General features: G+C 40.4%; 57 protein-coding genes and 1 pseudogene (1 of these 58 running past the window's edge). 12 read left to right on the forward strand and 46 right to left on the reverse strand.

Annotated features, from left to right (window positions below; genetic code table 11):
- Positions 1-182 precede the first annotated feature (182 nt).
- Positions 183-1,247, forward strand: coding sequence for a UDP-N-acetylglucosamine--undecaprenyl-phosphate N-acetylglucosaminephosphotransferase (gene wecA, locus AB6D80_RS08375; RefSeq protein WP_135385116.1), 1,065 nt, complete (start codon positions 183-185; stop codon positions 1,245-1,247).
- 315 nt (positions 1,248-1,562) lie between these two features.
- Here wecA and manA read toward each other — a convergent pair whose 3' ends face one another.
- The 28 genes and pseudogenes from manA to AB6D80_RS08515 form a co-directional block, all read right to left on the reverse strand.
- On the reverse strand, positions 1,563-2,744 hold the full coding sequence (manA, locus tag AB6D80_RS08380) for a mannose-6-phosphate isomerase, class I (protein ID WP_135385118.1): 1,182 nt from the start codon (positions 2,742-2,744) through the stop codon (positions 1,563-1,565).
- Positions 2,745-2,750: 6 nt separating this feature from the next.
- Positions 2,751-4,184: a phosphomannomutase gene (locus AB6D80_RS08385; protein ID WP_372188268.1), complete on the reverse strand. Its 1,434-nt coding sequence runs from the start codon at positions 4,182-4,184 to the stop codon at positions 2,751-2,753.
- Between the two features lie 22 nt (positions 4,185-4,206).
- A complete protein-coding gene (locus tag AB6D80_RS08390) occupies positions 4,207-5,649 on the reverse strand; it encodes a mannose-1-phosphate guanylyltransferase/mannose-6-phosphate isomerase (RefSeq protein ID WP_135385121.1) in 1,443 nt (480 codons plus the stop codon).
- Positions 5,650-5,686: 37 nt separating this feature from the next.
- Positions 5,687-6,142: a GDP-mannose mannosyl hydrolase gene (locus AB6D80_RS08395; RefSeq protein ID WP_135385123.1), complete on the reverse strand. Its 456-nt coding sequence runs from the start codon at positions 6,140-6,142 to the stop codon at positions 5,687-5,689.
- Between the two features lie 42 nt (positions 6,143-6,184).
- On the reverse strand, positions 6,185-7,144 hold the full coding sequence (locus AB6D80_RS08400; RefSeq protein ID WP_135385125.1) for a GDP-L-fucose synthase: 960 nt from the start codon (positions 7,142-7,144) through the stop codon (positions 6,185-6,187).
- A gap of 83 nt (positions 7,145-7,227) precedes the next feature.
- Positions 7,228-8,340 (reverse strand): GDP-mannose 4,6-dehydratase, encoded by a 1,113-nt coding sequence (gmd, locus tag AB6D80_RS08405; protein ID WP_135385127.1) that lies wholly within the window; start codon positions 8,338-8,340, stop codon positions 7,228-7,230.
- Positions 8,340-9,455: a glycoside hydrolase family 99-like domain-containing protein gene (locus AB6D80_RS08410; protein ID WP_135385129.1), complete on the reverse strand. Its 1,116-nt coding sequence runs from the start codon at positions 9,453-9,455 to the stop codon at positions 8,340-8,342. The genes gmd and AB6D80_RS08410 overlap by 1 nt, the downstream gene beginning before the upstream one ends.
- Positions 9,452-10,189 (reverse strand): glycosyltransferase, encoded by a 738-nt coding sequence (locus AB6D80_RS08415; protein ID WP_135385131.1) that lies wholly within the window; start codon positions 10,187-10,189, stop codon positions 9,452-9,454. Before AB6D80_RS08415 ends, AB6D80_RS08410 begins: the two co-directional genes overlap by 4 nt.
- A gap of 4 nt (positions 10,190-10,193) precedes the next feature.
- Complete coding sequence (locus AB6D80_RS08420) at positions 10,194-10,904, reverse strand: hypothetical protein (protein ID WP_372188271.1); 711 nt, start codon at positions 10,902-10,904, stop codon at positions 10,194-10,196.
- Positions 10,905-11,499: 595 nt separating this feature from the next.
- Positions 11,500-12,741 (reverse strand): glycosyltransferase, encoded by a 1,242-nt coding sequence (locus AB6D80_RS08425; RefSeq protein WP_135385135.1) that lies wholly within the window; start codon positions 12,739-12,741, stop codon positions 11,500-11,502.
- Complete coding sequence (locus AB6D80_RS08430) at positions 12,738-13,778, reverse strand: FAD-dependent oxidoreductase (protein ID WP_135385137.1); 1,041 nt, start codon at positions 13,776-13,778, stop codon at positions 12,738-12,740. The genes AB6D80_RS08425 and AB6D80_RS08430 overlap by 4 nt, the downstream gene beginning before the upstream one ends.
- Before the next feature lie 14 nt (positions 13,779-13,792).
- A complete protein-coding gene (locus AB6D80_RS08435; RefSeq protein ID WP_372188274.1) occupies positions 13,793-14,689 on the reverse strand; it encodes a hypothetical protein in 897 nt (298 codons plus the stop codon).
- A gap of 59 nt (positions 14,690-14,748) precedes the next feature.
- Positions 14,749-15,423, reverse strand: a complete 675-nt coding sequence (locus AB6D80_RS08440) for an SDR family oxidoreductase (protein WP_135385141.1) — start codon at positions 15,421-15,423, stop codon at positions 14,749-14,751.
- Positions 15,424-15,445: 22 nt separating this feature from the next.
- Positions 15,446-16,750, reverse strand: a complete 1,305-nt coding sequence (locus tag AB6D80_RS08445) for a flippase (RefSeq protein ID WP_135385143.1) — start codon at positions 16,748-16,750, stop codon at positions 15,446-15,448.
- Positions 16,751-17,372: 622 nt separating this feature from the next.
- Complete coding sequence (locus tag AB6D80_RS08450) at positions 17,373-18,158, reverse strand: glycosyltransferase family 2 protein (RefSeq protein ID WP_135385145.1); 786 nt, start codon at positions 18,156-18,158, stop codon at positions 17,373-17,375.
- Positions 18,155-18,703 (reverse strand): dTDP-4-dehydrorhamnose 3,5-epimerase, encoded by a 549-nt coding sequence (gene rfbC / locus AB6D80_RS08455; RefSeq protein WP_135385147.1) that lies wholly within the window; start codon positions 18,701-18,703, stop codon positions 18,155-18,157. The genes AB6D80_RS08450 and rfbC overlap by 4 nt, the downstream gene beginning before the upstream one ends.
- Before the next feature lie 4 nt (positions 18,704-18,707).
- Positions 18,708-19,589 carry a dTDP-4-dehydrorhamnose reductase gene (rfbD, locus tag AB6D80_RS08460; RefSeq protein ID WP_135385150.1) on the reverse strand — a complete coding sequence of 294 codons (882 nt, stop codon included), beginning with the start codon at positions 19,587-19,589 and terminating at the stop codon, positions 18,708-18,710.
- Positions 19,589-20,476, reverse strand: a complete 888-nt coding sequence (rfbA, locus tag AB6D80_RS08465; RefSeq protein ID WP_135385152.1) for a glucose-1-phosphate thymidylyltransferase RfbA — start codon at positions 20,474-20,476, stop codon at positions 19,589-19,591. Before rfbA ends, rfbD begins: the two co-directional genes overlap by 1 nt.
- On the reverse strand, positions 20,476-21,573 hold the full coding sequence (rfbB, locus tag AB6D80_RS08470) for a dTDP-glucose 4,6-dehydratase (RefSeq protein ID WP_372188277.1): 1,098 nt from the start codon (positions 21,571-21,573) through the stop codon (positions 20,476-20,478). Before rfbB ends, rfbA begins: the two co-directional genes overlap by 1 nt.
- A 939-nt stretch (positions 21,574-22,512) precedes the next feature.
- Positions 22,513-22,623: pseudogene (locus AB6D80_RS08475) on the reverse strand (IS200/IS605 family transposase); the annotation flags it as partial.
- Between the two features lie 18 nt (positions 22,624-22,641).
- Positions 22,642-22,932 (reverse strand): IS200/IS605 family transposase, encoded by a 291-nt coding sequence (tnpA, locus tag AB6D80_RS08480; RefSeq protein ID WP_135385156.1) that lies wholly within the window; start codon positions 22,930-22,932, stop codon positions 22,642-22,644.
- 68 nt (positions 22,933-23,000) lie between these two features.
- Complete coding sequence (locus tag AB6D80_RS08485; protein WP_372188279.1) at positions 23,001-25,175, reverse strand: polysaccharide biosynthesis tyrosine autokinase; 2,175 nt, start codon at positions 25,173-25,175, stop codon at positions 23,001-23,003.
- A gap of 136 nt (positions 25,176-25,311) precedes the next feature.
- Positions 25,312-25,752, reverse strand: coding sequence for a low molecular weight protein-tyrosine-phosphatase (locus tag AB6D80_RS08490; protein ID WP_372188281.1), 441 nt, complete (start codon positions 25,750-25,752; stop codon positions 25,312-25,314).
- Positions 25,753-25,871: 119 nt separating this feature from the next.
- The gene (locus AB6D80_RS08495) at positions 25,872-27,008 is read right to left on the reverse strand and encodes a polysaccharide export protein (RefSeq protein WP_371707617.1); all 1,137 of its coding nucleotides are present in this window, start codon (positions 27,006-27,008) and stop codon (positions 25,872-25,874) included.
- Between the two features lie 476 nt (positions 27,009-27,484).
- Complete coding sequence (locus AB6D80_RS08500) at positions 27,485-29,752, reverse strand: YjbH domain-containing protein (protein ID WP_372188283.1); 2,268 nt, start codon at positions 29,750-29,752, stop codon at positions 27,485-27,487.
- Positions 29,752-30,660, reverse strand: coding sequence for a capsule biosynthesis GfcC family protein (locus tag AB6D80_RS08505; RefSeq protein WP_135385167.1), 909 nt, complete (start codon positions 30,658-30,660; stop codon positions 29,752-29,754). Before AB6D80_RS08505 ends, AB6D80_RS08500 begins: the two co-directional genes overlap by 1 nt.
- A gap of 21 nt (positions 30,661-30,681) precedes the next feature.
- A complete protein-coding gene (locus AB6D80_RS08510; RefSeq protein WP_135385169.1) occupies positions 30,682-31,386 on the reverse strand; it encodes a YjbF family lipoprotein in 705 nt (234 codons plus the stop codon).
- Positions 31,387-31,506: 120 nt separating this feature from the next.
- Complete coding sequence (locus tag AB6D80_RS08515) at positions 31,507-31,755, reverse strand: hypothetical protein (protein WP_020477207.1); 249 nt, start codon at positions 31,753-31,755, stop codon at positions 31,507-31,509.
- A gap of 260 nt (positions 31,756-32,015) precedes the next feature.
- Here AB6D80_RS08515 and AB6D80_RS08520 point away from each other — a divergent pair, with 260 nt between their 5' ends.
- From AB6D80_RS08520 to AB6D80_RS08540, 5 genes are all read left to right on the forward strand, one after another.
- Positions 32,016-32,450, forward strand: coding sequence for a rhodanese-like domain-containing protein (locus AB6D80_RS08520; RefSeq protein ID WP_016786319.1), 435 nt, complete (start codon positions 32,016-32,018; stop codon positions 32,448-32,450).
- A gap of 99 nt (positions 32,451-32,549) precedes the next feature.
- On the forward strand, positions 32,550-33,017 hold the full coding sequence (secB, locus tag AB6D80_RS08525) for a protein-export chaperone SecB (RefSeq protein ID WP_009847959.1): 468 nt from the start codon (positions 32,550-32,552) through the stop codon (positions 33,015-33,017).
- A 178-nt stretch (positions 33,018-33,195) separates the two neighbouring features.
- Complete coding sequence (gpsA, locus tag AB6D80_RS08530) at positions 33,196-34,242, forward strand: NAD(P)H-dependent glycerol-3-phosphate dehydrogenase (protein ID WP_372188286.1); 1,047 nt, start codon at positions 33,196-33,198, stop codon at positions 34,240-34,242.
- Between the two features lie 264 nt (positions 34,243-34,506).
- Entirely contained in the window at positions 34,507-35,328 is an 822-nt protein-coding gene (gene cysE, locus AB6D80_RS08535) for a serine O-acetyltransferase (protein WP_009847961.1), read from the forward strand.
- A 73-nt stretch (positions 35,329-35,401) separates the two neighbouring features.
- Positions 35,402-36,553 (forward strand): murein hydrolase activator EnvC, encoded by a 1,152-nt coding sequence (locus tag AB6D80_RS08540; protein ID WP_372188287.1) that lies wholly within the window; start codon positions 35,402-35,404, stop codon positions 36,551-36,553.
- Between the two features lie 302 nt (positions 36,554-36,855).
- Here the strand turns inward: AB6D80_RS08540 and AB6D80_RS08545 are convergent, their stop codons facing one another.
- Entirely contained in the window at positions 36,856-37,494 is a 639-nt protein-coding gene (locus tag AB6D80_RS08545) for a TetR/AcrR family transcriptional regulator (protein WP_372188289.1), read from the reverse strand.
- Positions 37,495-37,715: 221 nt separating this feature from the next.
- On the opposite strand from AB6D80_RS08545, the gene rfaD reads away from it, so the two are divergent.
- Both rfaD and lpxM read left to right on the forward strand, forming a co-directional pair.
- Positions 37,716-38,657 carry an ADP-glyceromanno-heptose 6-epimerase gene (rfaD, locus tag AB6D80_RS08550; protein WP_041472718.1) on the forward strand — a complete coding sequence of 314 codons (942 nt, stop codon included), beginning with the start codon at positions 37,716-37,718 and terminating at the stop codon, positions 38,655-38,657.
- 75 nt (positions 38,658-38,732) lie between these two features.
- Positions 38,733-39,686 carry a lauroyl-Kdo(2)-lipid IV(A) myristoyltransferase gene (lpxM, locus tag AB6D80_RS08555; RefSeq protein WP_371705030.1) on the forward strand — a complete coding sequence of 318 codons (954 nt, stop codon included), beginning with the start codon at positions 38,733-38,735 and terminating at the stop codon, positions 39,684-39,686.
- Between the two features lie 43 nt (positions 39,687-39,729).
- Here the strand turns inward: lpxM and AB6D80_RS08560 are convergent, their stop codons facing one another.
- From AB6D80_RS08560 to AB6D80_RS08585, 6 genes are read right to left on the reverse strand one after another with little or no spacing between them, the layout of a single operon-like run.
- Positions 39,730-40,404, reverse strand: a complete 675-nt coding sequence (locus AB6D80_RS08560; protein WP_372188290.1) for a CatB-related O-acetyltransferase — start codon at positions 40,402-40,404, stop codon at positions 39,730-39,732.
- A gap of 7 nt (positions 40,405-40,411) precedes the next feature.
- Positions 40,412-41,299 carry a lipopolysaccharide biosynthesis protein gene (locus AB6D80_RS08565; RefSeq protein WP_372188292.1) on the reverse strand — a complete coding sequence of 296 codons (888 nt, stop codon included), beginning with the start codon at positions 41,297-41,299 and terminating at the stop codon, positions 40,412-40,414.
- Entirely contained in the window at positions 41,289-42,245 is a 957-nt protein-coding gene (locus AB6D80_RS08570; protein WP_372188294.1) for a glycosyltransferase, read from the reverse strand. The genes AB6D80_RS08565 and AB6D80_RS08570 overlap by 11 nt, the downstream gene beginning before the upstream one ends.
- A gap of 18 nt (positions 42,246-42,263) precedes the next feature.
- Positions 42,264-42,752, reverse strand: a complete 489-nt coding sequence (coaD, locus tag AB6D80_RS08575; protein ID WP_372179505.1) for a pantetheine-phosphate adenylyltransferase — start codon at positions 42,750-42,752, stop codon at positions 42,264-42,266.
- Between the two features lie 9 nt (positions 42,753-42,761).
- Entirely contained in the window at positions 42,762-43,826 is a 1,065-nt protein-coding gene (locus tag AB6D80_RS08580; protein ID WP_372188295.1) for a glycosyltransferase family 9 protein, read from the reverse strand.
- A complete protein-coding gene (locus AB6D80_RS08585) occupies positions 43,819-44,919 on the reverse strand; it encodes a glycosyltransferase family 9 protein (protein ID WP_372188297.1) in 1,101 nt (366 codons plus the stop codon). The genes AB6D80_RS08580 and AB6D80_RS08585 overlap by 8 nt, the downstream gene beginning before the upstream one ends.
- A gap of 71 nt (positions 44,920-44,990) precedes the next feature.
- On the opposite strand from AB6D80_RS08585, the gene AB6D80_RS08590 reads away from it, so the two are divergent.
- Positions 44,991-45,713: a 3-deoxy-D-manno-octulosonic acid kinase gene (locus AB6D80_RS08590; RefSeq protein ID WP_372188299.1), complete on the forward strand. Its 723-nt coding sequence runs from the start codon at positions 44,991-44,993 to the stop codon at positions 45,711-45,713.
- 1 nt (position 45,714) lies between these two features.
- Here AB6D80_RS08590 and AB6D80_RS08595 read toward each other — a convergent pair whose 3' ends face one another.
- From AB6D80_RS08595 to radC, 10 genes are all read right to left on the reverse strand, one after another.
- The gene (locus AB6D80_RS08595; protein ID WP_372188301.1) at positions 45,715-46,608 is read right to left on the reverse strand and encodes a hypothetical protein; all 894 of its coding nucleotides are present in this window, start codon (positions 46,606-46,608) and stop codon (positions 45,715-45,717) included.
- 3 nt (positions 46,609-46,611) lie between these two features.
- Positions 46,612-47,352 (reverse strand): glycosyltransferase family 25 protein, encoded by a 741-nt coding sequence (locus AB6D80_RS08600; protein WP_017097386.1) that lies wholly within the window; start codon positions 47,350-47,352, stop codon positions 46,612-46,614.
- The gene (gene waaA / locus AB6D80_RS08605) at positions 47,349-48,668 is read right to left on the reverse strand and encodes a lipid IV(A) 3-deoxy-D-manno-octulosonic acid transferase (RefSeq protein WP_372188303.1); all 1,320 of its coding nucleotides are present in this window, start codon (positions 48,666-48,668) and stop codon (positions 47,349-47,351) included. The genes AB6D80_RS08600 and waaA overlap by 4 nt, the downstream gene beginning before the upstream one ends.
- 13 nt (positions 48,669-48,681) lie before the next feature.
- Positions 48,682-49,737, reverse strand: coding sequence for a lipopolysaccharide heptosyltransferase II (gene waaF / locus AB6D80_RS08610; protein WP_372188305.1), 1,056 nt, complete (start codon positions 49,735-49,737; stop codon positions 48,682-48,684).
- Positions 49,734-50,684 carry a glycosyl transferase family 90 gene (locus AB6D80_RS08615; protein ID WP_372188307.1) on the reverse strand — a complete coding sequence of 317 codons (951 nt, stop codon included), beginning with the start codon at positions 50,682-50,684 and terminating at the stop codon, positions 49,734-49,736. The genes waaF and AB6D80_RS08615 overlap by 4 nt, the downstream gene beginning before the upstream one ends.
- Before the next feature lie 208 nt (positions 50,685-50,892).
- Positions 50,893-51,702 (reverse strand): bifunctional DNA-formamidopyrimidine glycosylase/DNA-(apurinic or apyrimidinic site) lyase, encoded by an 810-nt coding sequence (mutM, locus tag AB6D80_RS08620; protein ID WP_009847978.1) that lies wholly within the window; start codon positions 51,700-51,702, stop codon positions 50,893-50,895.
- Between the two features lie 2 nt (positions 51,703-51,704).
- Positions 51,705-52,253 (reverse strand): hypothetical protein, encoded by a 549-nt coding sequence (locus AB6D80_RS08625; RefSeq protein ID WP_372188309.1) that lies wholly within the window; start codon positions 52,251-52,253, stop codon positions 51,705-51,707.
- 291 nt (positions 52,254-52,544) lie between these two features.
- Positions 52,545-52,712: a 50S ribosomal protein L33 gene (rpmG, locus tag AB6D80_RS08630; protein WP_002535344.1), complete on the reverse strand. Its 168-nt coding sequence runs from the start codon at positions 52,710-52,712 to the stop codon at positions 52,545-52,547.
- Between the two features lie 13 nt (positions 52,713-52,725).
- Positions 52,726-52,962 carry a 50S ribosomal protein L28 gene (rpmB, locus tag AB6D80_RS08635; protein ID WP_004728407.1) on the reverse strand — a complete coding sequence of 79 codons (237 nt, stop codon included), beginning with the start codon at positions 52,960-52,962 and terminating at the stop codon, positions 52,726-52,728.
- A 292-nt stretch (positions 52,963-53,254) separates the two neighbouring features.
- Complete coding sequence (gene radC, locus AB6D80_RS08640; protein ID WP_012603038.1) at positions 53,255-53,929, reverse strand: DNA repair protein RadC; 675 nt, start codon at positions 53,927-53,929, stop codon at positions 53,255-53,257.
- A 223-nt stretch (positions 53,930-54,152) separates the two neighbouring features.
- Here radC and coaBC point away from each other — a divergent pair, with 223 nt between their 5' ends.
- From coaBC to lpxL, 3 genes are all read left to right on the forward strand, one after another.
- Complete coding sequence (coaBC, locus tag AB6D80_RS08645; protein ID WP_371701530.1) at positions 54,153-55,394, forward strand: bifunctional phosphopantothenoylcysteine decarboxylase/phosphopantothenate--cysteine ligase CoaBC; 1,242 nt, start codon at positions 54,153-54,155, stop codon at positions 55,392-55,394.
- Positions 55,395-55,532: 138 nt separating this feature from the next.
- Positions 55,533-56,123, forward strand: a complete 591-nt coding sequence (slmA, locus tag AB6D80_RS08650; RefSeq protein ID WP_017100198.1) for a nucleoid occlusion factor SlmA — start codon at positions 55,533-55,535, stop codon at positions 56,121-56,123.
- Between the two features lie 22 nt (positions 56,124-56,145).
- The gene (lpxL, locus tag AB6D80_RS08655) at positions 56,146-57,096 is read left to right on the forward strand and encodes an LpxL/LpxP family Kdo(2)-lipid IV(A) lauroyl/palmitoleoyl acyltransferase (RefSeq protein ID WP_371701528.1); all 951 of its coding nucleotides are present in this window, start codon (positions 56,146-56,148) and stop codon (positions 57,094-57,096) included.
- 127 nt (positions 57,097-57,223) lie between these two features.
- Here the strand turns inward: lpxL and pyrE are convergent, their stop codons facing one another.
- Positions 57,224-57,671: the 3' portion of an orotate phosphoribosyltransferase gene (gene pyrE / locus AB6D80_RS08660; protein ID WP_004735727.1), read on the reverse strand. It continues 194 nt past the right edge of the window; 448 of the gene's 642 nt are visible here — the last part of the coding sequence; its start codon lies beyond the right edge, outside the window; its stop codon occupies positions 57,224-57,226.

A 57,671-nucleotide genomic window follows, 5' to 3' on the forward strand; every position in this document is an offset into this window, starting at 1 on the left:
GTTTTACTTCGGCGATAACGTCGATAAGTGGGTCAATTTTAAACTGGCGTTGACAAACTAACACCTACTAGGCACAGGTTAAACTTATTACACATCGCTCATACATTGTTTCAGAGTACTTTTATATATAGGCCAAATATATTAGACTGCTGATCAAACATACAACATATTCAGGCTAAATCGTGCTAATCCCACTCCTTGATCTATTTTTTCTATTTTTCTTTTCTCTTGCGACACTTTTTACACTGCGTAAGTTTGCAAAAAAGGTAGGTTTAGTCGATAAACCCAACGCTCGTAAGCTTCATAATGGATCAATACCGTTAATAGGCGGTATTTCTATCTGTATCTCTTTACTCTATTTTCTACTTAACAATCCCGGAATTTTGCCAAACACTGAGCTTTATGCCGCATGCGTTGTCATACTTGTTGGTGTAGGAGCACTAGATGATAAGTTCGACTTAAGTTTCAAGTTACGCTTCGCTATTCAAGCGGGACTATCAGTCGCTATGATGGTAGTAGGGGGAATAGAACTAAATACGATTGGAGACATCTTAGGCTCAGGAGAAGTAGTAACGTTAGGCTGGTTTGGCTACTTGGTTACAATTCTGGCTGTAGTTGGTGCGATTAACGCTTTCAATATGGTCGATGGGATAGATGGGCTTTTAGGAGGTCTATCTATTGTAACGTTTGGTGGCTTAGGTGTAATGCTAAATTATGATAGTCAACATAATTTAGCGTACATCTGCCTAGTTTTAGTAGTGATAATTACTCCATATATTCTACTAAACTTAGGAGTTTTCGGGAAAAAAAGAAAAGTATTTATGGGCGATGCCGGAAGCATGCTCATTGGATTTACGGTCATTTGGTTATTGTTACTGTCGAGTCAAAACGGAACTAAGCCACCGTTACGTCCGGTAACAGCGCTATGGTTAATAGCTGTACCATTAATGGATATGGCAGCAATAATGATCCGTCGAGTAAGAAGGGGAGACTCTCCTTTTAAACCTGACCGAGAACATTTACATCATATATTCCAAAGATTGGGCTTATCATCAACACAAACACTTATAGTTATTTGTCTAATAGCAGCTCTATATGCTGGAATTGGAATCTACGCAGAGATAGTGAATATTCCAGAATATATAATGCTGTATACTTTTTTATTATGCTTTGTTATCTATTTAACCTTATTAAGCAACATATGGAAAATAACCTCAAATATTAGAAGGCTTTTCAATGTGGATTAGTTTTGGTTGTATCGTTCATCAATCAGTACACAATAAACCTATTAATAGACACTCAGGGGCTCAACGCCCCAAATAGTTTGGTTGAATAATATATAAAACTACACTCTAAGCACCTATGCCAATAAAGAGTCTTAGCTCAATGCCTAGACTCTTTATAAGACGACTACAACAAATACTATCTAGTCGTGATTCGCTGGCCCTTAAAGATAGATGAGGAACTATAACGGAGTAGTCCTCACCAACTAATATCAACCGAAAAAACAAATTGAGGCCCTATTAGAGATAAACACGAGGAGTGCAAGCTTGTACATACACTTAATTAAACGCTCGAGCGATTCGCCCTTTTCCACTGTAAGAATACTTCCTATCTGAATACAGCACAAAAACAGACTCTCCAGGAGAAAGTTCTATTGATTTCCCTTGAGACTCAACAATGACATTTCCATCAATACAGAATAAAATCTCCGCACTCCGTACATATTGCTCTTGCTTAAATTCTTCAGAATGAAGAATATCAAAACCAAAGTCATCTACCGGGACAGGATATTGCAGTCTTCCCTCCTTTAAAACTGGAACCATTTTTAGATCTTCAGGTGCAATAGGTGTAAACATCACATTATCGAGTAATTCAGGAATATCCATATGTTTAGGGGTCAAGCCAGCACGAAGGACATTATCAGAACTTGCCATAATCTCTAACGCAGTTCCTTGAACATAAGCATGAGGAGTTTCAGCAAATAAGAACATCGCTTCTCCTGGAGCGAGTTCAACCGTATTAAGCATAAATGGAGCCAATAAGCCAATATCACTATCATAGTACTTTTTGAAATCTTGACTATACTGCATAGCCTCACGAGTCATAGCAAGTGTCGCAGACTGACTAAGAGCCACATCTAACTGAGAGAGTACACTCTCTTTACGTTCTCCATTAAGCATCATTATCGAGCTAAAAAACGCCTTTAACCCTTCGCTGCTTGGCTCTTTCTCTAACTGAGCAACTTCGTGTTTAATCTCATCGAGAGCAAGTTCGTTAAATAAGTAAACTATATGCTCAATTGGACGAAAACCATTCATCGCTTTATAAAACGTTAACGCATAAACTAATTCAGGCTTATGGTTTGGATCTTTATAATTGCGAGAAGGGTCATTCAGCGCGATTTTCTTCTCATCCTCTCGAAGAAAACCAATTTCTGATTTTTTCTTACTCGGATGAACCTGAATAGACAAAGGAGCATTCGCAGCTAACACTTTGAATAAATACGGCAGATAACCAAATCTGTTCGCAGTATACTCCCCTAGTACCGAGTTCATATTTTTTTCAATAACGTCTGAAAGCAGTTCACCAGTTGCAGCAACTCGAGAGCACCCGCAGGAATGCGCCCCCATCCACACTTCCGCTTGTGGTTCGTTATTTGGATTTTCAATACCAAATAATTCATTAATAGATGTCTTGCTACCCCAAGCGTAATTTTGAACTTGATTCTTTAATCTAAACATAAACGATTAACACTCAAAGCTTACTAATTTAGCAAGAGTACCATCTACTAGTGATTTAGCTGTTTCGAAATCACTAGCTTCTGCATAACACCTAAGCTCTGGCGCATTTCCCGATGGTCTTAGATGTATAATCGTAGAATCAGAAAGTATCAGACGCAACCCATCTGTATGATCAACGTTAGATACTTTGATACGTGACAGACCTAAACGTGTGAGCAACGCATCTGGATTTGCTTTACCTTGCTCTAAGATTGCGATGCTTCTCTCTGTAGCAAAATTCTGAATACGATCGCTGTGATTAAATCGCCGTGGCAAATATGCCACCAATTGCTTAATACTCGTTTGATTTGCTAATGAAAGTAACATTAATGCTGGAAGTACAGCATCACGGGTTGGTAAAGCCTTTATTATTGCCCCATTTACGTCAATATCACTACCAAGAAGGTAACCACCATTAGCTTCAAAACCAGCAATAGTTTTATATCGCTCGGCTAACCTGTCGAATTCAGCAATAACATACGGTGAACCAATTTTTGTTAGCGATACAGTATTAAACTCTAGAGATTGAGCAATAATCGTGTTGCAACTTACAGGTATAGCAAGCGCTTCCACCTTTAAAGCTCTTGAACAAAGAAGACCTAGAATATCACCTCGTAGCCATTCACCGTTTTCATCGGCAACCAGTGGGCGGTCACCATCTCCATCAGTAGAAAAAATAAAATCTAAATCATACTGTTTGGACCACAAGCGTGCTTTCTCCTTATCAGATTCAGCAACAGCTTCAGTATCAATTGGCACAAACTCATTAGTACGTTCCAATGAGATAACTTCAGCTCCTAGCGATTCAAAAAGACCTTGATAAATATCCCTTCCAGCACTTGAGTGTTCATAAATACCAATACGCTTTCCTGCCAGTAAATCTGCATCAAACAAATCGGTATAACGTGTACGGTAAAGCTCAGCCGCACGGAAATTAATCGTTAACTCAGGCAGGTCATTGATAGCACTAAAGTCTACCTTCTCGGTTAAGATTGCTTGTTCATCTGCTTTAGTTATCTCTCCATCTGGACGATAGAACTTAATTCCATTGCGGTCAAATGGGATATGAGACCCAGTCACCATGATGCAAGGCATATTGTCTTGCATTGCGGTAAAAGCTAGCGCAGGAGTAGGTACAACACCATAATAAATGGCGTCAATACCTGCATCGGTAAGCGCTTGAATGACTGCTTTTGCCATTTCTGGGCTGCTAGGGCGGTTGTCAATAGCCACAGCCATTTGATTGAAAGTAAAATTGTGACGCATTGATGCCACAAATGCATGAGTAAATGCAGCACAGACGTTCGATGTAAACTGAGTAACGAGTCCTCGCGCACCACTAGTACCAAACTGAACGCCTGAAGCACCAAGCACTTCACTACTGATTAATTTTGTTACCATAATTTCCTATCTCAATAAGTAGTTAGTAGTCGCCGCCAAACTTAGATGCTTGCTCATCAAAGCGAACAATATCGTCTTCTTCTAAGTACGATCCAGAACGAACTTCAATAAGCTCCAAAGGCACCTGTCCTGGGTTTTCTACTGAGTGCGGAGTCCCTACTGGAATATAAGTTGACTGATTTTCAGTAAGAAGGAAAGTTTCATCATCTTTTGTCACTTTAGCCGTACCTGACACAACAACCCAATGCTCAGCTCGATGGTGGTGCATCTGAAGAGCTGTCTTCTCTTTTGGCTTAACTAACACTTGTTTCACATGGTAACGCTCACCTTCAGATACCGTCTCATGAGAACCCCATGGGCGATATACCTCTTGATGCTGCTGACACTCTGCTCGGTTTTGTTGTTTTAGTTGATTAACAATCGACTTTACATCTTGAACCTTGTATTTATCCGCAACTAGCACTGCATCTTTCGTCTCTACAACGATAAGATTTTCAATGCCAACGGTAGCAACGAGTTTATCTTGTGAATAAATATAACTATTCTGAGTCTGCTCAGTTAACACATCACCGCGAGTTGCATTGCCCTGTTCATCTTTATCATTCACATCCCAAAGTGCAGACCAAGAACCAACATCACTCCAATTTGCGTCCATTGGAACAACAACAGCTTTTTCCGTTTTTTCCATTACGGCAAAATCTATTGATTCGTCTGGGATTTGTGAGAATAGTTCGGATGACATGCGAATAAAGTCTAGGTCGTTAAAATGACTATCGTAAGCACTTTCACATGCTTTCAAGATATCTGGTCGGAACTTTGCTAACTCTTCAAGATAAGTAGATGCTTTGAATAAAAACATACCACTGTTCCACAAGTAGCTACCATCCTCTAGATATTGCTTTGCAGTTTCGAGATCAGGCTTTTCAACAAAGCTATCAACACTAAAGCCTCGACTCTCATCCGCAGCAGTAACCGTAGCACCAGTTTTAATGTAGCCATAACCTGTTTCTGGTGCATTCGCTTTGATACCAAAAGTGACCATATCACCACGTTGTGCGTACGGAATAGCAGCTTGCACCGATTGATGGAAAGATTGAGTATCTTTAATCACATGATCAGCAGCAAGAACTAACATCAAAGCATCTTCACCTGAAGTTTGATTTTCAGATAGGGCAAATTTTGCTGCTAAAGCGATAGCGGGAGCAGTATTACGCCCTACTGGCTCTAAGAGTATTCCGCTATGGTTGCCATTAATACGGCGAAGTTGTTCAGCAACTAGGAATCGATGTTCTTCATTGCAGATCACAAACGGCGCATTGTGTTCTAGACCAACCATGCGGCTCAACGTTTGTTGAAGCATGGTTTGTTCACCAGTTACTGCAAGGAATTGTTTAGGATATTTTGAACGAGATAGAGGCCATAAACGACTGCCTGAACCGCCGGCCATAATTACAGGAATAAGCATAGTCAACTCGTTGTTTTTAATTAGGTGATAGTTTTAGTTATTTTTGAAAATACCATTTAGTATGAACATGTACTTTATCACTGGTCAATAATTCATCTTGATTACACCAACGGTAACGAGAATGCTGTACATCCATGGGTAAGTTCAATTCAGAGCGAATGACAATGAGCTTGTAGGCAATCGCGACATAATGAGTCGTAAACTCATTGCCAAATACATTGTCATCATAGAAGTGTGTATAAGGTCCCAACAGTGTTGCCTGAGAGAGCTTAAACTCATGTCCAAGCTCCTCTAAAGTTAAACGAGCAAAGGCGTCTTCAAGCTTTTCATCCTTAAGAATACGCCCACCGGGAACGAACCATAAACCTTGAGCTGGTCGATTTAAACGCTCCCCAAGTAAAACTTGACCACTTTCGTCCTCAATAACTAAGTCAATTGAAACCAATGGCGTACTTTCAATCACTTGAGAAAAACGTTGTTTGCTTAAAAACATATGCTTTGTTTAAATCCTTATATTAGCTCTACCCTAGGTACTTTAACCGCGATAATTTTCTTGATTCTCTTGGAACCATTGGTAAGTCATAGTTAAACCATCTTCTAGGCTCGTCTTCGCTTCCCAGCCTAAACTCTTTAAACGTGAAACATCCATTAACTTACGAGGAGTGCCGTCCGGCTTCGTAGTATCAAATTCAATTTCGCCGTCAAAACCAACCACTTTTGCAACAGTTTCAACAAGTTCACGGATAGTACAATCCACACCTGTACCTACGTTTATGTGGCTAAGCATTTCTTGCGTATTTTCTAGATACACCTCTTGAGCAAGATTCATTACGTAAATTGAGGCTGCTGCCATATCACCTACATGCAAAAACTCTCGCATAGGTTTACCGCTCCCCCACGCAACAACTTTACTGTCGCCATTCAATTTTGCTTCGTGGAAGCGACGCAATAATGCGGGAATAACGTGAGAGTTTTGAGGATGAAAATTATCATTTTCACCATACAAATTAGTTGGCATTACTGATCGATAGTTGCGACCATATTGGCGATTATAGGATTCGCACATTTTGATACCTGCAATCTTAGCAATTGCGTAAGGCTCATTGGTTTCTTCCAAAGTTCCAGTTAATAAAGAGCCTTCACGCATCGGTTGTTGTGCAAACTTTGGATAAATACAAGACGACCCCAAGAATAGTAAATCTTGAACATCATGCAGATGTGCAGAGTGAATAATATTGTTTTGAATCGTCAAATTTTGGTAAATAAACTCAGCGGGGTACGTGTTGTTAGCAACAATCCCACCGACTTTCGCCGCCGCAAGGTAAACTTGATCAATATGGTGAGTCGCAAAAAACGCCTCGACGGCTCGTGCATCTAACAAGTTAAGCTCATCACGATCTTTAGTAATAACTTCTACTGAAGAATCTTTAGATAGTTGACGAACAATAGCTGAGCCAACCATACCTTTATGACCAGCAATAAATACTCTTTTCATACTAGTTCCGATAATATAAATAGAAAAAGCAGAGCCCAAAATGAGGAACTCTGCAATATAAACGAATCAGTATTACTGATTAATTAGCTTTCTAATGAGATCGCAACGTCAAATCCGTGTTCTTTTAGAACTGCGTGTTGTTTTGCCTTATCGATATCAGACGCAACCATTTCTGTACACATTTCTTCTACAGTGATCTCTGGAGTCCAGCCAAGTTTAGCTTTTGCTTTACTTGGGTCACCAAGTAGAGTCTCTACTTCAGCAGGACGGAAGAAGCGAGGGTTTACTTTTACAATGACATCACCAACTTTCACTTTTGGTGCCTTTTCTTCATCAATAGCAACCACAGTAGCGATTTCATCAATTCCTTCGCCGGAAAACTCAAGTTCGATCCCCGCTTCCTTCGCTGACAAGCGAACAAACTCTCGCACAGAGATCTGCTTACCAGTAGCGATAACAAAATCTTCAGCCTGCTCTTGTTGAAGCATCATCCATTGCATTCGAACGTAATCTTTAGCATGCCCCCAGTCACGCAACGCATCCATATTGCCAAGTTCTAGGCAAGATTCCAGACCTTGAGAGATGTTAGCGATAGCTCGAGTAATCTTACGAGTTACGAAGGTTTCACCACGGCGTGGTGACTCATGGTTAAATAAAATACCATTACATGCGTACATACCGTAAGATTCACGATAGTTAACCACAATCCAGTATGCGTACATTTTAGCCACAGCATATGGAGAACGCGGGTAAAAAGGCGTTGTTTCACGCTGTGGAATTTCTCGGACTTCACCGTAAAGTTCGGATGTTGACGCTTGATAAAAGCGAGTTTTCTTTTCCAAACCGTTGATACGGATCGCCTCTAGAAGACGGAGAGTACCCATGCCATCGACATCAGCGACATACTCTGGAGATTCGAAAGAAACCGCTACATGCGACATTGCACCCAAGTTATAGATTTCATCAGGTTGAATTTCTTTAACCAATCGAATCAAGTTTGAAGAATCTGTTAGGTCGCCATAGTGTAATTTAATATTGGCACCTTCATTTACCAGCGAATCAATACGCTCTGTATTGTACGATGATGCTCGACGAATTAAACCGTGAACCTCGTAGCCTTTTTCAACCAAAAGTTCAGCTAAGTAAGAGCCATCTTGACCTGTAATTCCTGTTATAAAAGCCACATTTTTTTCCATTATTCCCCCCCTCTTAGTTTGGATAATTCTTGAATACATAAGTCAGCATTTTCTTCGTCTGCCTCGATATAAGTGCCTTCGGACCACTCATTCCAAGCATTAATATATATCAGTGAATCTTCGTCTTGTAGCATAGATAATAGATTTTCAAGATTAGAAATAAATGCCTTTATAGAAGCTCCCTTATAAATTGTTGCTCGATCCTTATATCTGGGAGTATTGTCCCAATCTAAGAAAGCAGAATAGTATCTTTTTGTGTTTGGTACGAAAGTTTGATTAGAAATTTTAAAAATATTATCCCATGCATCTTTATAATTGATGTAGGTTACTCCTGAATATCTATGTCTAATTTTTGTTAGCTGATTTAGTATTGGTTCTGGTAAGTACCTCAGTTTATCGAACACACCCCCAAACAATTTATTATTGTCAATCTTTAGAGAATTTGCAGAAAAACGAGGTTGAAAGTCTAAACAACCTGAATAACCCTCTAGGCGCTCAACTGAAAATGATGGACTAGCCAAGACGGCCACAAAATGAACCCCATTAAATCCCTCTTTAATTGCTAAATCATTCCAATATTTAAATAATAAATCATGGTTTTTTATCAAATGTGGATTGTATATATTAAACACAGGACAATTATTAACTTTATAATATCTTTCATCCTTAAAAAACGGTAATAAATATTCAAAATGTTTCTTCCATAACTCTTTTGAATCAGTGTGGTTCTGTTGGAATATTATATCATTATCTTTACCAATCCACCGTTTTGACCATGTTTCGTTTGCCCAAGTAAAGTTAAACGATACATCAAGATCTCTATTATTCAAAAAGTTCTCGGCTGGTTTTTCAAGAACAACCTTCCCGTCAAACCAATAATGGTAAAATGAAACTCCGTCAAGATTTGCCCTCTTCATATCCGAAACTTGCCTTGCAATTGTCTCTGGTTTAGATTGATCATAATAGCCATCTAGAGGAACTCTGGGCTGATGGTGTCCTTTAAATAAGGGGCTTGCGCTCCTTACATTATCCCAATCAGTAAACCCAGCCCCCCACGCCTTGTCATTCTCTGGTATTGGGTAAAATTGAGGAAAATAGAAAGAAAACAGTTTCATCGGAATACCTTATTAAACTTATCAAAAAACCTTAAAATCAAACTATAAATAACACCACCAAAACCGTAATTACGATGTATTATTTTATTTCTATCTGACTTAAACTCGACATCAATATTATTGCTACTGCGCCCATCCAAATCATTATATAAGGCAATATTAAAATCATAAAATTTACAGCAAGCGAAAGTAGAAAAGTACATATTCTTTTCCCAATCAGACAACAATGTGTATTTTAAATCATAAGGACTATTTAGCAACAATTCTCGTTTAAAGAACATCGCTTGGTGACAGACATTCTTGTAGACTATACCTTTGTTTAGCATTCTAATATAAGAAGATCCTGAAGATAATAAGGTCACATAACCATAAAATATATCAATATTTTCACATTCGGGAAATGCCCTCTCAAATATATCAACAAAACCTTGACTTAACACATCATCTACACCCATAAAATATATATATTTACCTCTTGATGAATTTACGCCATTGTTCATAGCGTCATATATTCCTTCATCTTCCTCTGACATCAATTTTATATATTCACGCTCATCTAGATTTTCATTAATAATAGCTAGCGTTTGATCATTAGACACCCCATCAACAAATAATAACTCGATATCAAAATGTAAACGAGATAATTGGTCGAATATAGGTATATTTTTATCAAAATAAGATAACAAATATTTTTCTGCATTATAAAGTGGAACTATAACTGACAAATCACACATAAAATCAATATCTCTTATTTAGACAGCATGTTGCGATAACTTTACACAATAAAATAAAAATCGACATAACAATGACATTAATTATAGAAGCTAGAAAAAGGAAGTAATCAACTTCTAATGTCGTTGCACAGTAAACTAAAGATGCGTAGACCAAAATTTTAGTATTTGAACGAGTAAAATAATCATAAGTACAGTTTCTCAGCACGCCCACAATCGTGCCAGCGATAAATGCATAGAAAAACGAAGCGTAATAACCTAGATAAACCAAACCAAAAACGTTCATCCTTGGATTGGGTCCCTTAAATATGTCATACCCTTCATGATATGACATCAACTGATATCCCAAGGTAGGAAAAACATCTGATTCATCGACCAAGCCAAACCAACTTGCAGGGCTAAAAAATAAATTTACGTACCATTCCCCATCAGGTATAAATAACTTGTAAACCTCATTAGGATATGCCATGTAAAAAACGTCACCAGACATTACCAAGCGTGACAATAGTAACATAAATCCGTTATTAGATTCACCTGCAATCGAAATTACAGCTAAGGCTGATATTATAGATAAAAACATTAATAAAACGCCATATTTATTAAGAAGTAAATATGGTCTATTGTTGCCTGAAAACTTATAAATATAACCAAAAAGTCCAAAATAAAGCAAATATGTTATTATCGCCGATTTAGCACCATCTAATATAGAAAATGTCATGTAAACACCTAGGATAATTAGATAGATATACGCATGTCTCTTACTATTAAATAGGAGGATATAAAGCGATATAATATTACCAACAAAAAATATCGCTTTAACTCTAAGTAGTAACTTGGAGAACACATCTTCTCCAACAAAGTTCAACCTTGATTCAGAAAAAATGGGAAAGCCATGTTTACTATATATATATAATTGAAGAGACAGTGTCAAAGCAGTTATAGAAACGAAAAAGACCTTGACAGTGAAAATGTCAATAACATTTGGGGAGCAAACATTATGGGATTTCTTAGGGTTTATCCTAGAAAAAAACATATAACCCGCAAGGAATAAGAATTGAGTACCTAAAAATTGAAATGAAAGCTCGTAATCAACTAATCCTTTATAAATAAGATAGACACCAGTAGAAGTCGCAAAAGTGGAAAAAACAAGATAATAAGTAAAAGGTTCTAAAATTCCAATGCGTGAACGCCAAAATACCTTAAAATATATTAATGACGTTAGACACAATATAAATATGTATTCTAAAACATCAAAATTATATAGAAAAAACTCTAAATTTGACACATGATACCTACCAAATCGTCCATTGCATTTACCTAATACTTTCAAATAAATCTAAATACTGTTTTGCTACTATATCGTAACTCCAAAGGTCTAAAGCTTTTTTTCTAGAGTTATGTGATAAATTATGCGAAGAATTATTATCTATACACCATATTATACCCGCAGCTAAATCTTTGGTACAAAAAGGTTTAGCCAAGTAACCTGTTTCTTGGTGTGTCACAACATCAGGTAGCCCGCTGATGTCAAAAGCTACAACCGGAGTTCCGCAACTCAGAGATTCAGTTCCAGTCTGAGGCATATGATCCTGACGAGAAGGAACCACCATAACATCGATGGCATTATAGAATTGAACCAAAGTTGAATCATCGTTAATATGGCCTAGAAAGGTTGTAGCTACACCACCAACGGAACCTTTTCCTTTATCTCGACTACCAAATACAGCACATTCGATTTCTAATGAGTTATTGTTCAGGGAAATTTCCGATAAAGCATCCACCAAAAGATCATAGCCTTTTCTCTGGTCTTCATCAGAAGAAATAGCGCCAAAGCCAATAATTACTTTACTTACAGGAAGATCTAGCTTTAAACGAGCTGAATTTCTATTTGAAGGTGTGAACAGGTTAGTATCCAAAGCGTTTGGTATTGTAATTACTTTATTCTTTGAAAATAACTGACTGTCACGTGCCATATTACTTAACCAACGGCTTCCAGTGACAATGGTTAAACGCTCTCCCCAAAATTTGCACTTCAAGCGCCAAACAAAACGATTAATATCTATCCCTTTAACTTGCTCTTCACTGTTGCTTAGTTCAGTCTCATCATAGCCAATTTTAAACCTTGACTTGTTATTATCAATTACATAGTGTTCAGTTCCTGAAAACGCCCACATATCATGCAAAGTTAAAACCGTAGGCTTAGTAAACCTGCCAATCTGACGAATAGAAAGCGTCCCCTGATTAACCCAATGGATATTTACAATATCACAATCATGTGTCTCGACAATATCGAAAACCCGAGAGCCTGTAAGGTTTGTTGAATGTGTGACACGATTGGAAGTAACTTGAAGTCGGAGAATGATAGATGATAATCTATCTATTATCTTCGAAAAGCTATTTTTTGAAATTAATCGTGTTTTAGAGTCTTCAGAATTCTTGACGTTCACAAATAAAGTAGAATCTACTTGCAGTCTATTTAACGCTTCATGTATACGAAAAGCGGCACGAGCAGCACCACCATCAGTATCAGAATGTGAAATTAGAGAAATTTTCATCGAAAAGTACTAGTATTAATTATTGAGTGTATTGCTCTTTCTGCAATTTGTAGAGTGTCGATTTTACCTGAAAACACTGATATCAGTTGTTTATCTTGTTCGACTATACAACCTCGGAAGTCGGTTGAGCTAACAACTTTAGTTTTCATACTAAATTCCACATCAAAATATTCAAAATTTTCTAGAAAATCCTCTACTATATTAGAGAATTCCGTTTCGAAAACAGCTCTCTTCTGCTTAACAAATACATTATCTTGTTTCGCTGCTGAGAGTGACATTAAGGCTTCATTTACATCTTGATATTGTCCAATTGGTGTATGTTGTACAGATGTAAGAGTATAGATATCATCAAAATAAGGGTAAAGTGAGTAGTGTTGGCCATCCATAATAGTTAACGCAAGCATGTCATTAATCTTTGACTTATAATAGAAATAAATACAAGGTTCAAAAAAGTAATTAATAGTAGATATTTTTTTTGCTCTTCCCCATGTACAATCAATAATGTAGTCGTATTTTTCTTTGAGAGCTTCAAACACTAATTCATTATTAAGGTCTACAAAAGTATTAAACTTAATATGCTTAGAAAGCATATCATTAAAATATTTACTAGCTAAATCATTTCTAATGACCTTTTCTTCGCATTTAAATAATTCACCAACATTTTTTATTTTTATTTCTTTCACACTATTTTTATCTAGTGTTTGAAAGTTAAGACCAGAACCCTCCATTATTATCTTGTATGTTTCGCTATCGATATAACTATTTTTATCTGAAACTGCATAGAAATTATTTTCCACTTCAGATACTAAGTGCGGGTAATGCTCGATAAACCAATCAAAGCCTTCTTTGGATTGCGCTCTAGTAACTGAATCTCGGGGGTAATGAAAACCTAAATGTAGCCTATTTTGGTTTCGTTTGGATGCCCCTGATATCGTTGAATCAGATTTTTCGAAAACTGTCACATCACAACCACTTTGAATTAAAGACATTGCGATATGACAACCGTACCAACCTGCACCAATAATAGCAACATTCATAAATATGACCTCATTTATTTTTTCAAAAATTTACATTTAAACTCAAGAGCAGTATCGAACAACCCTATATACTTTAGAGCAGAAACTATATATCCATCATCTTTTGAATAAGAATAAAAATCATGAAATGACCGTACTATACGCGGTTCAATATCAAGAGTTTTGGGGAAGTTGTTCCAATCACATTCCCTTTTAATTAAATCTACCTCATATTTTGTCGAAGAATTACAATTTGTACCAGATCCATCAAAGCCTATATTTTTCACATAACTCTTTACAGGGAACAAAAAATACTTATCTTTATTAAACATATCAAAACACCTAATGATATCCCAGTGTGGGAATTCTTTGTTTTCTATCGCATGTTTCAATAATGGGAACATATCTTCACCACCTTTTGCAAAACTTCTTCGGCTAGAAAAACTATGTTTAAATTGCTTATACTTGGTCGCTTTCCAATCAATATCATTCCATTCACTCTTCCAAGTTCCCCATCCCCAAGAAGCTCCACGAGGTGATTTAAAGACTTCATATTCATAATCTTCAACGATATTTATTGGTGGACAATACCCACTAATTCCTGAAATTGTCTTGTCCGATTCATATTTATCAAGACAAAAGTTCATGTATTTTAAGAAGTCAATACTTGGAACATCATCATCTTCTAAAACGATAACTTTTTCATATTTCTTAAATATGTAATCCATCATCCATAACATCGAGCGATCGCAACCAAGGTTTTCACTTTGTTTAACAATTTCGACAGATGCAAACTTGTTTTCTATAGTTTGATAACAAGCCTGAAATTCGCTAGCAGCGTTTTCCTCGGCATTATTTCTAGGAAAATCTTGATGTATATACAATTTCGAATCCATTGCTAAATCACACTTTGAGAGTGCATCAAGTACCAATTTGGTATGCCTTGGACGTGCAAACGTAAACAACACTATTGGTGCTAAACTACAATTAGCTATCTCATTCTGCAAAACTTACCACCGTTTATTTCTATTTCCGTATTAGTTAAATAAGTGCTATCGTTCGATATTAAATAAAATATAACATCTGTCACCTCTTCCATATGAAGAAATCTCTTCTTTGGATGATTTTCTCTATGTTTATTTACAACCTCAGTGTCTTTACGACTTTGTGTCATCTGAGAATCTTCAATTGTTGATGGTGATAAAAGAAGTAGTTGCTGATTCTCACCAACCCCTCTCTGTCTGACGTAAGCTCTGAGCATAGATTTAGATAAAAAGTAACTAGTATCATAACTTCCTTTCCTTCCGGATTCAGAACCAATAATAATCACTCTTGCTCTACCGTTGCTGTTTAATATGTATTCAATGGCTTTAACTATAAATATAGCATTTACTTTTAACGATGATATTATTTCATTTTCTGACTGTTCACTAATTTTCTTTGGAATTAGTAATCCTAGAGAGAAAATGTAAATGTCATATTTTTTTTCAAACAAACGCTCTATGTATTCACCATTTATATTATTAGCATCGAATTGAATTCCATCCGTTAATTCTTCACTATTACGAGAATATTTTTTCAATTCGAATTCATTTGAATCCAGTCTTGCCGATAAAGCTTTACCTATGCTAGATGTAGCGCCTACAAGGGCGATTTTACTTACCATAAATACCTCAGTTCTCTTACATTTATTTCAGTAAGACTATGCTCTTTAGTTGCATAAAAAATATATTACGACAAAATAAAAAATTTGATAATACCGTGGCTGACAATTGTGCTAATAATGCACTAATCGCAGCACCTTGAATTCCTAATTTAGGGATAAGAATTAGGTTTGCTATAATACAGACAACTAATCCTAAAAATGTCTTATACAAATTTAATTTTGCCTTTCTTTCCGTCAAGATCCACAAACTTTGAGCAACCCCCAAATTGATAAATAAGTTTGTAAATATAATAACTTGAAGAACACTCCCTCCGGTCGAGTATTCAATGCCAAAAAGTAGATTCACTATTTCTTCTGAAAGAAAAAAAATTGGCAAGCAAACCAACCAACCTAGAAAAGAGAAAAATCTAAATATGTTGCCTAATAAATTTAAGTAATCCTCTCTATTTTCATTATAAACTTTAGTTATATATGGTGTTAAGCTAACACTGAGAGTCATCGGTATAAATGCCCATAGTGTAGATAATGGTAATACAGCTGCATATATACCCAGTTGTTCTTCGCCTAATATGTTTTTTATTAGAATTTGATCTATTCTCATGTATAAAACAATTGAGATACTGCTAATAATAAAAGGCCAAGATTCCCTAATCAAATCAAGCGCTCTACTTTTAACCAAAATCCACCTTTCAACACATGGAAACCGTTTATAAGCGATTAATAAAGCTATTGCTGATAATAATGCTTCTAAAGCAACGATTATAGCGAATATAAATAACGGTGCATTTTGAAGAATTAATATTATTTTTATAATATTCGATATGGCGTATGAACATAATTTTGCAGCAACAGTTCTCTTGCTTTGGCTTTGACTTTGAAACCACAGGTCAATAGTGTCTGAACATTGAAAGGTCAATGAAGCGCCAACTAGGGTAACAAGGAAAAATGAACTAGAGAAGAATCCATCTAAAAAGCCAATGGTAAAGCAAGCAACCAGCCAGCAGAATACGCCAGATACTAACCTCAAGATAAATGTAGTACCAAGCAACTCATTCGATATTTGTATTTTTTTTGTTATTTCTCTGACAACAATACCATCCATACCTAAATTCGCCAAAGGTTGGAAAAAAGCAACAAAGGCTACAGCATAAGCTAATTCACCATTAGCACTAGGACCTAAATATCTAGCTACCCACGCGCCAACAAGTAGTCCCATACCCATTCTTATCAGTTTATCAAGCAGCAACCAAGAGCTGTTCTTTAAGACTTTTTCTATATCTTGATTACACTTAATTTTTATGATAATCGTGTTCAGTTTCTTAATCATAAAAAGTACTACTCTATTTATAATAATTAAAGTTGAAAGTAGTTGATATCGAGCTACGCCACATGAAAATTAGTTACAAAAAATCTCATATTTAACATTATTTCAAAATTCATTCCAGTTTGATCGTATATTTCTGATTATATTTCTTACAACACCACAAATACTCACTTAAGAAAACAACACAATCAGCCAGTCAAGGATTAAAAATAGATATCTATGGGACAGGTTTTTTATAAAAACTGGCAGTTAATATGAATTATTATTAACTAGGTGTAATATGATACCTACCGTAGATAAACACTGACTTATCATACTATAACTATTAGTAATGTCTTTACTGGGAAAATTTGGCGACACAATTAGCCACTGATATTACGCGCCCTAAAAACAGCATCTACCTGATAGTAATCAACTATTATTTTTTACACTGACGAATGGTTTGCCTTTTATGAGAAATTTAAAACCACTCTATTTTGGTTATTTGTTACACGCTACTAAATTAAAAATTATACAACACTATTCATGGCAATTTATTAAAATATGAAGCTAGCAACCTTATATTATCTCTTCCACCAGTTGCAAAACTAACCTTCAAATATGTATATTTATCGTATGCTTATTTTCATTTCAATATATTCTCAGAGCCGATAAGCATGCCCCTCTTCTTTAATAAAAACCTAACAGCACTCATTACATGCCAGTAGAAATGCTTGGATAGGTAGTCTCTATTGGCATGCTTCGCTAAGTGCACAGCTTTAATAAAGGGGAAATATAATACTCTTTCATTTATCAAATAACTACGATAGCAAATGTCTATGTCTTCACAATACATAAAATACCTTTCATCAAAACCACCAAGTGTTTTGTAATGTTCCGATTTGAAAGCAAGAAAAGAACCAGCTGCCCAGTCGACTTTAGTCGGCAACGTAATATTTTTCTTATCTACGATCGTTTTATTTTTCCCTCCAAAAAAAGATAGAAAAAAGTCAGTTAATCTTGGGAAATTACGAATTGAGTTATCTGAAATATTAGCATTAACATCTTTATGTAAGTTAATAGCTGATAATCTAGCTTTATTTTCGTTCATATTATCTATAAGTGAGTACAGCATTTTTTTTGAGATTGACACATCAGGGTTTAGAACAATAAAGTAATCATAAGCCTCCATCCCCAATTCACGACAGTAGTTGAAAATTATATTGTTATTTCCCCCAAAACCACAACCATAATCATTATCATCATTAAGCCAATGAAAGTTTTTATAGCGCTGCAGACTATTAAAATCATCACCAAGCTTGTTACTTTTAACTACTATTTGAAACTCGCCTGAGCATAATGAATTAACACATCCAAGCTCATTTATTAAGTCTGAATGTCCATGTGAAACAACTGAAATGTATATTGTCATAACATTCTCATAAGCAAGTTGAAGTCAACAGCATTTTCATCTTTTAACGACAATACAGGTGCACCAGACAAAGGCCAATCTATTGCAATAGTTTCGTCATTCCACTTCAAAGATATTTCCGCTTTAGAATTATAAAAGTCCGTACACTTATATACAAACTCCGCCTCGTCAGTTGTTACATAAAACCCATGAGCAAAGCCTTCCGGGACCCAAAGTTGACGCTTATTGTCTGCGGATAAATACTCCCCAACCCACTGACCAAACGTCGGAGAACCTTTGCGAATATCAACCGCAACATCAAACACTTCACCAGACACTACTCGTACTAGTTTTCCTTGAGTGTTTTCTGTTTGGTAATGCAGTCCACGTAAAATCCCCTTCTTGGACTTAGAATGGTTATCTTGAACAAACTGCGCAGGTTTACCTGTCACAAGCTCTTCAAATTTTTTTTGATTCCAAGTTTCCATAAAGAAACCACGCTCGTCACCAAATACACTTGGTTCTATAATTTTTACATCAGGAATACGGGTATCTATTACTTTCATTTTATTATCCAGTATACGCTTGAATATTATTTAAAGCTGCCTTCCAATCACTCGCTTCAATGGCGAAGTTTGCCATAATTTTCTCGTTACTCAAGCGAGAGTTACTTGGGCGCTTTGCCGGTGTTGGGTATTGGTCAGCAGTAATACTTGTTAAGTTCGGCTTTTTCACTAGCACCTTTTGCTCAACAGCAATATCAAAAATAGCATTAGCAAAATCAAACCAACTGACGTGTGGCAACCCCGAGTAATGGTAAATACCGAACTCAACAGCATCACCTTGATCAATACGCTTCGCTATGTGGATCAATGTATTAGCAATATCACCCGCATAAGTCGGACCACCAAACTGATCACCGACAATACTCAAAGTGTCTCGATTCTTTCCTAAACGAATCATAGTCTTAACAAAGTTATTACCTTGCTCACCAAAAACCCAAGCTGTTCGAAGGATAACGTGTTTTTCACATGCTTCAGCAACAGCAATCTCGCCAGCTAGTTTACTTTGCCCGTAAACACCTTGTGGGTTTGTTCTATCCATTTCGACATAATCACCCGTTTTATTGCCTTCAAATACATAGTCGGTCGAGATATGCATAATAGCCGCACCAACACTTTGTGCTGCTTGTGCTAAATATTTAGGGCCATCACGGTTAATTGCATAAGAAAGCTCAAGCTCCTCTTCAGCCTTGTCTACTGCAGTATGAGCTGCTGCATTAATAATAACAGTAGGTGCAAAATCAGAAACAACCGCATTAACGGCTTCTTGACTCGTAATATCTAGATGCTCTCTATCAAGTGCTAATAGCGTTATGCTTTTATAATTGTCTAATTTTTCTGTTAAACAAGAGCCTACCTGGCCGTAACAACCAGTTATTAATACTCGCATTAGTGTGCTACCTCTTTCTTAGTTTCACTAACTAAACGAGTCAAATACTGCCCATACTCATTTTTCATCATAGGTTTTGCTAAAGTCAGAACTTGCTCATCGCTCAACCATCCATTGCGCCAAGCAATCTCCTCCAAACAAGCCACTTTTAATCCCTGTACATGCTCAATGGTTTGCACAAAAGAAGAGGCTTCATGAAGGCTTTCATGTGTTCCTGTATCTAACCATGCGAAGCCTCGACCGAGTAACTCTACATTTAATGAGCCATCATTAAGATACATCTCATTGAGTGTGGTGATCTCTAACTCACCTCGATGAGACGGTTTCACTTGTTTAGCCATTTCCACAACTCGATTATCGTAAAAATACAAACCTGTGACTGCATAATTCGATTTTGGCAATTCCGGCTTTTCTTCAATCGAGACCGCCTTCATTTCTGAATCAAATTCAACCACACCAAAACGCTCTGGGTCTTTGACTTGATAACCGAAAACAGTAGCGCCAGATTCTCTTGAAGCTGCGTTCTGTAATGTTTGTGAAAACGACTGCCCGTAAAAAATATTATCACCAAGCACTAAACATACGCTGTCATCACAGATGAACTCTTCACCGATAATAAACGCTTGTGCTAAGCCATCTGGGCTTGGTTGAATCGCATATTCAAGATTAATACCAAAATCAGAACCATCACCAAGCAAGCGTTTAAAACCTGCATTATCTTCAGGCGTAGTAATAATCAAAATATCTTTAATACCAGCAAGCATTAAAGTCGAGATCGGATAAAATACCATTGGCTTATCATAAATAGGCAATAGTTGTTTTGATACGCCACGAGTCAACGGGTATAGACGAGTGCCAGAGCCACCAGCTAGAACAATCCCTTTCATTATTTCTTCACCTTTGATTCTGTTGTTTCTACACCCAAACGCTCACGCTGATAGCTGCCATCTTGTACATTTTGACACCACGCTGAATTGTCTAGATACCATTGCACCGTTTTAATAAGACCCGTTTCAAACGTCTCCTCAGGTGTCCAACCTAGCTCACGCTGCATTTTAGATGAGTCAATGGCATAGCGACGGTCATGACCTGGGCGATCTTGAACATACATGATCTGCTCTGCATACGCTGACTCTTTCGGTACCAACATATCTAGGATGTCACAAATCGTATTCACAACTTCGAGGTTTTTCTTCTCGTTGTGACCACCAATATTATATGTCTCACCTACTCTGCCTTCGGTTACTACTTTATAGAGTGCTCGTGCGTGATCTTCAACAAACAACCAATCACGAATTTGGTCACCTTTACCGTAAATAGGTAACTCTTTGCCTTCTAGCGCATTAAGGATAACCAGTGGGATCAGCTTTTCAGGGAAATGATATGGACCGTAGTTGTTCGAGCAGTTGGTTACGATAGTAGGTAGGCCGTAAGTGCGTAACCATGCACGCACTAAGTGGTCACTCGAAGCTTTTGATGCCGAGTATGGACTTGATGGTTCGTAAGATGTTGTCTCCAAGAACATTGGCAGTGCTGTCCCTTCTGGAACTTCATCAGGATGTGGAAGATCGCCATAAACTTCATCAGTAGAGATATGATGGAAACGAAACTCTGCTTTGGCATCCTCTTCAAGTTTATTCCAGTATTCGCGTGTCGCTTCTAGCAAGGTATAAGTGCCGACAATATTGGTTTCGATAAATGCTGCAGGGCCGGTAATAGAACGATCGACATGCGACTCAGCTGCTAGGTGCATCACTGCATCCGGCTTATGCTCCGCAAAAACACGGTCGAGCTCAGAGCGATTGCAAATATCTACCTGTTCAAATACATAGCGTTCATTCAAATCAACTTCGATAAGAGACTCTAAATTTCCTGCATAAGTGAGCTTATCAACGTTGATGACGCTGTCAGATGTATTATTTATGATGTGACGGATAACTGCTGAGCCGATAAAGCCTGCACCGCCTGTGACGAGGACCTTCATAGTTTTCTCTTATGGTGTACTGTTTGGTAACAACTCACTAACGTGAAAATGTATAGAGTTTTTGAGGTTTTAACTCTCAAAAATGTCTCCGCCATTTTTAAGCTGCTGAAACATTTTTTATTCATTTTAAGACGGCCTCTTTTAGGCAATCCTTTATAAAGTTTAGGGTTTGCTTACTTTTAGAATACGGCTCCTATAGCTCACCAAGACATATCTTAACATCTAGACTTGCCATCCACTTGCATTTAGGCACGCTACCGCCCTCAGGTTTGGCTCCTAAAGGCAATATGTTACAGTCTGTTTACATTATATAGAGTTATAAGTGCACTACATTCTAACAAAATAAGTGCTTGTTGCCCAATTTGAAATTTATCTGATTCCCCGCGCTCGCAGTAGTAGCCCCAAGAAAGCATAAGCACTAATGCCCTCTAGGTACCGAGCATCTATGATGGATGTTTGACAACTAGGGGAATCCATGTGGCCCTTATATTTTAATGCTGCGTTCTAGCCCTATATATGAGTAACCACTAGCTCAAACTCAACCCAGTGCTCGTTGCTCCTTTACATCTGGATATTGAGTTGTCGAGATAATCAACCTTGATTTTTCGATTGCACAATTTTATCAGTTTTATAGCTTCGTTTATGTTTGAAATCTTACACGTAAATGCTTGTGTAATGTAATTTAGACAAATTAAAGGAACATGTGTTGTTTAGAATAGTAGAGCAGATGAGACCTTGGAAAATACATAGTAGTATGGGATACACCCTAAATTAATCAGAAAAATATAAATCGCAGCATCATAAAAATTGAATAACCTACTATGATTGCGCAAAATTTATAGTATCACACCCCGTTATTTATTTTTTGCTTTACCCACACCACCACCGTTTTAACAATACATAGATTCAGTTAGAAAGACTTGCACGGGCTATCTATTGTTACAACTCCATGCGGAGTTGACCCGAATCCTTTTCGTCCTGCTGCCTAACGTAACTCGCTATGATTTGTTCATTCACGCCTACGCTACTGACAAAGTAACCTGGCGACCAAACAATGTTCTCTTTCCATTAAATCTGACTTAGCCGACTGAATGTTTTTCGCCTGTGGTACGACGATTGGCTTTTTAGTTTTCCCATTACGTCAGAGATACTGTACTTAGGTGGGATAAGCATAATCATATGCAGAAGGTCTTCATCAAAGCCTATTGTCTCTATCTCAACGCCACGCAATAACTTTGGCATAACCTTCCGTAGGTAGCTGCACATACCAGGATTCAGGGTTTGCCGACAGTATTTAGTTACCCAAACTACGTGATATTTCGTGTAATAAACACTGTGGGACGAGGTGTAATATTGCATTTAGCCATCGTACCGTCTCCAAAGGCATTCATCCACGGGTAAACCCTACTAGAATCATGTTCCTACTTCTACTTTACTTCATTACTAGTATAAGCATAACTGTAATAGCCGTAACCATAAGAACTTGATGCTTTCTTTTCCATAGCGTTAAAGATAACACCTTTTACTTCAATACCTGACTGTGCAAAACGATTACGTGCAACATCAATCTCTTTAACAGTATTTTGGCCAAAGCGTGCTACCATTAAGGTGGTACCTGCAAAAGCACCGACAATACTTGGGTCAGTTACCGCAAGTATCGGTGGTGTATCGACAATAACCAAATCATACTCTTTTGAAGCCCACTCCATTAATTCTGCAAAGCGTGGGTGCATTAACAACTCAGATGGGTTGGGCGGCACCTGACCGCGAGTAATCACATCTAAATTAGCTACGGCCGCTGTTTTAGTAAACTGGGAGAATTCCTGTTTACTACTTAACAGATCCGAAAGACCGTTGTCCCATTTAAAACCAAAACTTTGCTGTAGGTAACCTTTACGCATGTCCGCATCAATCAACAGCACCTTTTGGCCTGTTTTTGCTGCAACCGCGGCAAAATTGGTTGAGATAAATGACTTACCGATACCCGGTGCAGGACCTGAAATCATTAGAATGTTATTCTTTGCTTCTAGCATCGCAAAATGCAAACTAGTACGCAGGCCACGTAGTGCCTCGATGGACAGATCGGCAGGGTTAGATTCGGCGAGTAGTGCTTGAGTTCCCTTAGTTTTCTGTTTCTTCAACTTAAAACGATTGGTTAACTCTACTTGTAAATCTGATTTGGGTACGGCTGCATATACAGGAAGGCCAATTTGTTCAATTTGGTCTGGACTTTCAACACCGCGATGGAACGCTGCTTTCACTAAAACCAACGCAACACTTAGCATCCCACCCAGTAGCGTTGCTAACACAACAATCAGCGGCTTCTTAGGTTTTACAGAGTGAGCATACGCTTGAGCGTCATCTAAGATACGAACGTTACCGACCGTACCAGCTTTAATGATACTTAGCTCTTGCACCTTATTTAAAAGCTGAATGTAGATTTGTTGGTTTACTTCAACATCACGTGTCATACGCAAGACTTCGCGTTGTGTTCTCGGTAACTTTTGTACTTGCTTGTTTAGACGCTCTTTCTCGCCAAATAACGTCTTACGCTTATCAAGCAGGGCTTTGTATGCAGGGTGGTCCTTGGTAAATCTTTGGCTTATTTCACTCTCTTTAAACGTCAATTCATTCAACTGTGCTTCAAGCTCAACCATTACCTTCAAGGTTGATTGTGCTTCTAAACCCAAATCGATCGACTCGTTCTTCTGGCGGTAATTATTTAGTACGTCTTCATAACCGGTTAGCTCTGATTTAATGCCCGGAAGATGACTTTCTAAGAAAGATAGGCTCTTCTCTGCTTCCGCTGAATTACGTTTCACGTTTTGTAAAAAGTAAACCTGACTAATATGGTTGAGAATATCAGAAATCTGCTGTTTATTTTCGCCTTCAAAACTTAGCTTCAAAATACCACTTTGCTTACCTTGCTCAGATAGAGACAAAGAAGATTTCAACCATCCTATCGCTTCCAATCGGCTACGTTTGCTAATTGAGAATTCAAAATTGTTATGTGATTCAAAACCTGCCACAAACAAACTATACCCATCATAGCTTGTTAGTTCACCTACTTTACCTTGCAAAATAATACGCTCATCTTCACGTGCCAATTGATAAGTTCCTTGCTCGGCATCGAGAATTTTAATCGTATGTGCGTAGCTATTCGCATAGTTTGGCAAGGTGAAACGGCTAACCACAATATGGTTAATATTGCCGCTTAATCGAGCAAAGCCCTTACCGACAATTGGCACATAGTTCGGAGAGGTCACTGTAGTAAGATTGAATTTATCGACCGTTTCGCCCAAGATCATGCGAGACTTAATGATCTCCACTTCTGTAGTCGCAGATGATTCCTGAGAGAAAAGCTCTCCCATATCACCAACCATCGATGAAATGCCGCCAGAGCTCTTCTCTTCAATTTGAATCAAAGCATCCGCTTTATATATCGGCGTTGAAAGCAGAGCAATCGCAATACCAAACACAGCAAAAGCGAATGTGGTCAGCATAATTAGCCATTTGGCATCTAGCAAGATACCAAGCAGTTTTCCTAAATCTATCTCATCAGAGTTATCTGTTGGTGATTGCTGAGATGGTTGTTTTGTCATCAGATTACTACTTCCTAAATTATTGCTACTTAAGAGACGATATATACGCTATGTGTACTTCTCTTTTATATAATTCTGTTGGAGCTTGGCCACGTTTACGTTTAGAGCACGACATTTAAACACGGTAAAATTGTACCTACAGCTTTTTCGCCCAAGCTTGTGCCGCTTCGTCAATCAGATGATACGCGTGTTCAAACACCTCACGACTTTGACGGTAGGGATCGGGAATATCTTTTTGACCAATCCACTGGCCAAACAACATGGTTTTACCGCGCGCCTCTGGTGAGATTTGAGTGACCGCTTCTAAGTGCCCCTTCTCCATTACCAATATTAAGTCATATTGAGCACAAAGCTGTGGCGTAACTTGTTGAGACTGATGGTTTTCAACATCCACCTCATTTTCTGAGGCAATTGCAATCGCAGTCTTGTCTGCTGGTTTACCGATTAAACGACTTTTTTCAGCTGCAATTCCGGCAGAGGCTACTTCTTTATTAGGCAACAACTTTTGAAGAACACGCTCTCCAGTCGGGGAGCGACAAATGTTACCCACGCAGACCACTAAAATTTTATTAAACATAACTGATTTCTAACTGTAATGGGCTTAATAAGCTACACATATTTATAAACTAAACGAGCTTGTAAACATAAAAACCAGACCACATATGAAATGTGACCTGATGACTACTTTATCTAAACCTAAGGCCAATTACGGATACGTAATGCACCTTCAGTCAAATTATTAATTCCGTTAATGGTTGGTAGTAACTGCCCAACAACACGGTTCCAGCGGCTGATTGGCGCTGCCGTTACATAAACAATATCGTAAGGTTTTAAATCAAACTCTGTACCAATTACCAGTGCTGAGGCATCTTCTATATTAAGTTGGTAAATGTCGGCCATGCGTTCTGATTTATCATCAGAAGTTCGAATCACAAACACCCCCGTTGCGTCAGCTGTAAGTTCATTTATTCCACCAACATTACTGAGGGCTTCAGTCAAGCTCATACCCACTCGATCAATCTTTAATAGTTTCGGCTCTTTTACTTCACCCATCACGAATACTTTCTGCTTGTCATTACGAGGCACGTGAACAATATCACCCGCTTGCAGTAAACGGTTTTGTGTGAGGTCACCTCGCTGCATCAAGCCGTACAAAGACAGGCTTTCTTCAATGCCGTTACGCGTCAATGAAACATTTCGCCAATCAGCATCTTCGGATAAACCGCCAGAACGGTTCACGGCATCCAATAACGTCAATGGGATATTGGTAATCGCTTGCTGCCCTGGTTTAGACACCTCACCTGTAATGTAGGTTTTCTTAGAGCGGAAGGCCGCCACGTTAACATCAACCTGTGGGCTTTCTATGTATTTCGCCAAACGTGCTGCTATGTCAGAACGAATTTCGCGAACGGTTTTTCCTGACACTTCTACTGTTCCAATATATGGATAGAAAATTGCTCCGTCAGCATGAACCCAGTTACCCGCTTCGGTACTACTACGGTAAGAACCCGCTGGAATCGTTAATTCAGGATGATCCCAAATGGTGATATTCAAAATATCACCGACACCCACTTGATATTCATATTTTGCGACATCGATATCAAGCTTAGGGTTGGCTTGTGAAACCGACAGAGTGTTTGTTTGGTAACTCGATACAGATTGAGCCGTCAGTGGATAAAGGTTAACCACATCAGAAATATCAGACTTATGCTGTTGCTCTGAAGGCTGAATCACATTCTTGTTGCCTGTCGAAAGGTGAGAGCCAGGAGTTGCACACCCTGCTAATAATGCAGGAAGGAGCCCTACTAGGAGTCGATTTTTATTAATCTTCATGTTGACCAATTCATAGAAACGAAATGTGGGCGATATCCCAAAAGATACCCGATAAAAAGAGAATTTAGCTATTGTAGCTCTCACACCATGTTATAAGCATTAAAGTAAAAGGGTTAATACCTGATTGACTCACCGCACTTGTACGCAGGCTCAGGTACGCTACCGCCCCTTGATATTCCGCGAAATCACACTGCGTGAGTTAATTTTCCCCTAACAAATAAAATAAAATAAAATAAAAATTAGAACAGGGGTTTTGTAAAGCTTTCCGCAAAAGCACTAACTTTCATATGCTTACCTTACTGCTCGTGCATTATCCATTATTCGTAATTATTATCAACCTCATTAACTGGGTTTAAAGTAAAACTATAGAGCCGAGATCACATAAGATTAAGTATCAAACAAACACCTGACTCCTCGAATATCGAGGGTTAAGGTGTATGCAGTCTCGTCACCCTATAATTCCCCTGTCACTCTATTTATTTCACACTACTTGGCCTTTGGAACCAAGGAGAGCGAGCATCGGTTTGATCGAACAAGTTATACTGCTTGTTCAATACTTGCCCGCCATCACGAGTGATAGGTAACCAGGTAAAGCCTGCGCGACTTGAACTTGGCTTCACAGTGACTAAATCAAACGGAATCGACACATAAAAGCCTTTGGTATAGCTGCCTTCACCGTATTCTTCGGTAGTCATGTCTGTTAGGCTGACAAACGCGCCGGCAATCACACCGCTCTTGAACTGCTTAGAGAAGTCGACCCGAGTACCAATATCACCGGCAAGAAATTTACCGACACCAACTTTGAGTAAAGTATCGTTCAAGAAATCCCATTGTGGGGTGTAGTAACCGGTGATGAAGCCAGTCGTGCCTTTATCGATTACTTTGTACGTTCGGTTGCTATCACCAGGGTTGACTTGGATCTCTTGATCAAACGTGCCAAACCAGCTTTCTGGATCGCGCTGGCTTATTGCTGTCATCTCTGCGCCAATCGCCCAGTTTTGGTTGAATGGACGATAAAGGATTTCGCCACCTACACCCGCGAACATGCTCTCTAGGTAACCGCCGTAGGCTTGGGTGTAGACACCGCTGCCATAGTCTTCAAACCACGTCAGTTGTAAACGGTCTAAACGAACCGGGTCATCAACATAAGATCGGAACAAAGTTCTTACTCTTGGCGTTTGGTCAGTGCCGTCTGATGGGATTTCGTAATTAAACTTGTCGTAGTTATCAATTAAGTTAACGTAAAGAGAGCCCGACAATTCAACATTGTTTAACGCCCAGAAAGAAGCATTGGTGTATAAGCCCAAACTGTACAAGTAGAAGTTTTCAGCCGAACCGAACGATTGAGCTAGGTTTGGTGAAATCGACACATCGAATCGCTCACGCCCATCATGATAGATAACGGATTTCTTGCGTTCTAGTTCGTGAGTGTTTGTTGCGTCACTGGTTTGAGCATTAAGGTAACGATTGTTCGCCGCCGCTTTGAATGCTTGTGCATCTACCGTTGTCTCGGTGAGTTCCGCCGATTTATCGTTTTCGATAATTTTATAGGTATCGATGTAACTCGGTACCGCATTTGCGATAACGGTCGCACCGCGTTCAAGGGCGATATCTCTGTCTCGGTATTTAACCTGAGTACCCTTTACCACAATACTATTATCGTCGACCAAGATTTGCGCTTGTTCATAGCCTGCGACGGTTTCAAGCTCTTTAGCAAGGGCCGCCATATCAATATCGTCAACCGTCTCGACACCACTTGGGCGCAATTCTGCTGTTTCGGTATCTCGCCACACCGAATACATTTCATTGAAGTTGGTAGAGAGGTCGAAACCAAGGGTTAAAGTATCACCTCGCTCATAGCTCACTTTCGCTGAGCCCCAATCAGTGAAACGGTAGACTGCGCCCACGTTCCATGGTGTGTGTTGTGTCATGTCGACACCACCACGTACTACTGGGAAGTCTTGAGAATAATCATTGCCATCGTATTCAAGCTTCAAGGTCAGAGGCTTATAAGGGGTTTGATATTCAAAACCACCATAAATCGCCGCATCGCCTTTAAACCAACGTTCAAAATCGACACTGCCACCATTACCTTTAGTGTCTGATGGACGTTCACAATATTTGTCACTGGCTTTGCACAATGGGTTAGTGAAGTTACCACTGGTGCCCATGTATCCCCAAGCCATGCCCAAGGTAAAATCAACAGGGCCAAAGCGTTTGGTGGCCGCAACAAATTCGCCATCAAATAAACCGGTACCACCAAAATCACGCATCCCGACCGATACTTCCGGCAAGTAGTACCCTTCTTCGATTAAACGCAGTTTAAAGTCGATGCCTTTATCGGTGTATTTAGTACAACCACTGAATGAGTTTTGAGAGCAATCTTGGTCCGCGCCTCCGCTATAGAGCAGATCTTGTACTTGTGTGTAACGAATGGTGGTTTCAAGCCAAGGCATCACCTGTAGGCTGACGTTATAAAAATGGTATTCATTGTTAAACGAGGCGCTAAAGTTAAACTCGCCTTCTGGTGCCATTCGGCCTGTCGGCATTTGCATTAAGCCAACACCACCAAAGTTCATTTGCGACGTTCTGTATTCTATGTCGTCGAATGATGATTTTTCTGCTCGAATCGAAGCGGAATCAATGGTTGTCTCTGCTCTCGTCGAAACGCTACTGGTCATTAACAAAGCGCAGGTAACCGATGTGCACACCGCCGATAGAGGGAATAATTTCTGTTTCAGCATTACAGGCCAACCTTATGACGTAGCAAATCGACAATATCTTGGTTCAACGTTGAGTATTCCGATGGCAAAGAGTAAAACGCCATAAATACGACAGCACCTGGCGCTAAATAAACCGGCTGTTCGTTCCAGTACGCATATTGAATGGTTTGCACCATGCCATCTGGCTGAATAACATACGCCACGCTTTTATCTGCTGACTCACCAATAAAATCACTCGGTAACGCATAGAGGTAATCGTTCAGCGTTCCATGTTCAATCAAATTCAATCTTACAGAATCTTTCATTACACCCATCACCTGAATGGACGTTGATCGTTGCGGTAAGTACAGGGAAAATACTTGAGTTTGACTGTTCGGCGCTTTTGTTATGGCAGCAGATGACTTGTTAGTATTAGAACTTGAAACAAGCAACGGGTTCTTATCTGATTGAGATATAACGGCATTGAGATCGAACTCAATAAAAACTCGATTGAGATATTGGAAAGAAGCTAATTGTTGCTTTACCAGTTTTGCTTCTGGCTCTTCTACTGCCAAAGCTTCAAGCTGGTTAAATACATTGCGCTTTTGGGCTTCGATAGCTTCAGTATTGGCTTTATCAAACAGTTGAGCCGAAAGGGGAAAGTAACCAATACTGCCGTTAGCATTTTCGTTAGAGCTAGCGTTCGCGTCGTCTAACACCTGAAGTAGTCGAACGTCAGCTTTATACTCAAGCGTTACACCTTGCAGGGGAAGCTCAACCGTTGTCTTAACCGAAGGCGTAACAACGTTAGATGCCGCAGAAGCGTAGCTAACAGTGCACAGAGAGAACAGCGCGCTCAAAGCTAACAAGTTTCTCATCATTAACAGAGCTCTCACTACTGGCAACCGACGTCCCGTCATTTTTGATGCGTGACCAATATAATTCATCATTCTAGTTCATTACCCTGTTCGTTAATTGCTTTGATAATGCTTAAGGACGGTTAACTCAAGCCTTGTCATATCAGGGCCTAAATACTGTATGGTTTTGACCACTTTGCCTTTGCTGTCGACCCAATACTCGTTGGTGATCTCTTGCTCTAACATTGGGAAGTTAATTTTTTCTTGGAACTTCTTGGTACTGATAGACACCAACGGTGTTTCGACCGTTTCATTCCCCGCATACGTTCGGGTGATATTTGCTTTATAGCCGAATCGATAGTTAGGTTGCCAGTCGTACACCGCTTGCCACTTTTGAGCGCCGGGGTTAGCTGACAAATCAAACACAGAAGAAGAATCTGGCGACGAGCTGTTTGCAGACGAGAATGCACTCAACGGTTGGAATACTAAACCAGAAAGGTTTTCGTAAGGAAGCAATAGCGTTTGTACAATACGTCCATTTTCAGTAACGATCATCGCTTTGTCAGAAGACATCCACTTTAACTGTTCTGCACCCGTTTGTGGGTTTTCACCGACGTAGGCCAAAACCATGAAAATTTTGCCTTGGTCATTCACTTCCGCATAAATACTGGAATAAGGTAATGTTTGAATGTATTCCTTTGATAGCTCAACATCAGAGCTTCCAAAAAAGGCTTCATCAAAAGTGGAGTTAACGTCTTGAAACTGCTGAGAACAACCCGCAAGAAAAAGACCAAGAGATATGATTAGAGGTTTAAGCATGGCGAATTCTGCTTCCTAGCAATCTGGTTGCTGCTGTCCAATATGGAAAATTAATCAATTAGATATAAAAAAACCACTTTATGCTTTCACATAAAATGGTTTTAAACACCTACTCAAAAATTATCGAGTAGTTGTTGTAGTTGTCGCACCGCTTTCGTTAGAAGCAACCGCTACTGCTGCTGCTGCCGCTACTGCTGCTGTCGCTACTGCAACTGTTGTTGCTGTGCCTGCTGCAACTGCAGATGCACCAGCACCAGCTGCCGCACCACTAGTACCAGCACCAGCGCCCGCTGCTGCAGTTTCTGTTGCTGCAAAAGCACCACCTGAGAAGCTAACTGCTAATGCAGCTGCTAGAGCCATCTTTTTCATAATGATTTCCAATAATATAAACGTTTATAATAGAGACTAATTACATAGACCCTACCAGTCACTCAGCTTAAGTAACTGTTTGTACATCATAATTAATAACTTCAATCAAGTAAATGGATAAATCATAAGCAATAAGTATACATCCCCCCTTAATACATCAACTCACATACAACAATATGCTTCCTCTGTATTCTCCCCCCCTTTATAGCTATACTCCTACCCTATAATTTTTCGCCCAATAACGAATAAGAGTTCAAAATATGCAAGAGTTAGTTCCATTTGTTCAAGAAAATATGATTTTAGCCATCGTATGGATCGGCTTGGTTGTTGCCATCATTGCGAACGTTATCAAGACATCAAACGCAGCTTACAAAGAGATCACGGCAGCGCAAACCACACACATGATTAACCGTGAAAACGGTGTTGTGGTTGATATTCGTACTAAAGATGAGTTCAAAAAGGGCCATATTACTGACGCAGTTCACATTTTGCCGTCAGATATCAAAGCAAATAGCTTTGGTAGCCTTGAAAGCCACAAAGCAGACCCAATCATCGTAGTATGTAAGACAGGTCAAACAGCTCAAGAAAGCGCTAACCTACTGGTTAAAGCTGGTTTCGAAAACGTAAGCGTGCTGAAAAGCGGCTTAGTGGCTTGGAGCGAAGCTAACCTACCTTTGGTGAAAGGTAAAAAGTAGTTAAAGGTAAGCTGACCTAACTAAACGAATATGACTTTAAGGCTTTGTTCAACAGAGATGGCGAACGAAACCTAATTATAAATTTTTAAGGACAAGAAAATGGCTGAAGCAGCACAACAAGACGCACAACAGAACTTCGCAATCCAACGTATCTTCCTAAAAGACGTATCTTTCGAAGCGCCAAACTCTCCAGACATGTTTCAAAAAGAGTGGAACCCAGATGTAAAACTGGACCTAGACACACAAAGTCGTGAACTTGGCGAAGGCGTGTACGAAGTAATCCTACGTCTAACTGTTACGGTTAAAAACGCAGAAGACACTGCATTCCTTTGTGAAGTTCAACAAGGCGGCATCTTCTCTGCAAGCGAAATGGAAGCTGGCCAACTAGCTCATTGCCTAGGTGCATTCTGCCCGAACATCCTGTTCCCATACGCCCGTGAAACAATTTCTAGCCTAGTGGTTAAAGGTACGTTCCCACAACTGAACCTAGCACCAGTTAACTTTGATGCTTTGTTCATGAACTACCTACAAAACCAAGCTCAACAAGCTGAAGGCGAGCAGGCTTAAGTCTCAAAGTAGAACTTAACTCCAACGATTCAAGCGCTAGTTAGCTTTTAAATGCACATCGCAACTTCTGCGATGTGCATTTTTTCTTTACACTGTATTAAAATTGAAAGCTCCTCTGATTTTAGTGGATAGCTTTTCCAAGACTCTTCGATTTCCCTCATTATTTTTAGGTGGAAGCATGACAGAAACAACTCACCCGACAATCTCAACAAACGCTTACGGCAAAGAGATCGCCATGGCAGTAATTGGCGCAGGTTCTTACGGAACATCTCTAGCTATCTCTCTAGCGCGTAACGGTGCAAACGTTGTTCTGTGGGGGCATGACCCTGTTCACATGGCTCGTCTCGAATCTGAGCGCGCAAATAATGAATTTCTACCAAATATCGACTTCCCAGAAAGCCTAATCATCGAGTCAGACCTTGAGAAGGCAGTAACAGCAAGTCGTGATCTTCTTGTTGTCGTCCCTAGCCACGTATTTGGTATCGTTTTAAATAGCCTTAAGCCTCACTTAACAGATTGTTCTCGTATCTGCTGGGCTACTAAAGGTTTAGAGCCGGAAACTGGTCGCCTACTAAAGGATGTCGTTCACGATGTGCTTGGTGATGGGTACTCGTTAGCAGTTCTGTCAGGACCTACCTTCGCCAAAGAGCTAGCGATGGGTATGCCAACGGCAATCTCTGTGGCTTCCCCTGATGCAGAATTCCTTGAACAACTTCAAGAAAAAATTCACTGTGGCAAAACGTTCCGTGTGTACGCAAATTCAGATTTTATTGGCATGCAACTTGGTGGTGCAGTGAAAAATGTCATCGCCATTGGTGCTGGCATGTCAGATGGTATTGGTTTTGGTGCCAATGCACGTACTGCACTTATCACTCGCGGTCTAGCTGAGATGAGTCGACTAGGCGCAGCTCTTGGTGCGCAACCAGAAACCTTCATGGGCATGGCTGGATTGGGTGACCTAGTGCTAACCTGTACTGATAACCAATCACGTAACCGTCGCTTTGGTTTGGCACTTGGCGCAGGTAAAGATGTAGATACAGCACAAGAAGAAATTGGCCAAGTAGTGGAAGGTTATCGCAACACCAAAGAAGTTTGGTTACTATCAGAACGTATGGGCGTTGAAATGCCCATTGTTGAACAGATTTATCAAGTGTTGTATCAAGGGAAAGATGCACACCTAGCAGCACAAGATCTGCTTGCTAGAGACAAAAAGTCAGAAAGATAGTAAGAGCAGATACGAAATTAGAGTAAGCGAGATACGAAGAGAGTTAGAGGTACGGGGAATCAAGATGCGAATAGCATAAAGTAAATGACCCGAACAAAGCTCTCCAACTCGCTCGTTCCTCACTCTTGAAGATGACGTTAATATAATGCTCGTCATATTGAAGAATGAAGTATCTGGAATCTCATTTACGCTAATTGGCTTTTCTAAGCTCTTCGTATCTATCATCTCGCTACGCGTATCTGATTTAAAAGAATGGATGGAAAAATGAAACACTGTGAACAGCAAAAAGTTTGGCAATGCATAGTGAAGGAAGCTCGACAGCAGTCTGAGCAAGAACCTATGCTTGCGAGTTTTTATCATGCCACGATCATCAACCATGAAAGTTTAGGCGCAGCCCTTAGCTACATCCTAGCAAACAAGCTAAAGACGGCTTCAATGCCAGCAATGGCAGTACGTGAAGTGGTTGAGCAAGCATTTAAGCAAGATCAATCGATTATTGATGCGGCAGCTTGTGATATTTGCGCGACGGTAAATCGAGATCCTGCGGTCGAGATGTACTCGATGCCTCTGCTGTACCTTAAAGGCTACCATGCACTTCAAGGTTATCGAGTAGCGAATTGGCTATGGAAACAAGGCCGCATTGCTCTTGCCACTTACCTACAAAACCAAATTTCAGTTGCTTGCCAAGTTGATATTCACCCAGCGGCTCGTATCGGTAAAGCTATCATGCTCGACCACGCCACTGGTATCGTGATTGGTGAAACTGCTGTCGTCGAAAATGATGTATCGATCCTTCAAGACGTTACCCTTGGTGGTACCGGTAAAGAAGGTGGCGACCGTCACCCCAAAATCCGCGAAGGCGTAATGATTGGGGCCGGTGCTAAAATACTCGGCAACATTGAAGTAGGTGAAGGCGCGAAGATTGGTTCATGCTCTGTTGTACTACAGGCCGTACCACCTCATACAACAGTCGCAGGCGTTCCTGCAAAAATTGTCGGAAAACCGAAAACAGATAAACCATCTTTAGATATGGACCAAGGCTTCAATGGTCGCTCGCAAAATTTCATTCATGGTGATGGAATATAAGGGCTGATTCTAGGTTCGATGAAACGAGATACGAAAGACTTAAGAGCAGATGCTGAAAACTAATAAGAGCAACATGACGATAATGATGAAACCAGTCCAAGTAATTAGCACTGTTCTTTTGATATCTGCCAGTCTTTGCGCTGTTCTTTTTTCTGCATCGCCACTTGCCGCATCGAAAGGGGAGCTGAAAGGTGTGTCGAGTGAGATATCTCGTCAACAAAAAACACTATCCTCACAACAGAAGAAGCTCGACAATTTACAAGCAAACCTCAAGCAACAAGAGCTCTCTATCTCCTTGCTTGAAAAAGCCATTAAAACAAGTAAAAAACAACTCAATACCGCCAATGCTAATGTTGCTAGCTTAGATAATAAGATTAAAGCGCTTACAGCACAGAAAAAAGCCCATACCGACAAGTTAGAGCAGCTGATTCAGACTTACTACATGACCAGCAGAGCCAAAGCCTCTTCTCACATCTTAAATACTGGCGTTGAAGAGGACCGCATTAGTCACTATTACCAACACCTCGCCAAAGCGCGATCTGCAACAATCAAAACGATCGAACAAACTCAACTTGAATTAGAAGAAAGCCATAAGCAACGCCAACTTGAGCAAGAACAAATAGCAACGCTGTTAAATCAACAGGTAGAAAAGCGCAACAAACTATCGCAGACCCAAACACAGCGTAAAAAGACCGTCGGCAGTATTAAGAAAAACATCTCTGGCGACAAAAATTACTTAGCCGAACTTCAACGTAATGAAACTCGCCTAAAATCCGAAATAGCGAAAGCAGAAAAAGCCGCACGAGAGAGACGCAATGCTGTCCCTATGGATGGCTTAGCCAAACGTAAAGGTAAACTGCCTTGGCCAATCAAAGATAAAGTTCTGCATAACTACGGCTCACGCCAAACTGGCCAAGTAAATTGGAAAGGCATGGTGATCAAAGCGAAATACGGTCAGCAGGTAAAATCTGTTTACTCAGGAACCGTCGTATTCGCCGAATATTTGCGTGGTTATGGTTTAGTGGTACTACTGGACCACGGTAAAGGCGACATGACACTCTATGGCTTTAACCAAGCGCTTTTAAAGAAAGAAGGTGACAAGGTGAAAGCAGGTGAGGCTATTGCGCTTGCAGGTGACACTGGCGGACAAACCCGACCATCGCTGTACTTTGAAATTCGTAGAAACAGCCAAGCTCAAAACCCGAAAAGATGGTTGGTTAGATAAAAATAGATTCAGTATTCGAGTAACCTAGATGTATGAGGTGAAGAGTGGGCTCTAAGAAAAGAAACATATACCACCTCAGCCCGGGAACCATCACTTATAAAACTTCGTCATTCCAGAATTGAGGGACGAAATATCTGGAATCTCGCTTGAGATTGCTACCCTCGAGGATAAAGAGAGACTCCCTATCACGCTCGTTCCTCGCTGTAGGGAATGACGTCACGATTTATATCCCACCACTCGAATCTGCGCTTTTCCGCTCTCGTTACCCGAATCCGACTTACCGCTTACCCACATCTTCGCTTTTATTTGCTGTTCAGCGCTCTTACACCATCTTCTAACAATGTCAGTTGCTCAAAGCCTTGAGTCGTTGCAATCGGTTTAACGGTTGCGATCATCTGCAGCATTCCTTGGTGAACAACTTGCTCCGTAATTTGAGATTTTGGAGACATCGCCGACTGATACGCCAACCAACCCGATGCGATCAAGTGGATAGATGTGACCATCGACTTCATTTCTGTATCTGTTGCTTTTAGCAAGTTCAACTCAACAAAAGCTCTCATAATATCCACAAGATTCGTTTGCAGCTTTTCTTGAACGGCCATGTAATCAAGATGCAGTTTTTCATCACGAGACAATATTTCAGGCAGGTTCGCATAGAAGAATCGGTACTTCCACATCAATGTGAAGATTGAATCTAAGTAGCTTTTTAGTAGCGTCAGACTTTCTTGCTGCCCTTGAATCGGAGTAAACCTTTCAAGTAACTCTGTCGAGTAGAGAGTAAAGATATCACGTACAATTTCTTGTTTGTTGCGGAAGTGGTAGTAGAGGTTACCTGGGCTGATTTCGATGTGCTCAGCAATATGATTGGTCGTAATACTACGCTCGCCGTGCTCATTAAAAAGCTCTAGAGCTGCGTAAACAATCTTGTCACGTGTTTTCATTAGTAATTAGATCCCTATCCGTTTAGTGGTTCAGTATATCGCCACTAAACAGATAGATCGACCTGTTCACATCTGGTCGAATTAGCTCTGATGAAAATGGATAGAATATCTCAATTAACATCACCACATTACACTAGAATTAAAGAATTATTCCGCTAGCTCGCTTCGTTTGTTCCTTGCTATACTCGTGTGAGTTTGTATTCAAAAAAGTAGGAAGAAATATGATTATCGTAACTGGTGGTGCAGGCATGATTGGCAGCAATATTGTTAAGGCACTCAATGAAGCAGGCCACAACGATATTCTAGTTGTCGACAACTTAAAAGATGGCAAAAAATTTAAGAACCTGGTTGACCTAGATATCACCGATTACATGGATCGTGATGACTTTCTAACTCAAGTTATGGCTGGTGATGATTTCGGTCATATTGAAGCAATTTTCCATGAAGGTGCATGTTCTGCGACCACAGAGTGGGATGGCAAATACATGATGCTCAACAACTACGAATACTCGAAAGAGTTGCTGCATTACTGTATCGAGCGCGAGATTCCGTTCTTGTATGCTTCTTCTGCTGCCACTTATGGTGAAACCGATACCTTTATTGAAGAGCCGCAGTACGAAGGCGCGCTAAACGTATACGGCTATTCAAAACAGCAATTTGATAACTATGTGCGTCGCTTAACTGCAGATGCAACCGCACACAACGAAACGCTTTCTCAAATCACTGGGTTTCGATACTTCAATGTCTACGGTCCACGTGAACAGCACAAAGGCAGTATGGCTTCTGTCGCTTTCCACCTAAACAATCAAATGAACGCTGGTGAAAACCCGAAATTATTCGCAGGAAGCGAAACCTTCAAGCGTGATTTTGTGTATGTTGGTGATGTTGCGGCCGTAAACCTGTGGTTCTTAAAAAATGGCGTATCAGGTATCTTCAACCTAGGTACAGGTAATGCCGAATCATTTGAAGAAGTCGCAAAAGCGGTGATTAAACATCACGGTAAGGGAGAGATTGAAACTATCCCATTCCCTGAGCATTTGAAAGGTGCTTACCAAGAGTTTACTCAAGCTGATTTAACTAAGTTGCGTAATGCCGGTTGCGATGTTCAATTTAAATCGGTTGCTGAAGGCGTCAGCGAGTACATGCAGTCAGTTAATCGCTAGATTACACTCTCCCGAAAACAAGCTAACGGTATACTGTTAGCTTGTTCAATATATATCGCCAGTTAAAGGTTTACAGTGACAACTCAACGCGACGACTACGATCCTAAAGCATACAACCCCAAATTCATCAGTGCGTTTTTATCACCAAAACACTGGGGAACTTGGCTCGGGCTATGCCTATGTCTACCCATTTCTTTGCTGCCAAACTCGATTCGAGTAGCCATAGCAAAATTCGTGGCGACAAAAATGGCGAAGAAGCAACGTGGCTCAGTACAAAAGGCACGTATAAACCTCGCGCTTTGTTTTCCAGAAAAGTCTGTTCAAGAGCGTGAAACCATTCTAACCAATTGCCTAACAACTGCTGGCGCCTTTTTACTTGGTTTTCCTGCCATATCATTACGCAGTAAACGCTGGCTTGAAAGACACTCAGAAATCATTGGATTAGAACACTTACAGCAGCTACAGCAAGACAATCAAAGTGCTATTTTGCTCGTACCTCACTCTTGGTGCATCGACATTCCGGCTATCCTTTTAGCTTCAAGAGGCTTACCCGTTTCTGCGATGGCAAATAGCCAGAAAAACCCTCTGACCGATTGGCTCATGCACAAGCAAAGAGTTCAGTATGGCGGACGAGTTTATGACCGCAGTGGCGGCATTAAGCCTTTTATCAAATCAGTCAAAGATGGCTACTTGGGATATTACCTGCCAGATCAAGACCATGGCCCAGAGCAAAGTGTATTTTCAGACTTCTTTGCGACTGAAAAAGCAACCTTGCCTGGACTTGGAAAACTAGCAAAAGTAAGCCGAGCGAAGATCGTTCCAACCTTTGCCAGCTATAATATTGAGACGGGTAAATACGAAATTGAAATCAAAGCACCCATTGAGTTATCCGGCGATGAACATCAAGACGCTAGGGCAATGAATGAAGTCGTTGAAGGTTTTGTTAATCCGAAACCTGAGCAGTACATGTGGATTTTAAAGTTGTTAAAAACACGTAGGAACGGACAAGACCCATATGTGGGTTATTAATCCACATATGGGCATATAATTTCGATTGATTAATTAGAAAACTCTAGCTAATCAATCGAGTGAAATCTTTGATGTTAATGAAGGCCCCTTGATGCTCTTTGATCTTTTCAAGTGGCCATTCCCACCACTGTTCCATTAAAAGAGCTTTCCTTTCCTGTTCAGTAAAGCGCTTCCTAATCTCTTTCGCAGGAACACCGCCCACAATACTGAATGCATCTACATCTTTGGTCACAATAGAACCAGTTGCAATAACAGCACCATGCCCGATAGTTACTCCGGGGAATATTTTTACTCCTTCACCTATCCAGACATCCGATCCAACAACGACTTGATAATGCTCTTCAACATATCTAGTCCGCGGATAAATAGTGCCTTTGTTAAAATCCAATCCTTGTTTTTGCATCAATCGGTGTTCTGAACGATGAAAACAGGGGTGAGTCGACACATAACCATTGACCGGATGATTATTTAGAACAATTTTAACATTATTAGCAATCGAGCAAAATCGGCCGACCTTGACATTATTCATATCACAACGAGTATCAATATAAGTGCCAAACCCAATATATGAGGCATTCACATCACAGTCATTTGCTATGGAGTTGCAGCCTTCAAATTGAGTATCTGTAAAGTTTGATTTCCGAGAAAGGAAGTTCCTATGCTTTTTTTGGTCACGAATGAATATTAGTTTCTTTATCTTACGTATTATTTTTTTCATAATGAGTCTATTCACCATTACCAGATAGTAGCTTGTGATAAAAGCTATCAACAGTGTAATCTTCAAGCTTAATAAAAACTGATTCATCAAAGTCACTAGAAATAAAGCTTTCAATATTACTAGCGAGTTCATTTAGAGAGTCAAATATAAGAAAGTTATCTTTTGAGTATAAAGGGTGCTTATAAAGAATCGCATGATTAGTGATGATTTTTTTTCTAGCGTATAACGCTTCTTTCACTCTCATAGTATCAGACGTCTGTCCATCAAGAACAATTTCCAATACGCATTTGGTATTGAGCATCACGGTTAGGTATTCAACATAGGAATAAGACGGTTTTTTGTCAAAAACAATAAAATTGCACTTAAAACCATCTAATGCACCTTTTATTTTCTGAACCTTTTCTTTCCTTCCTTTATCCACGCCGACAAAAGAAACATCGAAATCAGATGATTTTTCTATCTCATCGATGATTTTCAGTTGAGGCATAGGTAGGTAAATATGCTTAAAGTCATACTTTGCTGCATCACCTTCATCAAAAGTATACGTTTCGAAATCTTTTAGGTGATGGTTCAGACTTCCATCTGTGACGTTTCTAAAAACAATCACTTTTCTCCCATCAACCTTTGATATCGACTTAATGTCCCTCAAAGAATCGGTGGTGAATATGACATCGAAGCCATTTAGTGCCTTTATTTTTCGTCTTATGATCGCTCCATAAGCCTCATGATAGTGTTTTTTACTATAGAAAAATAAAAAGGAAACCAATTTAACTAGCCACTTACTTAGGAAAATATGATGCTTTTCATAATCAGACGATAGGACGTCAATTTCTAGTTTTTCATACTGTTGCTTATAGCCTACAAAAACCAGTTTCGGTTTCAATTTATCGTTCATAAGGCAACCTTTTAAAAGACTCGACAATACTTCCTAATGCACTATTGGCTTTATTACCTTCAACTACCTTCTCGTAATAACTAACATACTCTGTAGCCATGACATTGGCATTGAATTGATCTCTCGCGTATTCATTACAACGAGCTGAATCATAGGTGTCAGAATTTAAGACCCCTTCTACGAGCTCTTGTTCACAGCTCGATAAAAGACCTACCTCACTAGAAACTAATTCCGGCAGTGAGCCATAGGGTGTACCAAAAACTGGACAACCAAAATACAAACTCTCTGTAATCGCTAAGCCAAACGGTTCATGCCAAGTCACGGGGAAAATCAGACCTTTTGACTGAGTCATGATCTGAGATTTCGTTGTATCGTCCACCATCCCTAAAAAACGAACATGACGATCTAGCGTTAACCTGAAACCCATTTTTAGGTTCAAGCGATGCCCGCCCAAGACATCAAGCTGCTGGCCAGCTTTCTTGGTAATATCAATGGCACCTTGAACATTTTTAACTCGCCACGCCGCTTTCCCAAGAAAATGGAAACGTTCTCGTTTCAAGTTAAAGTTAGGCTTTTGGTAGTTATCCCAATTCAAGCCATTGTAAACATAAGCTTGTGCACCATGATTTTTTGCATGCTGAGATGAAACAAAGACGGTATTAGGGTCAATAGGGCCGTCTGAATTACCATGCTGCGTTAAAATGTAGGGATAAGAGATAGGCTCTAGATCAGAGTGGAAATGTACAACATCAATATCATTTGGAAGCTGACTTTGCAGTGGTACATTCGGTTGATACTCGATGACTCTCGCCCAATCACACTTTGTGCCTTTGCCAGCGAGCAGCGTCACTCGGTGCCCGGCAAGATGCAAAGCATAAACTAAGTCCCAAATGACTCGTTCGGTTCCACCATAATTCACCACAGGTAACGTGGCTCTTGTATACATTAAAATATTCATAATCACTTAATTTTTAAAAGCTTTTACTTTAGCGACAACAGCTTGATGAACACACCCTGGAACAAATTGCTCTATTTCTCCACCATGAATAGCGACTTCACGAACCAATGTTGATGATAAAAAAGCAAACTCTTCTGAAGGTGTCAAAAACAGGCTCTCTAGTTCTGGTTTTAATCGACGATACATTGTCGTCAAACCAAACTCATACTCAAAGTCCATTGTTGTTCTTAAGCCACGCACCAAAATTGAGGCATTTTGCTCGGTCGCAAAATCAACCAACAAGCCGCTAAAACCCTCGACGGAGACATTAGGTAATTCATGGCAAGTTTCTCGCAATAAGGCCACACGCTCATCTAAGCTAAATAAGGTGGCTTTACTTGGGCTCTCTGCGACACCAATGACAAGCTTTTCAAACATACATGCAGCACGTTTAATTAAGTCATAGTGGCCGTTAGTCACTGGATCAAAAGTACCTGGGTATATTGCTATTTTCATGACATTCCTTTATTCACTGGATGTTTTCTTGTTTTTCAATCGGCCTAATACACGGTCTAGCTGCTCAATCACCGATTCTGTTGAAATAAGAGCCATAAGATCTTTTCCTTTTACTCGGGTTCCCCATGGAAGCTCGTCAACCGCTTTACCGTGTTGCTCTTCAGCAATCTGTTCATAGACAGAAACCACACTGTCTAAACTATGATAAGGCCCTGTTCGCATTGGGTTACTGTGCGCATACAAACCAATCACGGGGACACCTTGAGTCGTCGCAATGTGTGCAGGCCCTGAATCAGGAGCGATCACAACACTGGATTTACCAATCACTGCGGTAAGCTGCTTTAACGAGGTTGAGCCTACTAAGTTAATACAAGGTGATGTCATGTGCTGAGAGATATTGTCGGTTAAATTGCGCTCTCTATCCGTTGGAGCACCACAAAAAACCACTTTAAAGCCTAACTGATAAGCGTGATCGGCGACAGCGGCATAGCGCTCAACTAACCAGTTTCTCTCATCTTTACTCGCGGCAGGGCTAATAACAATATACGGCTCATGCGCAAGCTCCATCGATAGTCTTTGATCTTCATCAGACAAAGCAAGATCCCATGTCGGCACCTGTTTGGAACACCCCAAAAAGTAAGCAAATTCAGAGAAATTATCTAACACATGAGATGCGTCCGTTTTTGGTAGCTTGCGGTTGGTAAAGAGCCACTGCCCCTCTTTGGCACGTGTCCAACTAAAACCAAGTTTTACTTTTGCCTTTACTCCGATCGTTAACAGGCTGGCTCTTAATGCAACTTGCATATGCAGTAAATAATCAAACCGAGTTGGACGTAGGGATCCCCATACTTCTTTCATTCCTTTTAGGCCGCGTTTTTTATCAAACACTACAACTTGAATTCCAGGTATATCACCAAGTAATTGAGCTTCGATTTTTCCCATCACCCACGTGATCTGACATTCTGGATAGGTAGCTTGAATAAGTTGCACCACAGAAAGGGCATGACAAACGTCACCAATGGCAGATAAACGCAGAATACAAATAGATTTTGGAGCAGAAAGAGCGTTATTCATTGATCGATTCCAATGGCATCATTTCTAGAACAGCAGAAACAACGTTATCTGGCTTGATATCTTGAAGGCATGGCGAATATACATCATCGCTAATCTGACATCTGTTTTTATAGCAAGGGACGCAGTTACGTTCAGATTGCACAAGTCTAATATTGGCGACTCTTTGGGAGCTAACACCATTGCTGTATAAATTGTTCGTTACATCAATTGGCTCTTCATATGGCCAAGGTGACCACATGCTTGCTGGCGCCACGCTAATAATAGATACAATTGGGATAGAGTAACCTGATGCGAGGTGACCCGGGCCACTATCAGGTCCAAGAAAACCATCACTGTGTTTTATTAATACCGAAGTTTGAGCTAATGATAATTCCCCCAAAACACTGACCAGTTGATTCGATTCAGGAACTTGGCTAATGATTTGTTCAACAATGGTCTCGTCTCGTTCTAATTTAGCGCCAGATAAGACAATATTATAACCTGAAGATATCAGACGATTGATGACTTCAACCCAATACGAGACTGGCCACTGCTTAATTTCGTTGGAGGATGGCGCATGCACAACAATGTAGTTTGATGGCAATCTCTTTTGAACCGCTGAAGGTAATAACTCTTCGGGAGATACAAGCCGTGCAATACAATTAACATCTATGGTATCCAGCATACGAGCAACGCGACTCATTTTATGCTCAAAGCGATGTTGTTCTTTAATGTAATGAGTATAAATTAACTTTTTAACCCAGGCGCCAGAAAGCGATTCATCAATTGCACCAAGTCTTTTCTTGCCAAAGATAAAACTATAGATAGCGGTTCTATCATTAAGCATTTCATTGACGACTAAATCATATCGACCATGCGTTTTTAAAATTCGGTAATAGTCCTTAACGGATGCTCTTGGCGGAATTTCAACTAAAGAGTCAACGTCTGGATTGGTACCAAAAACCATCTCCCCTCTAGCATTCACTAAAACATCTATTGTGGCGGTCGGAAACGCTTTTCTCAGACTATGGGTAAAAGCAGAGATCAACAAACTATCACCAATGCAATGAGTGGCAACAACTAATATTTTTTGGTAACTACATGAATCGTTCATTAATCTGTTCGGCGTTTGATATACTGTTCTACCAAGTATGCCATAAACTCCCCAATACGAGACAGTGATTCATGTTTACAACAAAGCAAATCCATAAAACAACGTACTGGTATAACCCTAAATTACTCACCGAAGACGTTGAATTGGCTTTTTCTGTAGATTATTGGAAGGCGAATCAAGCAATACTGGGGCACGCTCAAGGTAGAGGAACAACATGGTTTGTTAAGGGAGAAAAAAGCGATTTCGCTCTTCGACATTATCACCGCGGCGGCTTGTTTGGAAAGCTAATTAGAGACAGCTATTTATTTACTGGATTAGAGAGCTCACGAGCATACCAAGAGTTAATGTTACTTGAGCTTCTAGCTAAACATAACGTTAATGTCCCAAGCCCAGTTGCTGCAAAGGTATCGAGAGAAGGGATCGTTTACAAAGCCGATATTTTAATTGAAAAGATTTCCGACGCCGAAGACTTAGTAAAGATATTGTCGAACAAAAAACTATCCGATACCCATTTCAACGATATTGGCCATCAAATTCGAAAAATGCACGATGCAGGGGTCAATCATACCGACCTCAATATCCATAACATTCTCGTAGATAAAGCAGGTAAGGTTTGGATTATCGATTTTGATAAATGCTTAACGCAGACAGGCAGCAACTGGAAAAAGAGTAATCTAAAGCGACTCGAGCGCTCATTCGAAAAAGAAGTTCGATTAGGAAGGATTGATGCTCAGCACTTTGATTTTTCACAAATTGAACAAGGGTACAAAGTGAGTACCCTTGAGAGTCTATGATTTATTCTTCTTTCAAACCAAATAACTTACGAAGTTTCTTTTTCTTTTTATAGATATGCCCTCGAATCACTTCAGCAAGAGGGCGCTTGAAGGACACTTCTTTAGCTAAGCGTATTTGCTCTTCAAATGGTTTATCTCCATGTGCTTCAAAGAACCGTTCCAACACCGTTCTCGCCCAGTCTTTTCGTCCACTCGTTGAATAATGATTGAGCCAAGCTTTCGCTGGTTCAATATTCACCTGTGTAGAGAGCGCTTCAGATAACGCAAACTGCTCTAAAGTGTGTGCCTCACACCCTTCTTGACGTAACGCTTGAATCAACACATCGGCATAATCAAAAGCCGATGAGTGTTTTCCGGTGATACCAATGACTGCCGACGCCCACATAACAGAGTCTGGATTGGTGCGGTAAACACTGCCATCCATAAGTTTTATATCTCTATCTCTGATATGTGCATACTCATTGGTGCTTGGCAAAGTATTGATGTTCACTTCTGAGCAAAACAGTAACGCGTTTTTATCCGATATAGAGTCGAAGTAAACATTTGTTGGCACGTTAAAGTACGTATCTGTATCTAGAAAAAGCAGTTTATCTTCAGGACTCAACTCTAAATTATCACAAAGATATTTTAAGCCGCGGTTCTTAATTCTAAAGTGATAAGTATTGTCTAGACTCCATTCAGCCTTTTGATCAGGCGATATCGGAAACACTTTAATTGGCATATTAGCGAAGTGCTCAGGCTCTTCTGCTAGAACAGAAATTTCAGGCCTAGTTCCATTTGCCTCAACCCAATTGGCTAAAAAAGACAAAATGCAAAATCTTGCGCCTTGATAGTAAGTTCTATCATTGCCATAAATGACAAATGTTAAGTGTTTTCTAGCCAATTCTGATTTCATAATTTAGTACTTCGTAATATTTTTAAAAAGTGCTTTGTGCTTGCTGCTGACATGGCTTCGAACATGAGTTCGGTATCCCTCTTTAAACCAACTTCTAACCGTCGCATAAAGTCCTGAGGTTCTACCACTCAACTCACTATCAAATGCACCGGTTTTACTGCCCTGACGAACCAAAGGTGGATGTGTCCAAAAAATATTGTACTCTAATGTCGTTCGCTCATTACCAATATAACCATCAATAGGTGCGTCAGTTATATTGCTTTCCATATGCTCTACCATTGCACGAGCAAAACTAAGGTCATAAAGCAAACCACCAGTAAGCTTGTTCGTTTTACACAAGTACAGATGTTGATTTGGAACTCTTACTGATGCAGGTACTAAGCTCGATGCCTCTTCAATATTTACAAGATACTTTTCTTCACCACGAAGTTCATTTTGGAAAGCTTCTAGTTGCTCAATAAAATCGCTATTTAAAAAAGCATCATCTTCTAACACTAATACTTGTGGAATTTGTTCTTCTACGACTTTTTTCATCACTAAGTAGTGCTTATAAAAGCAAGACTTCTCAGGGAGCCTCAGTGAGTCGTCAAAAAAACCATTTCTAACGTCATCAGATAGATCATCGATATCACCAGCTAACATATATTCGTAATCAGTGATGCCCACTTCTGGCAGGTGCTTATCTATATGTTTTCTACGTTCTTCGTAGCCTTTGCTTACATGAATAACAAAAGTTTTGATCATGGTGATGTCTCAATATTGGTTGACTGATTATTGGTGGCTGAATGATGTATCAATTGGAGTGTTTGTTGTAACGCACCTTGATTCTGTTGAACTATACCATAGCCTATTCGCCCTTTTTCAATTAACTCTTTAGGCTTGGATAATGCACTGATCATTTGTAAAGCAAGCTCATTCTCATCGGCTACAACAGACAGTGCGCTCGAGTCGATCAATTGATTCGCCAGGTCTGCAAAATTGAAATAGTTCGGCCCTGTTAAGCAGTATTTTTGAAGCAGCGCAGGTTCGATGAAGTTATGCCCTCCTACTTTCTTTCCAAGTAGGCTTCCTCCCATAAAGACAAGATCGCTCGCAGAAAGCATAACCATAAGCTCTCCCATCGTATCCCCTAGGTAAACATCGACATCGAGCGGTAACTCGTCAACAACTTCGGTTCGACGAACCAAAACTAAGCCTTGGTTTTTGGCCAATTCAGCAACTGAATCAAACCGTTCAGGGTGACGAGGCACTATCACTAACAGCAATTCTGGCCGTTGGATTTTGGCTTGTTGGTAAGCTCTAAAAATTTGTTCATCTTCGCCCGCATGAGTGCTCGCGGCGACAACAATCTGCCTACCCTGCCCCAAAATATCTTTAAGATGCTCGCCTTGTGCGATTACATTATTATCAATCGACACATCGTACTTAATTGACCCTGTGACAATGACTTTTTCGCTCGGCGCACCTAGTAACTCAAATCGAGATTTATCATCAGAGTGTACCGTCAATATTAAACTTAACTTAGAGATAGTCGGATAAATTAACGAACTCATTTTTTGATAATTACTGGCTGATTTTTCTGATAATCGTCCATTGACTAATATCATCGGAATATCATTTTTAGCAACGGTGTTAATGGTGTTCGGCCATAATTCCGTTTCAATAATGAGCATGTTGTCTGGCTGAATGTGGTTGATAAAACGTTGAACACACCAACTAAAATCAATAGGCATATAACGATGGCTAATCGAACCGCTCATCTTTTCGACCTGCTCAGCGCCTGTACTCGTTGTTGTAGTGATCAGTATTCTTTTATCTGGGTTTTGTATCGCCAGTTGTTCAACTAACTTTTTACTCGCCAGCACTTCCCCTACTGAAACGGCATGAATCCAAATCACACCCGATTGTCTATTCTTAATAGGCGGTGTAAATCCGAAATGCTCTTTCCAGCGATGACCAAAAGGCGGTTTGTTTGCTTTGGAGCGATATAAGCCCCAAAGCAGAATAGGGCTAACAAGGAAAAGTAGCGCGGTATAGGCCCAACGAACGACGATGCTCATATAACGACCTTATTTATATTTTGCCTTGGGAAATAACATCAAACTGCTCAATAGCACTAATGACTCTACTCGGCATTAACTCAGTGAGGCACTTTAGGTGCTGCTTGGGACAAGTTCGTTCAAAGCAAGGTCGGCACTCAATATCGGTATTGATGATCGCCAGTTTGTTCGTTAGCGGAGGCGTATATTTAGGTGAACTAGAGCCGTAAACAGCCACGACATTACAGCCCACCGCAGCGGCCACATGCATCAGCCCAGAATCATTGCTAACGACAGTACGACAAGCCCCGATCAAGTCTACAGCCTGAATTAAGCTCGTATCTCCAGCTAAATTGAAGCAATGCTGCTGCATATTAACAGGGACTTGTTCGATTATCTTTTGGGTTACTTCACGATCTTTAGCCGAGCCAAACAACCACACTTGGTAACCTTGCTTTATCATCGCTGTCGCTGCTGTTGCAAAGTGATTATCAGGCCAACGTTTCGCAGGGCCAAACTCAGCACCAGGACATAAACCAAGGACAGGCCTTTGATTGTTTAAACCAAATTGCTCCATAGCCTCTTGTTGGCTGGAGTCAACAACTTGTAGGCTTGGAAAAGGTAATGATGACAATTCACCTAAACAACCACTACCCGTCATTTCAGCTTTAGGGTGCGCTAACGCTACATACCGCTCTAACATGTATTTAAACGCTTTTTTATTGGTTCTAACGTCATTAAGCAAACCAAAACGCATTTCACCTTTCCAGCCAACTCGTTCAGGGACGCGTGCAAACAGGGGAATTAAAGCTGATTTCGCGGAGTTAGGTAATACGTACGCTTTATCGTACTGTACTTCCCTCAACGATTTGCCGATCTTATAACGAGATTTCAGATCAAATTGCCCATGCCCTAGTGGCATTTCAAGAGCTTGATTGACTTGTGGCATTCTTTCCAAAATAGGCTTACACCACGCTGGCGCTAAAACATCAATTTTTGCGTCAGGATACTGTCTTTGCAACTCAATATATAAGCCTTGAGACATTACCATGTCTCCAACCCATGACGGGCCAATAATCAGAATTTTCATTTGTCTTGCTCGTTAATAGCGTGTTCGTTAATAGCTTGGCCAGATAGTCTAAAATATTCTTGAAGTGTTTTAATGCAAACCAATTTTTCTAGTTGTTCATCTTGGAAAGGAGCAAGGTATTCATGCGCATTTTTGATCATCTGTTCAGACTCTTTAGGGTTGTCTAAATAGTATTTAATTTTTTGCTCAAAATCCGACCAGTCATCCTTCACCTCTACATAATGTATGCCTGGCTGTAGAGTGCCTTCCATAAACCACGTTTCAAACTTCATTTTTGGAGTAACGACAAGTGAGTTTGAAGACATTGCCCATTTCAAGTTTGATGCAACATCGTTCCCTTCAAGACAAATAATGAATTTGTATTGAAGCTGCTCTTCTACTGTCATAAATGGCTGTTGCCACTCTGGGTGTTGCTCTGAAGTATTCGATTGACCTGCATTCATCAGTGGATGACCATACAGAGTTTCCATAAAACGAATTCTATGTGGTTGAGTCACAGCACCACGAAACACGGCCATATTTTTTTTATCAGAAAAACTTAAGCTATCATCCACGAATCGGAAATGACGACGCTTATCTAATTTAAATAGTACAGAGTTACTATTGTTCCCATCAATCGGACGAGCTTTAAATAAAGTTGGAACTGGCTCTATATGCGTTTCATCACCAAAGTAGTAACTGAAACGAAAGTACTTTGGAAAATAATGAAGAAACTCTTTAAGATCAAAGAAATAAGATGTATATCCTTTTCGAGAATAATTATTAATCTCGCAGCTTAGACTAGCCTTATCAAAGTCGCCGAGCCCTTTCACATAATAATTTACTCTGGTTTTTATATAGTCAGCTTGACCGGAATATGAATTTTCCAGCTTTTCAAACTGTTTTGAAAAATACAAACGAGGTGCGATAGAGAGCAAGGCATGTTTTAGATAATAAAATATCTTCATAGTTTCTCTTTATATTTTATTTTTACGTAATGTAACGAAGGCAAAGCCAGCAGCCATAGGCAAGGAATTATCAACAAAGCTCTAGAGGTAGACTCTGCCTTTAGAAATGAAGACGACAAGTTCCACAATAATATCCGTAATTTTATCAGATAAAGTGCCCTAGACACAGCCTCAAGTGATATCAACTTCTGTATTGAGAAGGACACATCTATACCTGACAGCTAGAGCAATAAAACGTGTTTCTTTGCCCGATTTTAAGTTCCTGAATCAGCTCTTCACAGTTAGGACACTGTTCACCAGCCTTACCATAAACCTGCAGCTCTTGAGCAAAATATCCCGGTTTTCCATCCGCTTGGGCAAAGTCTTTTAGCGTTGTTCCACCCTGTCTGATAGCCGTCGTGAGTACTTGCTTGATCTCTTTAGTTAACAAGAGCCACTCTTGTTTTGTAACCTTACTTGCAGAGCGCAAAGGATTAATACGTGAAGAAAACAGAGCTTCATTGGCGTAGATATTACCCACACCGACCACTACTTTGTTGTCCATGATGAACTGTTTGACGGCAACCTTACGCTTTTCTGCTTTCTCAGCAATGTAATCTGCGTTGAAGTCGTCAGTTAGTGGCTCAGGACCAGAACCCAGTAATACTGTATGTATTTCATCAGGCGCCGACCATAACCACGCACCAAAGCGACGCGGATCGTTGTAACGCAATATCTTGCCATTGGTTAGCTTAAGATCCACGTGGTCGTGTTTTGCTGGCGGGAAATCTGCGTCTAACACGCGCAGTGAGCCAGACATACCAAGGTGCACAATGGCTGTTCCGGTATCAGTTTCTATCAATAGGTACTTAGCTCGGCGTGAGATAGAGCGAATCACCTGCCCTTCTAATTTCTTAAGTTCTTGAGGGATATCCCAACGCAGTTTAGGTGTACGAAAAGTCAGAGTTTTAATCGTCTCGCCAACTAAATGAGGCGAGATCCCCATGCGGCTTACTTCAACTTCGGGTAATTCAGGCATAGTTAGTCGTCCGATTTAGGTGGTTTGTCTGATATAGATAGCTTGTCTGCTTTAAAGAGATGGTCTGATTTAAATGAATCTTCTGAGCCAAAGCTTGGAAACAAGTAACTCTCTTCAATAGACACCGCCAACCACTGATCATTCCAGTTTTTTAGCAACCAAAACTCAGCAAGCTGATAATAGGTAATACGCTGTGGCTCTTCTTGGTCTTGATACCAAACTTCAATGGTGTGCGGCGTATTAAGCTGGGGAGTCAGGTCAGTATAAGTTTTAGCGTCGACTTCCGTGCCTACTAGCTGTTGCCAGCGTTGCGATAACTCTTGGGCACTCACACTTTGCTCTGAGACAGACTCTTTCATTTGATAAACCCAATGGCCGTCTTCTTGCACTACCGACCACTTAGTAAAGTGTAAGGCTTGAAGTTCTGCTTTTGGGTTTAAAAGATAAGGGTAAGGGCTGCTTGCCTGAAGTTCAGGCTCAGGTTCGATAAGGTACGTTTTGATCAATGTTGGAAGGTTTAGCACCCCAATAAAAGCGATCACGCTTAACATGAGTATGTTGTTCCATCGACGTCCACGATATCTCATATGATTCTGCTCATCTAACCTATTGAGTGTTCAGTATATCGTGAAAATGGCGACACATTCTATCCTGAGTAATTTTCTATCACATAAGCTCATCGGCAAGTGTAACGTCTGTACGGTAGGTGCCAAATTGAGCCAATAATGCTTACCCTTATCAAAAACACTGGGGCTTCCCAAATTTTGGGCATAAAAAAACCCAGCTATAAGCTGGGTTTTTAATTTATTCTTCTATAAAAGAAGAGACAAAGGGGCTATCAATTACTTGATTTTAGCTTCTTTGTACATAACGTGCTGGCGAACTACTGGATCAAACTTTTTGATCTCAAATTTGCCTGGCATGTTACGCTTGTTCTTGTCAGTTGTGTAGAAGTGACCAGTTCCAGCAGAAGATACTAGACGGATTTTCTCACGAATGCCTTTAGCCATTGCTTAATTCCTCTTAAACGTTTTCGCCACGTGCACGGATATCAACAAGAACAGCATCGATGCCTTTCTTATCAATAATACGCATGCCTTTAGCAGTTAGACGTAGTTTAACAAAACGTTTTTCGCTCTCTACCCAGAAACGGTGAGTTTGTAGGTTCGGCAGAAAACGACGCTTGGTAGCATTGCGTGCGTGTGAACGGTTGTTACCCGTTACTGGACGCTTACCAGTTACTTGACATACTCGGGACATGAATGTCTCTCCAAATCGTTTCAGCTCGATATCAACCTTGGTGGCCGAACCTCTCTATCAATTCTGAAAATAGAGGTAAAAACCATAATGGAAAATCCATTCAAGGCTATCAAAGGTCGCGTATTATACTAACTTGACATGCATTGCTCAAGACCCGAACAGATCCTTTTTAAGGATTTCGTGATCTTTTTTTGAACAGGGCAGCTATTTGAGTAATCAGAGCTGATTTAAGGTTCTAAAATGTGGGCGGAATGATAGCAGATTTAACGCAACTAACAACCTAAAATGTGATTCAAATCCATCCGCGCTCTGCAAAAGAGATAACTTCGCCATCTCCAACGACAAAATGGTCGAGAATTCGGATGTCCACTAGTGCCAATGCGTCGGTTAATCTGCGTGTAATTCGCCTATCTGCTTGGCTTGGCTCTGCGACACCGGAAGGATGGTTGTGCGCTAGGATTAAAGCGGCAGCATTATGATGAAGTGCCCGTTTAACCACTTCTCTCGGGTAAACAGATGCTGCATCGATGGTTCCTTCAAACATCACTTCATCCTTTATTACTCTGTTTTGGTTATCTAGGAACAATATGTAGAAGGCTTCTCGCTGGCGATCACGCAATATACTCGAAAGATACAACTTGGTGTGACTTGGGCTAGTTAGTGCATCCCCTCGAGATAAAGTCTCGGCCAAATAACGTTGCGTCATCTCCAAAACAGCCTGCAACTGGACATATTTCGCCTGCCCCATCCCTTTATGGGCACAAAACTCAGCCTCCGTTGCAGAAAAAAGATGGCGAAGCGAACCAAAATCTTTGATCAACTTGTCTGATAGCTCTAAAACATTCATTCCTTGTGTGCCCGTTCGAAGAAATATAGCTAACAACTCCGCATCACTTAAGGAGTCGGGGCCTCTACTCAGTAACTTTTCTCTTGGCATCGACTCAACAGGCATTTTACTTATAGGCATATAAAGGCTATCTAGGGTGATGAATACGATCCATCAGCCTAATCCGTTTGTCTACGGAGAGCTTCCACAGCTTTATAAAGAAGACTAATGCCTAGCAAAACCGTGTAATTGATAAGTTTGATAACATCAACTTGATGAGTGTCAAACCTGTTCCAATTCTGCTTCTAGGCACTAATCCTTTGTTCTGATATCGTTAGTCCCAGAGAAATTAAGGAACAGAATCATGCAAACATTGGTTAATCAACTGGATAACGCTGACCAACAAGGCCTAGCTGGAAAAAAAATCCTACTTGGCATTAGTGGTGGTATCGCAGCTTATAAATGTGCCGAACTGACTCGACGCTTAATCGAACGTGGTGCGCAGGTACAAGTCGTCATGACTAATGCGGCTAAGGAGTTCATTACTCCTCTCACCATGCAAGCTGTCTCTGGAAGGCCAGTGTCTGATAGTTTACTTGATCCTGCTGCTGAAGCTTCCATGGGACACATCGAACTGGCGAAATGGGCTGACCTAGTCTTATTAGCACCCGCAACCGCAGACCTTATTGCGCGCATGACCGCAGGCATGGGTAACGACCTACTGACCACTTTGGTTTTAGCAACCGATGCGCCAGTTGCGGTATCCCCAGCAATGAACCAACAAATGTACAGCCACCCTGCAACTCAAGAGAACATCGCAACGCTAAAACGTCGTGGATGTGAAATCTGGGGTCCGGCAGCTGGTGAACAGGCCTGTGGCGATGTTGGTATGGGGCGTATGTTAGAGCCAATGCAACTGGTTCATCGTTGTGAAGACTTCTTCCAACCTAAACCTCTGACTGGCCGTTCGGTGTTAATTACTGCGGGTCCAACTCGCGAAGCGATCGACCCAGTTCGTTACATTACCAATCATAGCTCGGGCAAGATGGGCTATGCACTGGCTGAAGCGGCCGCGAAACAAGGTGCTACGGTAACTCTAATTAGTGGCCCTGTATCACTCGCGACACCAAATCAGGTTAATCGCATTGATGTAGACAGCGCACAACAGATGTTTGATGCCGTGAATGCCAATGCTGCTCAGCATGATATTTTCATCAGCTGCGCTGCGGTTGCTGATTACCGCCCAGAGACCATTGCAGACCAGAAGCTTAAAAAAGTCGATGGTAAAGATGACATGACCATTCAAATGGTTAAGAACCCAGACATTGTGGCTTCCGTTGCCTCAATGATCGAAGATCGTCCATTTACTGTCGGCTTCGCAGCAGAAACTCAAGATGTCGAGAAGTATGCGCGCGGAAAATTGGAAAGAAAGAACCTCGATATGATTTGCGCTAACGATGTCTCTGTCGAAGGCCAAGGCTTTAATAGTAGTAGTAATGAGTTGCACCTTTATTGGAAAGGTGGCGATAAATCTCTACCTCTAGACAGCAAAGACTCTCTTGGTTTCCAGATCCTTAATCAGATCCAACAGCTTATTGACGTATAAACGCACAATTTTACCCTGACAATACGCTGACACCTCTCGATTCTGTTGACCTAGGTCTTACAAAACTAGGAACAGAATTGAATGGTGTTTATAATCCTTCTTCACTCAATCCTCATCTTTAGGAAAGGAAGTAAATAGATGGCCGGTACTCGAAAATCAAACCGTCGTGAAGAAATCCTGCAAGCTCTAGCACAAATGTTGGAATCGACCGAAGGTGCTTCTCGTATCACAACGGTAAAGTTGGCCAAGCAAGTTGGTGTTTCTGAAGCTGCGTTATACCGCCACTTCCCAAGCAAAGCTCGCATGTTTGAAGGCTTGATCGAGTTCATTGAAGAAGCGTTGATGTCTCGAATCAACCGTATTCTAGATGAAGAGAAAGACACACTAGAGCGCATACGCCTAGTGCTACAACTTATCTTGGTTTTCTCAGAACGTAACCCAGGCCTGACTCGAATTTTATCTGGTCATGCTCTAATGTTTGAAAATGAACGCCTACGCGATCGCATCAATCAGCTTTTCGAACGTATTGAGACGCAACTTCGTCAAATTCTACGAGAAAGAAAGCTTCGCGAAGGGAAGTCATTCCCGGTTGATGAAAAAATCTTAGCGGCTCAATTGTTAGGTCAGGTTGAAGGAAGTTTAAATCGATTTGTTCGCTCGGACTTCAAATATCAACCGACAGCGAACTTTGAAGAGTATTGGGCACTTCTGAGTGCACAAATCGAATAGTAATCAGCATTAAGCCAAATATATGAACAAAACCACATATGATAAGCCTGAATTTTCACTCTTACTGCTTCACCCTAAATACTGGCCCGTATGGCTAGGCTTTGGGTTGTTGGCTCTAATTGTTAACCTGCTACCTTACCGTGTGTTGCTCTCCTTAGGGCAGCGACTTGGCTTACTAGGCGTGCGTTTTGGTAAAAAGCGGGTTGATATTGCAACTCGTAATATGGAGCTAGCCTTTCCTGAAAAGCCCATAGAAGAAATAAATCAATTAGTTAAAGAAAACTTCAAAAATACTGGATTAGCGTTGATTGAAACCGGCATTACTTGGTTTTGGCCTACGTGGCGATTTAAAATGTTGCTGGTTGATAAAGATACTGCAGTAATGAGATCGCATAGCAAAAACGGTAAAGGCGTTCTACTTTGTTGTGTGCACGCTCTCAACCTTGAAATTACCGCTCGCGCTTTTGCCGTACTCGGGCAGCATGGATATGGCGTGTATCGCCCACACAACAACGCTGTATATAACCTTATTCAGTTTTGGGGCCGAACCCACAATGGTAATCTGACTATTGATCGTAAAGATGTGAAAAAGATGATACGCGTTCTGCGTAACGGAGATCGCCTATTCTATCTCCCTGATCATGACTACGGTCGCAATAAATCTGTATTCGTGCCTTTCTTTGCAGTAGAGGATGCAAGTACCACCACAGGAACCAGCATTTTGGCTTACACCAGCCGATGCGCGATCGTTATTGGGTCTGGCTTTAGAAATGCCGACGGAAAATATGAAATCATGGCCGACGAATCAATCGAAGATAACTATCCGCAGAAAGATGAAAAAGCGGCAGCAGCGTATATGAACCGCTATCTTGAGAAGATTATCTTAAGAGCCCCAGAGCAATGGATGTGGCTACACAAACGCTTCAAAACCATGGAAGACCCAGAAATGGAGCGCGGTATTCGTTATAAATAGATAAGAAAGCAGCTCATCTCAATAGAAAAGTAAAAGGCCCGAAAGAGTTATCTCTCGGGCCTTTTTCTTTTTTAAGCTCTAAACCTAAGGCACTAAACCATTAGGTTCAACTTCTTCAGTTTACGAATTAGATTCCGTATTGAGCTCGGTACGCTTTTACTGACTCAAGATGTGCTGCGTCTGTGCCTTTCTCTTCAAGAAAAGTCACTAAGTCAGTCAGGCTAACGATTGAGATAATTGCACAACCGAAGTCACGCTCTACTTCCTGAATCGCAGACAACTCGCCTTTGCCCTTCTCTTGACGGTCGATAGCAACAAGCACACCCGCTAAGTCAGCGCCGTTTGCTTGGATGATTTCCATCGACTCACGAATCGCAGTACCTGCAGTGATCACGTCATCCACTAACATGATGCGACCTTCAAGTTCGCTACCGACTAGGTTGCCACCTTCACCGTGGTTCTTTGCTTCTTTACGGTTGAAGCAGTAAGGCGTGTCCACATCGTGGTGATCAGCAAGTGCAACCGCTGTTGTTGTTGCGATTGGGATACCTTTGTATGCAGGGCCAAATAGTACA

It is taken from the genome of Vibrio sp. 10N.247.310.17 (genome assembly GCF_041466605.1).
Classification (GTDB): Bacteria; Pseudomonadota; Gammaproteobacteria; order Enterobacterales; family Vibrionaceae; genus Vibrio; species Vibrio tasmaniensis_A.

Excerpts from the sequence above, each read along its gene's own strand:
- lpxL (WP_371701528.1), top strand. The coding sequence starts at position 56,146 with ATGAACAAAACCACATATGATAAGCCTGAATTTTCACTCTTACTGCTT.
- AB6D80_RS08625 (WP_372188309.1), bottom strand. The coding sequence starts at position 52,253 with ATGTTAAGCGTGATCGCTTTTATTGGGGTGCTAAACCTTCCAACATTG.
- cysE (WP_009847961.1), top strand. The coding sequence starts at position 34,507 with ATGAAACACTGTGAACAGCAAAAAGTTTGGCAATGCATAGTGAAGGAA.
- AB6D80_RS08600 (WP_017097386.1), bottom strand. The coding sequence starts at position 47,352 with ATGATCAAAACTTTTGTTATTCATGTAAGCAAAGGCTACGAAGAACGT.
- rfaD (WP_041472718.1), top strand. The coding sequence starts at position 37,716 with ATGATTATCGTAACTGGTGGTGCAGGCATGATTGGCAGCAATATTGTT.
- AB6D80_RS08510 (WP_135385169.1), bottom strand. The coding sequence starts at position 31,386 with ATGCTTAAACCTCTAATCATATCTCTTGGTCTTTTTCTTGCGGGTTGT.
- AB6D80_RS08415 (WP_135385131.1), bottom strand. The coding sequence starts at position 10,189 with ATGTGTGATTTGTCAGTTATAGTTCCACTTTATAATGCAGAAAAATAT.
- rfbB (WP_372188277.1), bottom strand. The coding sequence starts at position 21,573 with ATGAAGGTCCTCGTCACAGGCGGTGCAGGCTTTATCGGCTCAGCAGTT.
- AB6D80_RS08450 (WP_135385145.1), bottom strand. The coding sequence starts at position 18,158 with ATGACAATATACATTTCAGTTGTTTCACATGGACATTCAGACTTAATA.
- AB6D80_RS08565 (WP_372188292.1), bottom strand. The coding sequence starts at position 41,299 with ATGAACGATAAATTGAAACCGAAACTGGTTTTTGTAGGCTATAAGCAA.
- AB6D80_RS08580 (WP_372188295.1), bottom strand. The coding sequence starts at position 43,826 with ATGAATAACGCTCTTTCTGCTCCAAAATCTATTTGTATTCTGCGTTTA.
- secB (WP_009847959.1), top strand. The coding sequence starts at position 32,550 with ATGGCTGAAGCAGCACAACAAGACGCACAACAGAACTTCGCAATCCAA.
- tnpA (WP_135385156.1), bottom strand. The coding sequence starts at position 22,932 with ATGCAATATTACACCTCGTCCCACAGTGTTTATTACACGAAATATCAC.
- AB6D80_RS08425 (WP_135385135.1), bottom strand. The coding sequence starts at position 12,741 with ATGAAAATTTCTCTAATTTCACATTCTGATACTGATGGTGGTGCTGCT.
- waaF (WP_372188305.1), bottom strand. The coding sequence starts at position 49,737 with ATGAAAATTCTGATTATTGGCCCGTCATGGGTTGGAGACATGGTAATG.
- AB6D80_RS08440 (WP_135385141.1), bottom strand. The coding sequence starts at position 15,423 with ATGGTAAGTAAAATCGCCCTTGTAGGCGCTACATCTAGCATAGGTAAA.
- AB6D80_RS08515 (WP_020477207.1), bottom strand. The coding sequence starts at position 31,755 with ATGAAAAAGATGGCTCTAGCAGCTGCATTAGCAGTTAGCTTCTCAGGT.
- AB6D80_RS08395 (WP_135385123.1), bottom strand. The coding sequence starts at position 6,142 with ATGTTTTTAAGCAAACAACGTTTTTCTCAAGTGATTGAAAGTACGCCA.
- slmA (WP_017100198.1), top strand. The coding sequence starts at position 55,533 with ATGGCCGGTACTCGAAAATCAAACCGTCGTGAAGAAATCCTGCAAGCT.
- AB6D80_RS08430 (WP_135385137.1), bottom strand. The coding sequence starts at position 13,778 with ATGAATGTTGCTATTATTGGTGCAGGTTGGTACGGTTGTCATATCGCA.
- rpmG (WP_002535344.1), bottom strand. The coding sequence starts at position 52,712 with ATGGCTAAAGGCATTCGTGAGAAAATCCGTCTAGTATCTTCTGCTGGA.
- coaBC (WP_371701530.1), top strand. The coding sequence starts at position 54,153 with ATGCAAACATTGGTTAATCAACTGGATAACGCTGACCAACAAGGCCTA.
- AB6D80_RS08385 (WP_372188268.1), bottom strand. The coding sequence starts at position 4,184 with ATGGTAACAAAATTAATCAGTAGTGAAGTGCTTGGTGCTTCAGGCGTT.
- AB6D80_RS08505 (WP_135385167.1), bottom strand. The coding sequence starts at position 30,660 with ATGATGAATTATATTGGTCACGCATCAAAAATGACGGGACGTCGGTTG.
- AB6D80_RS08545 (WP_372188289.1), bottom strand. The coding sequence starts at position 37,494 with ATGAAAACACGTGACAAGATTGTTTACGCAGCTCTAGAGCTTTTTAAT.
- AB6D80_RS08495 (WP_371707617.1), bottom strand. The coding sequence starts at position 27,008 with ATGAAGATTAATAAAAATCGACTCCTAGTAGGGCTCCTTCCTGCATTA.
- coaD (WP_372179505.1), bottom strand. The coding sequence starts at position 42,752 with ATGAAAATAGCAATATACCCAGGTACTTTTGATCCAGTGACTAACGGC.
- AB6D80_RS08410 (WP_135385129.1), bottom strand. The coding sequence starts at position 9,455 with ATGAAACTGTTTTCTTTCTATTTTCCTCAATTTTACCCAATACCAGAG.
- radC (WP_012603038.1), bottom strand. The coding sequence starts at position 53,929 with ATGCCTATAAGTAAAATGCCTGTTGAGTCGATGCCAAGAGAAAAGTTA.
- waaA (WP_372188303.1), bottom strand. The coding sequence starts at position 48,668 with ATGAGCATCGTCGTTCGTTGGGCCTATACCGCGCTACTTTTCCTTGTT.
- AB6D80_RS08490 (WP_372188281.1), bottom strand. The coding sequence starts at position 25,752 with ATGTTTAATAAAATTTTAGTGGTCTGCGTGGGTAACATTTGTCGCTCC.
- AB6D80_RS08445 (WP_135385143.1), bottom strand. The coding sequence starts at position 16,750 with ATGATTAAGAAACTGAACACGATTATCATAAAAATTAAGTGTAATCAA.
- AB6D80_RS08595 (WP_372188301.1), bottom strand. The coding sequence starts at position 46,608 with ATGAAATCAGAATTGGCTAGAAAACACTTAACATTTGTCATTTATGGC.
- manA (WP_135385118.1), bottom strand. The coding sequence starts at position 2,744 with ATGTTTAGATTAAAGAATCAAGTTCAAAATTACGCTTGGGGTAGCAAG.
- AB6D80_RS08400 (WP_135385125.1), bottom strand. The coding sequence starts at position 7,144 with ATGAAAAGAGTATTTATTGCTGGTCATAAAGGTATGGTTGGCTCAGCT.
- rfbC (WP_135385147.1), bottom strand. The coding sequence starts at position 18,703 with ATGAAAGTAATAGATACCCGTATTCCTGATGTAAAAATTATAGAACCA.
- AB6D80_RS08500 (WP_372188283.1), bottom strand. The coding sequence starts at position 29,752 with ATGCTGAAACAGAAATTATTCCCTCTATCGGCGGTGTGCACATCGGTT.
- rpmB (WP_004728407.1), bottom strand. The coding sequence starts at position 52,962 with ATGTCCCGAGTATGTCAAGTAACTGGTAAGCGTCCAGTAACGGGTAAC.
- AB6D80_RS08585 (WP_372188297.1), bottom strand. The coding sequence starts at position 44,919 with ATGAACGATTCATGTAGTTACCAAAAAATATTAGTTGTTGCCACTCAT.
- AB6D80_RS08590 (WP_372188299.1), top strand. The coding sequence starts at position 44,991 with ATGTTTACAACAAAGCAAATCCATAAAACAACGTACTGGTATAACCCT.
- mutM (WP_009847978.1), bottom strand. The coding sequence starts at position 51,702 with ATGCCTGAATTACCCGAAGTTGAAGTAAGCCGCATGGGGATCTCGCCT.
- AB6D80_RS08560 (WP_372188290.1), bottom strand. The coding sequence starts at position 40,404 with ATGAAAAAAATAATACGTAAGATAAAGAAACTAATATTCATTCGTGAC.
- gpsA (WP_372188286.1), top strand. The coding sequence starts at position 33,196 with ATGACAGAAACAACTCACCCGACAATCTCAACAAACGCTTACGGCAAA.
- AB6D80_RS08390 (WP_135385121.1), bottom strand. The coding sequence starts at position 5,649 with ATGCTTATTCCTGTAATTATGGCCGGCGGTTCAGGCAGTCGTTTATGG.
- AB6D80_RS08615 (WP_372188307.1), bottom strand. The coding sequence starts at position 50,684 with ATGAAGATATTTTATTATCTAAAACATGCCTTGCTCTCTATCGCACCT.
- AB6D80_RS08540 (WP_372188287.1), top strand. The coding sequence starts at position 35,402 with ATGACGATAATGATGAAACCAGTCCAAGTAATTAGCACTGTTCTTTTG.
- AB6D80_RS08485 (WP_372188279.1), bottom strand. The coding sequence starts at position 25,175 with ATGACAAAACAACCATCTCAGCAATCACCAACAGATAACTCTGATGAG.
- gmd (WP_135385127.1), bottom strand. The coding sequence starts at position 8,340 with ATGGAAAAAAATGTGGCTTTTATAACAGGAATTACAGGTCAAGATGGC.
- AB6D80_RS08420 (WP_372188271.1), bottom strand. The coding sequence starts at position 10,904 with ATGACATTTTCTATATTAGATGGTGCTAAATCGGCGATAATAACATAT.
- rfbA (WP_135385152.1), bottom strand. The coding sequence starts at position 20,476 with ATGAAAGGGATTGTTCTAGCTGGTGGCTCTGGCACTCGTCTATACCCG.
- AB6D80_RS08570 (WP_372188294.1), bottom strand. The coding sequence starts at position 42,245 with ATGTATACAAGAGCCACGTTACCTGTGGTGAATTATGGTGGAACCGAA.
- AB6D80_RS08520 (WP_016786319.1), top strand. The coding sequence starts at position 32,016 with ATGCAAGAGTTAGTTCCATTTGTTCAAGAAAATATGATTTTAGCCATC.
- rfbD (WP_135385150.1), bottom strand. The coding sequence starts at position 19,589 with ATGCGAGTATTAATAACTGGTTGTTACGGCCAGGTAGGCTCTTGTTTA.